Source organism: Teredinibacter franksiae (assembly GCF_014218805.1).
In the GTDB taxonomy this organism is placed as follows: Bacteria; Pseudomonadota; Gammaproteobacteria; order Pseudomonadales; family Cellvibrionaceae; genus Teredinibacter; species Teredinibacter franksiae.
On record NZ_JACJUV010000008.1, the window covers coordinates 1 to 57,671 of the forward strand.

Genomic DNA, 57,671 nt, shown 5'->3' on the forward strand with positions numbered 1-57,671 from the left:
ATAGCCGTGATCTTATTTATTATTTCAATGTAACCGATATGCATTTGTCGTGTAATAGTACCAATACTGCGTCCCAAGTTCACCCCTTTTCCCGCAGACGCGTTAGTTCCCGCCAATAGTTAATGTGTGCTATACCCATATAAATGACAGTAAAATTGGGGAGCAATCCAGTTTATGGCCGCGATCCAGGGTCAACAATACTTCGTCTCAGCTGCAATAGTCGCCGCTGAACTGCACAAGGCGATGTTGGTGGCCAGAGAAATTTCGCTTACGGCCAGCAATGCCCGCGCGCTCGCGCTACGTGCAGGACACGGCGCAGCGGGCTTTAGAGCTATTACCGAGTTTATTGAAGAGTTAGCGAGAAAAACCGTAACCGCCTCAAAAGACATCAACGGCGAAGCCGTAAAAATGAGCCGTACCGCCTCGGAAATCGCTCGAACCCGCGATGCCCTAGATCGATTTCACCAAGCCTTTGAAAAAGCAAAAGACTCCCCAATCTAGCGTCCCTTAAACCGGCACTTGAGCATACTAAAGCACAATTTGAAACCCTAGAAGCCACATTTCACAAACAGATCAACCAGCTCATTGCACGACTTGAAGAGCTTGGCCGTGAGCTGCGTACGGCAACGGTATTGGCGGCAATGTCTCGCGTGGAGGCTTCGGCGTCTGGCAGAGAATTTGAATCGTCTCTCAATGTAATCGCTGAAAATGTAGCTCGAGCAGCCAGTAAAATACAAAAACACGTTAAAAACTCACAGCAATTATTCAGTGAAATCACACTCATTTAAGGGAATGGTCTGCGCATGCTGACACAGCAAATTTTCAGTAACGATAGCCATCAATGGTTTGTGTTTGGTCGAGACCCAGACAAACCTAGCTCTATTATCGATACCAACCAATACATGGTACGTACACGCCATAACGCGCTACTAATGGATCCTGGTGGTATTGAGCTTTTTTCCGCTATGCTCGCCAACGTCGTAAAACAGGTGCCTATACAACAAATTACTCACTTATTTGCATCCCATCAGGACCCCGACATTATATCGTCTCTTGGTCTTTGGGACAGAGCGCTGGATAATGCCACGCTGCATTCTCCCTGGCTCTGGGAAGGGTTTATTCGCCATTTTGGTATGGAAAAAATCACCTACAAAGCGATTCCCGACGAAGGTTCAACGCTACAGCTAGATGGGCTACAGCTGGAATTTGTACCTGCACACTACCTGCACTCTTCAGGCAATTTTCACGTTTATGACCCGCAGGCAAAAATATTAATGAGTGGCGATGTGGGGGCCGCACTTGAATCGCCGGAAGCACCACTTTTTATTGATGATTTTGAATCACACACAAAAAAAATGCAGCTTTTTCATCAGCGCTGGATGCCATCCAATAGAGCGAAAAATGAATGGATAGAGCGTGTAAGAAAACTTGAAATTAACACCATGTGTCCACAACACGGACGCATCTTTCAAGGTGACGATGTTCAGCGTTTTTTGGATTGGTTTGAAGCATTGGAGGTGGGTACAGCCGTAGTGTAAGTGACTAGCCGATAACCAAGACAGGAGTCTAACCAGACCTGTAGCGGCTGGACGCTAGTCTTGGTCGCGTGAAATTTTTCCACGAGCACCTTTAACCGCCGACCGGCGCGTCTTGCCTTCTAAGCGCCTGCGTACAGAAGACTTCGTTGGCCGCGTCGGTACCCGATTCTTAACCTTTACTGCAGCCTGCAACAGGATCTCCTGCAACCGCGAAATAGCATCCTGTTTGTTTGCTTCAAGCGTGCGGAAACGCTGGGCTTTAATCACAATTTCTCCACGACTTAAAACGCGCTTATCTCCGCTCGCCCGAAGCTTTTGTTTGATGTACTCGGGCAAAGGCACTTTCTCAAAGTCAAAACGTAACTGTACCGCAGACGAAACTTTGTTGACGTTTTGCCCGCCGGGCCCCTGAGCGCGTATCGCTGTTATCACCAACATACCTTCACTCAATGTGAAAGTGCTTGTAATACTTAACGGGAGATCAGTCATAACGACACAAATAATGAATATACCGAGCCATTTGCCAAAAAGGCTCTCGCCTAGAGTAGTCTAGCTCTTTTTTGAGTAGCGCTTCCGGCTCGCGGTTTCGATCAACAGGGTTAAGAATGTAATCATGAAAAGAGCGAATGCCGCTTTTGCACAATACCGTAAAGCCTTCGTTTACCAGTTGCTGCAGAACCACACTAGGCGTTTGGGGGTGTGCGGGCGTTAGGCTGCCCCGAAAAGCACTAAAATCTTCAATATCGAATTTATGGAAATTTGTTCGCAGAAGGTTTTTGAACGCCAAGCCGTTAATGTTATAGAACGTTAGTGACAGGTGCCCACCTTTAGTTACGCGTTGTTTGAGATACGGAATAAGCGTTTGAGGTTTTGCCATCCACTCCATAAGCGCATGGCAAAGCACCAAATCATATTTGCCGGGTAAATTCAGATTTGGGAGTGTGTTCGCTAAGTCTTGCATTGCACACTGCACTATAGCCACGCTTTTCCGTGCATTAGCGTTTTGCCCCTGCTCAAAATTTTCACGCGCAAATTTCAGCATTTCGGTCGATACGTCATTAACAACAAGGCTGCAGCCGTAACTGTGTAGTCGGCTTGAAAAAGCGCTTCCCCAGCAGCCACATCGAGTACTGATCGGCCGTCGGAATTTTCAAAATACTGGGGGATGAATTCCTTAAAGTCCCGCTCAAGGACGCTCAATCGAATCTTGCCCTTCAACGAACCGTATACATTCCTCCGGAATCTAGCGGCTAATCCATCGAAATTACGATCACATTCAGAGGACATAAGAAAACGGAGGCGTGCCTTTCGTAAGCAGCACTTTAAAAAGTGCCTAATTCAATAATAACAGGTGGGCTCAGTACGTTAGCGGGATACATGGGCAAAACTTCAGCACATTAACTGCACAGCCATTAACGTAGGTCGTTAGGCCGAACCCGCTTTCTTTTTCAATTTCACCGCCGCCCTGCGCACTTCTTCGCGGCTATTGGCAATTTTTTGAGCAACATTATCCCAATCTAGAGCGCCATTACTAACCTGTAATTGCACTGTGGGTGTTGTAACAGCCGGCTCCTGCGCAAACTTTTTCTCGATATGCTTTTCTCTGTTTACAAGCAGCTTGTCTTTAATGACTGTCCAGGGGTCTAAACCGAGCTTGTGACAAAGCACTGTTAGATAAATATAGACATCAGCAACATCTTCTGCGATTTCGCCCATATCGTCTAACTCGCCGATCATTTGGGAATCGAGTTCAGACATCCACTGAAAATGATTGAGCAGCTTGGCTGACTCTAATGTAACCGTGGTTGCCAAGCTTTTAGGAGAAAAGCTGTAGTCTTTACCGGTAGCTTCTGCCACGCGGCCAAACTCATTCAGGATGAGCTCCTTTTTCATTCAAATCTCCACTCCGCAAGGAGCTAATGATCAAAGTATATCCAGTTGTATTTCCGCAGATAACGAACTTGTTGCTATTTTGCACACCTCTGGGGATGAACACATCAGCTAAAGCGTGTGCTCGAGCTTGAATTCTACCAGCCTTATGATTACATTCGTTAGAATCATTTTCATTCCGCAAGCGCATTCTACCGCGTTTGTCGCCACCAGAGGTATTCATGTCGCCCAAATCACCCAAACACCACTCGGCTTTCACACTTATACGGCAACAAACCGTAGATTCATTAAACCTGGAAGTCTCAGAGTACGAACATATCGGTACTGGCGCTCAGCACATACACCTAAGCTCAGATTCGGAAGAAAATGTATTCCTCGTTGCTTTACGTACAGTGCCTAAAGATTCGTCTGGTGTAGCGCATATTTTGGAACACACCGCCCTGTGCGGCAGTCAAAAGTACCCCGTACGTGACCCGTTTTTCATGATGACTCGTCGTTCGCTGAATACCTTTATGAACGCGTTTACCAGCTCCGACTGGACAGCCTACCCCTTCGCAAGCCTCAATCGAAAAGACTTCAATAACCTCATGGACGTATACCTGGACGCCGTCTTCTTCTCCAGGCTCGACCAGCTTGACTTCGCGCAAGAGGGCCATCGATTAGAGTTTGAGGAACCGGAAAACCCAGACTCTCCACTTGTTTACAAAGGTGTTGTATACAACGAAATGAAAGGCGCCATGAGCTCCGTTACTTCGCAGCTTTGGCAAACTCTCACCAAGCACTTGTTCCCCACCAGCACCTACCACTTCAACAGTGGCGGCGAACCCGAATCAATTCCAGATTTAACTTATGAACAGTTACTAGGCTTTTACAAAACACATTATCATCCCAGCAATGCTATCTTCATGACTTGCGGTAATATCTCTGCACAGGAACATCAAGAAACATTTGAACAAAATGTATTGAAACACTTTGACAAGCTCGACTACGCGGTGGCGGTAGATGACGAGAAGCGCTATTACTCACCCATAAAGGTTGAGGAGGCCTATCCGTACAACGAAGACGATCCAGAGCATCGTCACCATTTGGTTTTGGCGTGGCTGCTAGGCAAAAGCACCAACCTTACAGATACCCTTAAAGCTCAGCTACTTTCCAGTGTTTTACTCGACAACAGTGCGACGCCATTAATGCACGCGCTCGAATCTACCGAGCTTGGTAATGGACCCTCCCCCCTTTGCGGGCTGGATGATTCCCAGCGGGAATTATCGTTTCTTTGTGGCCTTGAGGGTTGCGAATCAAACTCCGCGCATGAAGTTGAGTCGCTTATTCTAGAAACCTTGCAGGATGTTGCTGAAAAAGGTATTCCTATTGAGGATATTGAATCCGCCCTTCACCAACTTGAATTACATCAGCGAGAAATTGGCGGCGACAGCTATCCATACGGGCTTCAACTTATTTTAACGGCATTAAACACCGCCACCCATCGCGGTAATCCCGTGCAACTCTTAAATATCGATGCGTCCCTCAAACAGCTTCATGAAGATATTAAAAAGCCAGACTTTATCCAAACACTCATTAAGGATTTATTATTAGACAACCCCCACCGCGTACGTTTAACTCTGCGTCCCGACGCAAATATCAATGAACTCAAGGAAAAAGCTGAGAAAACTCGTTTAGCGGCAATTAAAGCTACGTTATCTGCAGAGCAAAAAAACCACATTATCGAACAATCTAAAGCGCTTAAAGATCGTCAGGACAAACAAGACGACCCTGAAATTCTACCCAAAGTAACGTTGGATGATGTTCCAAAGTCGGAGTTTGAACAAAAACCGGACACCCTTTTTAAAGAAACGAAAAAAATTACGCGCTACGACGCTGGCACTAATGGCATTGTCTACCAGCAGTTTATTTTTGACATGCCTAGTATTTCTTCAAGCGAACTGCCTGTACTTCCGCTGCTAACCAGCTGTTTAACCGAGTTAGGTGCAGGCGAAAAGTCCTACCTCGACATGCAGCGATGGCAAGCAAGCGTGAGCGGCGGAATAAACTCATTTAGTTCTTTGCGGGGCGGCATCACCGACTACAACAAAGTGAACGGCTTCGTCACATTTTCGGGTAAAGCATTGAACCGAAACCAGTCCGCGCTTTGTGACCTGATGCAGAGCACAATTCAAGAAGCACGCTTTGATGAAACCACGCGAATAAAAGAGCTTATTGCTCAAATTCGCGCACATCGTGAGCAAGGAATTACCGGTAATGGCCACGCACTTGCGATGCTAGCAGCCACCGCAGGCATTTCACCTAACGCGCGCTTAAGTCACGAACTAAGTGGTTTAGTCGGCATTCAGAATATTAAAAAACTGGATACCGCTGTTCGTGATTCCGACGATGCCCTAAAAAATCTGTCGGAAGTTCTGCGCTCTCTACATCAGAAGATAATCACCAACCCGGCTCAGGGGTTATTGGTGGCAGAGCAGGCTTACCTTGAAACCTTTACCAACAATGTCAGCCATATGTTTCCAAATGGCGAACAGAGTCAGGCATCACGATTTGAATTAGAGGCTAAGCCCTACGACGTGCAAGAGCTTTGGCTTACAAATTCACAGGTAAACTTTTGTGCGCAAGCCTATACCACTGTGCCCCCAGCCCATGAGGATGCAGCGGCATTAATTGTTCTTGGAGGGTTTTTACGAAACGGTATTTTACACAAAACCGTTCGTGAGCAAGGTGGTGCATACGGCGGTGGTGCGTCGCAAGACGGCAACAACGGCGCGTTCCGCTTTTACTCGTACCGTGACCCACGCATTGAAGATACCCTAAAGGACTTTAATTTGGCGATAGACTGGCTACTAAACACCGAGCACCCCTACCAACACTTGGAAGAAGCTATACTCGGCGCAATCAGCTCTATTGATAAATCTGAATCGCCCGCAGGTAGAGCCAAACGAATTTTTCATGCCGAACTACACGGCAGAACGCTTGAGTATCGCCAGCAAATGCGCGAAAAAATTCTCGGCACATCCTTAGCGGACCTTAAGCGTGTCGGTGAAAAATACCTAGCAAACCAAAAACCTAACACCGTAATCATTACCGATTTCTCTAATCGTGAAAAAGCGCAGGCTCTAGGCTTGGACGTGCGTGAGATATAACTCAGCTAAATAAGCATGTTCCTACGTAAATCAGAATAACCATTGGAAAAACCGGATTTTAGCGCGATGAACCGTTAAAATCCGGGTCACCTTTATCACCAAAATTCGGAAAGTGCGGCCTATCTAAGGCAAATACATTTTAAAAATTCCGCCCCCTAAATCACCACCATTAGCTAATTCGATATAGCCGTTCCGGTTGTTCTGCTTATGGAAACTCGCTATTTTATCGGAAAAATACAGACCCAAGTGCGTACCACCTTTACTTACCTCTACATCTTCGATTTGCGTAATTGGCCGGTTAATCATCGCGTCTGGGTAGCCCTTGCCATCATCAGCGATAGTAATACATAACAATTCATTTTCAACTTTTGCTGACATATATATAGTGGAATTCGTGTACCGAATGCAATTCACCAAAATATTGTGCACCACACTACCGATCAAATCCTGATCAACATACCAGTTAAGATCACCATCGCACTCGAGTGTCATCCCCACACCTTTTGTTTCCATTAACACATTGTTGCGTGCTATCTGATCTTCAAAAATGTCGAGGATATAGTATTCATCAATAAGTACGGGCAAAAAATCATTCTGCATCCGATAAATCGTTAGCAGCTGTACTAATTCACTATTTATCCTAGAAGCCTCATAGTGTAACGTGGAGAATCGACGTGCTTGGATTTCGTTGGTTGGCGGGCTATCCTCAATAACTGATTCCAGAGACGCCAGCAGCATGCCGATTGAATTTTTCATATCGTGCACGCTTGAAGCAAGCACAAGGGAAAAATCTATGCCGTTCTCGTTGTCTTTCATTTTTTACTCCAGAATCATATAGAATTCGCCATATTGCGCAAACGGCGATATCGATCATACTGTGGGTGCTCGTCATCTATCAGTGATTCAACTAAGTTTAAGCAATCACGACAGTCACGCTTAACGCTGTCGTCACCTATATCCGCCTTCATTTTTCCAATAAGCGATTGCACCATATTCAACTGAATACCCACGTGTTTTGGAAAGAGTTTTCTAGCCTTTTCGAAACAACTTAGAGCCTCATCAAAACGCGCATCGTTATAAAGTTCGATGCCCTCTCGGTTAATAGTCGCCACAAACTCACGACTGGAATCACTAGCCGGCTCATCAAGAAACACGTCGAGTTTCTCTAAAGCTTCCTGATCATCTGCGTAGACCGTTTGTAATTCCTCCAGTAGCTCAGTCACTTTTTTCTTGTCACCCAAAGACTGTAATGCCAGGACGCGATCCACGTCGAGATCGATGTTTGACTCAACATTTTCTAGTATCTGTTCTGCAGCGGCAAAAAAGCTTTGCGCCAAATCCTCGCGCCGTTCCAATGCATGAATACGACCTGCAAGCAAACTACATTGGGCCAATTGAACATCGTTTAGGTCGTATTGTTCTTTGGCTTTATCGAGTATGGCTAACGCCTCATTACCAATATTTGTATCGACATCCATTTCCCGTTCCACCGCAAGCGACGAAATACGCGCAAAACCAAAATGATCTTCAGCCCTACCATGGCAGGAATACTGCCCCAGTTTTACTGACCGACGCTGAGCGCTTAAGGCGGTAATGAGATCGTTGTTTTCAGTTGCCACCTCAGCCAGGTATTTTTGACGGAGAATTGACATGGGGGAAATGTCGACTGCGCGCTGCACCGTAAATTGCACGTTGAACTTCTCACCCTTTTTGTCCCAGTTCGTCGCCATAGCATCGTAAGCCGGCAGATATAGCGGATTGTCGGCAACTATCTTTTCCAACCAGTCACCGGCCAACTCTAGGTCACCCCTTGCCTGCTTCACTACGGCAAGGCCAAGTCGCGCCCAATCCACTTGCCGCACCTCCAAGGCGCGAGTATACAAACGCTCCGCTTTATCGAGATCGCCCATGCGTATAAACACAGTACCCAAAAGTTTTTGCGCGAAGTTGGAGTAGCGGTCTTCTGCCATAGATAAATCAATAAGAATATCTGAAGCCGTAAGGTAGTCTTGCTTTTCTATAGCCGCGTAAGCGGTGGAAAAAATACCTCTTTGCTTCAGCAGACGATTGATGCGCTGTTCTAGCATTTTCGCCGTGATGGGCTTCATCAAATAGTCATCTGGCTCACAGTCATAGGAGCACATGACAATAGTACGGCTCGATTCAGCTGAAACGATGATAAATATGGTGTCACGTGAAATCGCATGCTTATGACGGAGCTCTTCAAGCACATGCTGGCCCGTACGACCTGCGCCTAAATTGTAATCGCAGAGAATTACATCAAACTTCTTGTTTTGGCATTGCAAAAACACCTCTTGAGCGGTAGCCGCCATTACAACATTGGTCGCACCCAAACTGGATAACATCGAATTAACCGTGTTGCGGAAGCTACCAAAATCATCGGCAATCAAAAACATTAGTTTGGAGTAGTTTATCTTTCCACTCATTTCTCGCTACTGAATCTCCCAAAAGCCTTATAAGCGTGCTGTCTATAGAGTGTAGTTGATGGAAGCAAAATTGAGGGGAAGCCCACTAACCGCTAGAATGGCGACCCGCTTCCCCTTGGGCTCGTACTATGACAAAACAATCGCGAGATTCGCGCGACACCCTCTTTGCCGCAACAGACGCCGAATTCGGTGCATTTACGTTCGACCAAAAGGTGGTAGATGTATTCCCCGATATGATCAAGCGCTCGGTCCCCGGCTACACCACTATCATTCATATGGCCGGCCAGCTGGCCGAGCGCTACGCGCAGGCCGGCAGCCTTTGTTACGACCTAGGCTGTTCATTGGGAGCGTCAACCCTTGCGATGCGTCATCGTATACAGGCTGCTGGCGTCAAAATTATTGCTATAGACAATTCTCAGGAGATGATCCAACGCTGCCAGCAAGTTATAGATGCCGATAGCCATGAGATTCCGGTAGAGCTACGTCAGGAAAGCCTGCTCGACAGCCAGATTGAAAACGCGTCCGTGGTAGTCATGAATTTTACGTTGCAATTTATTGCGCCAGCCGAACGAGACAGGCTTATTGCACGTATCTATCAGGGGATGCGCCCGGGTGGCGTTTTTATTCTCTCCGAAAAACTCACCTTCAATAGCGCTCACCACGACGAGCTAATGAACGAGCTTCACTATTACTTCAAAAAAACCAATGGTTACAGTGAACTCGAGATTGCCCAAAAACGCTCCGCTCTAGATAATGTACTCATTCCAGAATCATTGGAGTGTCACCAACAGCGCCTTGCCAAAGCCGGTTTTGAAGGCACCGAGCTGTGGTTCCAATGCTTTAACTTTTCGTCATTACTGGCGTTTAAACCCATTCAGGAGAAATAGTAGTTGAGCGAACACACCTTTGAGGGGCCTATCGATTACACCCCGCTACTGTCTTACCTCAGCAAAAATGAATTGGCGCACTGGGCCGACATTTTGCCGGCGCAGATTAACGCGGGCTTGTCGCTAAAACGCTTCGGTGACTTAGCGGGTTGGTATCAAGCCATGGCCGAGTTACCTACGGTTACCTCAAACCAGTGCGATTTCAACCGTCAGGTTCGGGTGGGTCATGCTGATGAACTCACCCATCAACAGCTACAAACGCTGGAGCAAGCCTTTCGTAAACTGATTCCTTGGCGAAAAGGACCCTTTGATCTCTTTGGCCTTAAAATCGATACAGAATGGCGATCCGACTGGAAATGGGACAGGCTGGAACCACATATCGCTAATCTAGATCAACGCAGAGTATTAGACGTCGGTTGCGGCAGTGGGTACCACTGCTGGCGTATGCATGGCGCAGGGGCTGAGCAAGTTATCGGCATTGAACCCTCTCCACGTTTTGTGGTGCAGTTTTACATGGTTAAAGCCCTAGTAGGAAACTGCGCTGTCGATGTCTTACCCATTGGCATTGAATCGCTGCCACCAAAACTCGAACATTTTGATACCACCTTCTCTATGGGGGTGCTCTACCATCGCCGCTCACCAATGGATCACCTTTTAGAGTTACGTGATACTTTGCGTCCTGGTGGTGAGTTAGTACTTGAAACACTGGTTATTGAGGGGAAAGAAGGCGAAGTACTGGTTCCCCATGGCCGCTACGGTAAAATGAATAACGTTTGGTTTATTCCCAGCGTTCCAACCCTCACCGCATGGCTAGAAAAGTGCGGCTACGAAAACGCGCGTTGTGTGGACTGCAGCCAAACCACAACAGACGAACAAAGAGCAACCGATTGGATGAAGTTTCAATCGCTTGAAGATTTTCTTGACCCAACGGACCCTTCCGTAACAGTTGAGGGGCACCCAGCGCCTAAAAGAGCGATTATTCTTGCCAATAAAAAACTCTAGCCACCCTAGACCTCCGGAGCACAGAAAGCACCCTGCAGAATTAGCCGGCTATTGACTGTGTGTGGTGAAGCCACACCGGGCTTAATCGATGGGATTGATGTCCAAGCTTAAGCCAAACGCCGCAACAACCTGCTTACACCAGCTTTCAATACGCTGATTAGAGAGTTCTGGCTGCTGGTCCTCGTCCAGCGCTAAGCCCACGAACAGATCCTTACCCTCCACGATTGCTTTTGAAGCATCAAACTCATAGCCCTCTGTGGGCCAATGGCCAACAACTTTGGCGCCCTTACGCACAATGACATCGTGAAGTAATCCCATCGCATCGAGAAAGAAATCACCATAGCCGAACTGATCACCCAAGCCAAATAATGCGACCGTCTTGCCGGTGAAGCTTACCTCTTCTAAGTCACTCCAGAAATCATCCCAATCGGACTGGATCTGTCCGAAGTCCCAGGTTGGAATTCCCATCATCATCAATTCGTACTTGGCAAAATCCAGCTGTGTGGCGTCACCAATATCCACCACTTCCACGACATCGGCGCCAAGACACTGTTGAATACGATAGGCAATAGCCTCGGTATTCCCTTCGTCGCTGCCGAAAAACAGGCCTATCTTTGCCACTTAAAACCTCATTAATACATACACTATGGGCGAAACTGCGGACTACAAAGCCCTACATCAGAGGGCGCACATTCTCGCAACTTCTCCGATTTGTCGCAATCACGGTAAGCCAATAAACCGGCAATTGGTCGCCCTCAAGCAGAAAATCCTTGCCGTTTCTAACGACAGCTTTTTGGCGAAACTTAAAACATCAATAAAGAAGGCCCTCTAAGTCATTGTATTTAAAGTACTAAATTAAATTTAGGACTTTTGGCACAAATTTAGCTAAATATGACTTAACCCGTTTTGTATGCCGTATCGATTTAACAGGAACAACTATGGTGACCTTGGCTTCCAGCAAAGACAATAGCGCTTCCAGCACCGCCTCCACAACGCTTGGAACAAACAAGCCCATACCGTGGCCAAGCCAGAGAGTAAATGGATTCCCAGCTGAAAACACTTTTCGCGATCTTCAGTTTAAGCTTGCCAATAATCTACAAAGCTCTTTGGACTTACATACCACGCTAGAGTTGTTTTTTAACAACATTCAGGATGCCGTTGCGCTTCATGGTTTAAGCTACAGCCCACCGGCTAGCCAAAAACGTTTTGCCCTCGGAGAGGCTAAGGTACACAAAGCCAACTACGCCATTTCCGGCGATAACGTTCAACTTGGTCAAATTGAATTTAGCCGTTCTAAGCGATTTCTCGAAGCTGAATTGGCGATGCTCGAAATGATGGTAGGCGTACTCTTTTACCCCCTGCGTAACGCTTTACTGTATCAGCAGGCCCTAGAAAATTCGTTTCGCGATAGCCTCACAGGAGTCGGTAACCGCAGTGCCTTTGACGCAAGTTTCGACCGCGAACTCAAGCTGGCACAAAGGCACCAGCTGCCTTTGTCAGTGATGGTGCTCGATATTGATCACTTCAAACAAGTGAACGACCAGCACGGTCATCAACACGGTGACCGTGTGTTAAAACAGGTTGCCGAGGTACTACTTAAAGCCTTGCGCGAAACCGACCAAATATTCCGCTACGGTGGGGAAGAATTTGTAATATTACTCAATAATACCGACTTGCACAGCGCTACCCTCATAGCAGAGCGTATACGCGTGCATATTGCGATGACACCCTGCCCATTAGCGGGAAAGCAAACGTTTGTAAGTATAAGTGCTGGGGTCAGTCAGATTCAGGCCACGGATAATGGTGAAACACTGTTTGGCCGAGCGGACGAAGCCCTTTATCGCGCTAAAGCTGAGGGCAGAAACTGTGTAAGATCCGAAAACAATGTCGCACTTTCAAGTGAGCAGGCCCTTTAAGGGGCGCTGTTATTACTCTTCAGAGCTTCCGCTTCCGCTTCCGCTTTCTCCATAGCATTAATTTCGGCTAACTCTACCGGCGTATGCTGACCGTAAAAGTGAGGGTAATCCCAGCCGTAGCCCCAACGAAAGTCCGTTGGCCAAAAAGGTGAACCTCCCACTCGAACACCCGCTAGCATCAGCTGAGCAATTTCTTCTTCACCAGCGTTAGCTACGCAGTTACGCAGTTGCTCGTCTGCAATCCAACGCTGCTTGTAGGTTCCTCCACGCCAGTAGGCGCGGTCGTGTTCCGTACAGCAATGCAGCCATAATTCTTTCTGTGAACGCGTTCCTTCGGGGAATGCACTGCATCCGTCACTGGTGAAAGGTTTGAGTTCACCTGCAGCGACAAAACTCGCAAACAAACAAAAACCCAATACCACGCTAAGGCGCATCAGCTGTCTGGGCGACTTTTGCTAGAATTGCGTGCCGAAGCGCGACGCGATGTATGCCCTTTACGCAAACGACGTTGATGGCGCTCGCGAGATTTACGTAACTCTACAGAATATTTAGGTTTAGGCGGGCCATCAATACCAGCGGTTGCACAGAGTTCGTTCACTTCTTTTTCGTGCAATTCTAGCCATTGACCGGAACGAACGTGAGAGGGAATGAAGATATTGCCGTATCGCACGCGCTTCAAACGGCTCACGCGCATCTCCTGGCTTTCCCACAAACGCCTCACTTCGCGATTGCGGCCTTCCATTACCACACAGTAGAACCATTGATTACTGCTTTCTTTCGAGCCTTCTTTGATATCGGAAAATCGTGCTATTCCGTCATCCAGTAAAACACCGTCTCTTAAACGCTGGAGCATATCGTTATCGACATCACCTTGAATTCGCACTAAATATTCACGGTCAATATTCGAAGATGGATGCATCAGCTTGTTGGCAAGTTCACCATCATTGGTAAAAAGCAGTAAACCACTGGTATTAAAATCTAAACGTCCGACCGAAATCCACCGGTTGTTCGCTATTTTTGGCAAGCTGTCGTAGACCGTTGGACGCCCTTCGGGGTCGGAGCGGGAACAGATCTGACCTTCAGGTTTGTTGTACAAAATTACCCGAATACGCTCTCGGGCCTGAGGCCCAGTGCGAATCCGTTTGCCACCAAATTCAATGCTATCTGTATCAGATACCCGGTCACCTAGCTTCGCGACAACGCCATTTACAAGCGCCTTACCCAAACTGATGGACCGCTCCATTTCACGGCGAGAACCCAGGCCTGCACGTGCGAGAACCTTTTGCAGTTTTTCACCTTCAGGTGATTCTGGTTGATCAGTCATGGCGGTTTTCTTCATCCCCTGGTACGACGTTGCTATCTGTTGGGGCGTTTTCAGAATCCAGCTCAGCGCTAGATTCATCGCCAGTATCAATCTCACTGTCGAACAGAGAAGGCGCTAGGATTTTTTTCTCTTGCTGCTCTTCCTGCTCTTGCGGATCTTCTTGGCCTTCTTGGCCTTCTTGATCTTCTTGATCTTCTTGATCTTCTTGATCTTCTTGATCTTCTTGATCTTCTTGATCTTCTTGATCTTCTTGATCTTCTTGATCTTCTTGATCTTCTTGATCTTCTTGATCTTCTTGATCTTCTTGATCTTGCTGATCTTGCTGATCTTGCTGATCTTGCTGATCTTGCTGATCTTGCTGATTTTGCTGATTTTGCTGATCTTGCTGATCTTGCTGATCTTGCTGATCTTGCTGATCTTGCTGATCTTGCTGATCTTGCGAAAGTTTAAGCTCTTCCCCCAGCTCTAACACAACGGCTTCTGCGGCGACTTCAGCATCGTCTAATTCTGTAATGTCCACCCCATCGCCTGCTTCAGTTTCGTCGCCAACAGACAGACTCTCTTCAGGTGCATCACCGTCAGTTTCGGCTAGCTGCTCAGCGCTTTCGGTAGCTTTAGCGGCCGCTGCTGCGGCAATACTTTCCTGAACCTCAGGCGGTAACAGGTCGAATTCCAAGCTTTCATTTAAACTATCAATATCACGCAGCTCGCCCAGAGTTGGCAACTCATCCAAGCTTTTCATATTAAAATAATCTAGAAACTGCTTAGTGGTAACGTAGAGAGCCGGGCGCCCTGGCACATCGCGGTGACCGACCACCTTTACCCATTCACGTTCAGTAAGCGTTTTAATAATATGGCTACTGACAGCAACACCACGCACTTCTTCGATATCACCACGAGTAAGCGGTTGGCGATAGGCAATCAGCGCAATTGTTTCGAGCATCGCCCGCGAGTATTTCTGTGGTTTTTCTTCCCACAATCGATTAACCCAACCAGCTAAATCTTCTCGCACCTGAAAACGATAGCCGCTAGCCACCTCTGCCAACCCGAAACCGCGACCTTCACAACTCAGAATAATGTCGTCCAGTACGGACTTCAGCTCTTCTTTACTGGGCGCTTCGTGTTCTTCGAATAAGGTGAGCATCCTATCAATGGTGAGGGGCTCTCCGGCTGCCAGAATGGCGCCTTCAATAATGTCTTGTAACTGCTTTTTCTCGAGACTCATGAACGTTTTTTCGTAATATTGAGATGAAACCCTCGCAGCAATTACTGCGCGCGGGCTTTAACATGTATAGGGCCGAAAGATTCGGTTTGTACAATTTCGACTAGGGCCTCTTTAATAAGCTCCATAACCGCAAGAAAAGTCACCACCACGCCCAAACGGCCTTCATTGACGGTAAACAGACTAACAAACGGTACAAATTGCTGGCCGTTAAGCTTGTCCAGTACTTGCCCCATTCTTTCGCGCGTAGAAAGCTTTTCTTTTTCAACGTGATGGCTTTCAAACATATCGGCACGACGAAGTACTTCCGACAGTGCCAGCAAAACCTCTTTTAGGTCCACATCTGGATCTGGTCGGGAAAGATACCTGTCCGGCCCTTCGGCTTTAGCGATATGAACATCTCGATGCATACGCGGAAGCTCATCGATATCTTCTGCTGCTTGCTTAAAGCGTTCGTACTCCTGCAGCCGGCGAATAAGGGTTGCTCGAGGGTCGTCATCTTCTTCGTCGCTGACTTCTTGTGAGCGAGGCAACAACATGCGTGACTTAATTTCAGCCAGCATGGCAGCCATCACCAAATATTCCGCGGCTAGCTCAAACTGTATGGCCTCCATCACCTCAACGTAGGATACATACTGGCGCGTAATTTCAGATACGTCGATTTCGAGAATATCGAGATTTTGTCGGCGGATCAGGTAAAGCAACAAATCTAAAGGCCCTTCAAAAGCCTCCAGAAAGACTTCTAATGCATCGGGCGGGATATACAGATCTTTGGGTAGCTGAGTGAAAGCTTTACCCTGCACTATGGCAAACGGCATCTCCCCCTGTTCGGGGTGTTTATCACCTGTGGCGGCCACTGCGGCGTCACTCACGTCAGCGGCTACAGCCTCTGGCGCTTGCTGATCAACCGTTTCCGCTGCTTCAGCAACGTTTGTTTCTATTCCCGACAAGGCACACCTTCACTACAAACAGATGAAAAAAGACCGCGCATTATAGCGGCAGACGCAAAGGAACTGCCATGAGAGTTATTCAAAATCGCTTATGTCACCGCAGCCCGCTCTCAAGACCTGGGGGTCTTCTCCGGTAAGATCGATCACGCTAGTGGCCTCCAAACCACAAAACCCGCCGTCGATGACCAGCTCTACCTGATGCTCTAAAGTGTCGCGAATATCATAGGGGTCAGTTAAAGGCACATCGTCCCCAGGCAGAATCAAAGACGAACTCATTAACGGTTCACCGAGCTCCTCCATTAAAGCCAAGGCGATAGCGTTATCGGGCACACGCATACCCAAAGTCTTACGCTTTGGGTGCTGTAAACGCCGTGGCACCTCACTTGTAGCGTTAAGAATAAAGGTGAAGGGCCCCGGTGTGTGGCTGCGTATAAGCCGATAAACCGCATTATCCACACGGGCATAATTGGCGAGTTCAGACAGGTCGCGGCACATTAAAGTGAAATTATGGTCTTTGTCTAACTGCCTCAACGCTCGAATGCGATCCAGCGCAAACTTGTCGCCAATATGGCAACCCAGTGCGTACGCCGAATCAGTTGGGTATACAATCAAACCACCCTTACGGAGAATTTCCACAGCCTGACGAATTAGCCTTGCTTGCGGGTTTTCGGGGTGAATTGCAAAGAATTGCGCCATTACTGCCTCGTTTTTGCTTTCTATTTTATCGACTCCACAAGTCCCACACTGGTTGCACCGTAGACGGCAACCTGTCGGCACAACCCAACTCCTGCCATGGTTGACCCGGTACGTGGAAATCGCTACCGCTTGAGCCAGCCAGTTTGAATTGGTTGGCAATTTTAGCAAGATTTCCGGCTAAACCCACGGGTTGTTTTCCACTGACAACCTCTATGGCCCCACCGCCCACATCTGCAAACTGCTCTGTTAGCAAACACAACTTCGTTCGGGTCATTTTGTACTTTGCCGGATGTGCGAGGACGGCGGTACCTCCAGCCTGGGTTATCCAGCCTACGACCTCGGCAATTTCGGGCCAATTACTTTTGACATCACCCATTTTACCTGCCCCGAGGTAACGCTTAAACGCCTGGCTGATAGTGCTTACAACGCCCTGTTCAACAAGGTATCGGGCAAAATGGGGTCGACCTACTGCGCCGCCATTAGTATAGGATTTTGCCCCCTCTAGCGCCGACGCTATGCCTGCTTTTTCTAGTTTAGTCGCTATAATTTCCGCGCGACTTTCCCGGGCGCGCTCCTGGGATAAAACAGCCTGCTGTAGACTCGAATTCGAAATATCAAAGTTCAAACCTACAATATGGACGTTTTTCCCCATCCACTGACTGGAAAATTCAATACCTGCAACAAGATTTATACCTGTCCGCTCGGACTGCTGTTTGGCCCGGGCTAAGCCATTTATAGTGTCGTGATCTGTGAGTGCAAGGCAGGTAACATTGCGCTCCGCCGCACGGATTACGACCTCTTCTGGACTCAAGGCACCATCAGACTGGTCGCTATGGCAATGAAGGTCGTATACTGGCGCCATTAATTCAGGTACTCAATAACAGGGAACATGATTTAGTTGTTCCACAAGATGATTTAACGTTTAAAATTCAACCAAATGAATTTCAGTACGGAGAAATTCCGTCGATTTGAAACCAAACGAAATATCATACGAATAATATCTGGCTAAGGATAAGCCTTCTCACTTTAAAGTTGTAACTTTTATGTCAAATATGCCGAAATCTAAACCCAAACGTGAAAACCCTTTTATTAACCTTCTGCTAAACATCGCTGTGCCTACCATTATTTTGATGAAATTCAGCGGGCCTGAAGAACTCGGCGCCAGGCTGGGCCTTATTGTCGCCTTACTATTCCCCATTACCTACGGCGTTTTCGATTATTTCCGCATCAAAAAAATCAATTTCTTCTCCGCATTGGGTGTATTCAGCATTCTGATGACCGGCGGCATCGCGCTACTCGAGCTCGACCCGAAGTACATTGCGATTAAGGAAGCCGGAATTCCCGCGCTTATTGCCATTGCATTTTTAGTGACGCTGAAAACACGGTCACCACTAATCAAGCTTTTTCTCTATAACGACAATCTACTGCAAACCGCCCGAATTGAGCAATCACTTGAAGAAAATGGGAACTCCGCCGCTTTTGAGCGGACATTTTTTAACGCAACCGCCATGATCGCCGCATCATTCACGCTGTCGTCAGTGTTAAACTACTTACTTGCCAAGTGGGTAGTCGTAAGCGCGCCCGGCACAGAGGCCTTCAACGAAGAATTAGGCCGCATGATGGCACTCAGCTACCCGGTAATAGCTATACCCTCATTGATCCTAACATTCGGCATTCTTTTCTATTTAGTGCGCCGAATTATGGCCCTTACTGGGTTAAAATTCGAACAAATCCTCGTCGATATGGACAGTGACAGCGAAGACCCACAAGCGCAGGGCGATTTTGAACAACCCAGCCAGAAGCAACAGAATCAAGCCGAGCCAACGGCCAGTAAGCAGGAAATATAAGAAATGTTTTATGCCATTATCAGTGAAGATGTACAACAATCTCTCGAGAAACGTAAAACGGCACGCCCGGATCATCTTGCTAGGTTGAAAAAACTGCGTGACGAAAGCCGCCTACTGCTAGCAGGCCCGCACCCAGCTATAGACGCCGAAGATCCTGGTGCTGCCGGATTTACAGGGAGTCTGGTCATCGCACAATTCAACTCACTGGACGACGCTAAAGAGTGGGCCAATGCCGACCCCTATGTGGCCGCTGGTGTTTATCACCAAGTTATTGTAAAACCATTCAAGAAAGTTCTCCCTTAAAACACATTTTTGCTTGAGCTCTGCCATGTTTAAAAATTATCCCGACACTCTACGCCATGGGTTTCGACTGGCTACCCTCGTCCTAATTACTTCACTCAGCAGCCCCACAACTTATGGCCAAAACAATAGTCCAACGGAGGTTAGATATGTCACTGACATTTTATACGTACCTATTAGAAGTGGCCAAGGCAACCAATACCGAATAGTCAACGCAGGGCTAAAAAGTGGTACTCAGCTGACCTTCCTAGAAGAAGGCGATTCCGGTGAGTGGACACGCGTACGTACCGCTGCGGGCATTGAGGGTTGGATTCCGAATCAATACATTATTGAAGAACAACCTGGTCGCCTGCAACTCACTCGCGTCACCGCAGAGCTAGCGAGGCTGAAAAAAAGCAATACTCAGCTAGCGGCTGAAAACAATGCAATGAAAAAGGCAAACGCTGAGCTAACGAACAAATCATCATCCGACTCTAGCGCCCGTTCGAAGATGTCCAGCGAGCTTGAGCGAATAAAAAACTTGTCAGCCAGCGCTATAAGCCTAGAGAAAAATTACCGAGAATTACTGGAAAAGCACCAACTGCTACAAACAGAAAAAGACGTTCTAACCGCCGAAAATGAAAAGCTTGCCAATGACAATCGGGTAAACTTTATGCTTTATGGTGTAGGGATTTTACTCATTGGCGTACTGCTGGCCTATATACTTCCCGCAATCAAACCAAAAAAACGATATTCTGAGTGGAGCTAACAGGAGTTAATTATGCTACGCGCGTTCCTTTTTACACTATTATTTACCCTCCCATTTTCAGCGGTTTATGCTGCCGACGAAAACAAAGGGGTAAGCGACCCAGATAACCCCAGAGTTTTTTTCGAAACTGATCTCGGAAGAATAACCATCGAACTGTACCCAAAAAAAGCGCCCATCACAGTTGCAAATTTTTTACATTATGTCGACACAGGCTTTTACGTAGGCACTATTTTTCACCGCGTGATAGATGACTTTGTTATTCAAGGTGGCGGCTATACCTTCGATTTCAAACGCAAGGAACCAGCAGCACCCATTAAAAATGAAGCAGACAACAAGCTACTTAATTATAAGGCCACCCTATCTATGGCTCGCACGGCAAACCCCGACAGCGCAACATCTCAGTTTTTCATTAACATCAAGCATAACAAAAACCTTGACCAAGGCGGCGGTAGCGCAGGCTACGCGGTATTTGCAAAAGTTGTAGAAGGTTTTGAAGTAGTGAAAAAAGTAGAGCGGGAACCACGAGGACTTTATCGCGCACACCCCGAAGCACCCAACTACCCGGTTAGGATTTTAAAAGCCGGACGAGTCGAAAAACAAACACAAAGCCAAGAACAAAAATAGATTTGAGCCCGTATATGTCGATTGCTTTAAGTATAAACCTGAATAAAATCGCACTCATCCGAAACTCCCGGGAGGGCAACTTCCCCGACCTCAAAAAGTTTGGTCAACTTTGCTTAGACAACGGCGCCAACGGTCTCACTGTACATCCGCGCCCTGACCAGCGTCATATAAAACCCTGCGACACAAGAGAGCTAGCGCTTGTGGTTAAATATTTTCGCGCACAAACCGGCAAGAATACTGAATTCAACATTGAAGGGAACCCTCAAGCTGCCCCTCGCGGTGACTACCCAGGGTTAATTCCGCTGGCATTGGAGACACAGCCAGACCAATGCACACTGGTACCAGACAGCGACAACCAAAAAACGTCCGACCATGGTTTTGATTTAACAAGCACGGCAAGCCAATTGGAACCCGTGATCAGGCGCTTAAAAGATAACGGCATTCGTGTATCGCTGTTTATGGACCCCGACATCGAGCAAATTCGATTAGCGAAGGAAATAGGCGCCGATAGAATAGAGCTGTACACCGGTCCGTTTGCCCAAGCATTCGAACAAAATAAGGCAGAGGAAATATTCCAACAACACGGCGAAGCCGCACAACTTGCCCAAAGTATTGGCCTCGGCATTAACGCCGGACACGACCTTAATGTGGAAAATATGGCTATGTATCGGAAACTTCCCGGCTTGCAGGAAGTTTCAATTGGCCATGCACTCACAGTCGATGCCCTGCTAATAGGAATGAAAGCAACGGTACAACGCTACCTCAGCGTTTGCCAGCCCGGTTAACCCATGAACAACACAGATTCCGATCGTTACCTCGAACGTAAACAGTTTTATAGCCAACTATTAACCATATACGGGCGAAAACCCTGCATGGAGGCCATGTCAGATACAAATGTTGAAGTATTCAGGCTACATCTGGCGGAGAGTAATAAACAGGCCAAAATTTTAGAGGAACTCGCTACGCTTGCAAAAAATCGCGGCGCCGAAATTTTGTACCACGATAAAAAAGCGCTTTCTCGTATTTCGAAAAACGCCAAACAAGACCAGGGCGTAGCGGTTGATTTGAAATTAAGTGGCTTTACCGATTATCGTGACTACCTCGCCAGCGGGTTGCCCCAAGCCGCCACTTTTTTGGCAGTTGATGGCGTCACAAATCCACAAAATCTTGGCATGATCATTCGCTCCGTCTGTGCATCACCTGCGCAGGCACTGATTTTGCCCAAGCAAGGCTGTGCAAAACTCGACTCACTTGTTATAAAAGCAAGCGCCGGCACCCTCTTCCGGGCAAAAATTATTCGGTGCGATAATCTGGCCGAGTGTCTTCTGGCTTTCAAGCAGGCAGGGGCAGCAATTGTTGGACTGGATTGTAATGCAACTCAAACGCTTAGCGACCTGAAGAACGATAAGAACCGAGTATTTGTATTAGGAAATGAAACCGAAGGTCTTTCTGGTGATTGCGCACAGGTGTGCTGCCAGGCGGTAAAAATTCCCATGCGCAATCGTGTCGAGTCGTTAAATGTTGCCGTTACGGCCGGAATTATTGCATTCCAATCAGCATAACCCAGTACTAGAGCGGAACGACATTTCGCCCGTAGACCTCGTTAATGATTTGCCCCATCGCGGCGTAGATTGCCGAAGCACCGCACAAAACACCTTCATAACCCGCAATGATTTTAATCGTTGCGCTACCGGTAGCGTCAGCCAACGCCAAAAGAAAAAACAGAATCACCAGCGATGCAAATATAAATTGAAGTGCTCGGCTCAACTTAAGCGTACCCACAAATAGAATGGCTGTAAATACACCCCACATCACCAGCCAGGCAACCATTGCTGAATTTTGCGGCGCATCGACAATACCCATTTTCGGCATTACCCATAAGGCAACAAGCGTTATCCAAAAGAATCCGTAAGAAATAAATGCAGTGGTGCCAAAGGTATTGCCTTTTTTGAACTCCATAATACCTGCGACAACCTGGGCGATGCCTCCATAAAATATGCCCATTGCTAAAATCATGGAACCAACGGTAAATAAACCTGCATTGTGCAAATTCAACAACACCGTTGTCATTCCAAACCCCATTAGCCCTAAAGGTGCGGGATTGGCCGTAATATCCTTGGTTTTGATATTAACGATTTCATTGCCAACTAATTCACTCACCATACTCATAATCAAAACTCTCTATATTGATGGAACAGAAAGAAACAGTCGGCCTGGATCACAGGCCAACCGGGTGAACAGCGAACAAACAGCTTTGGCTGTTGTGCAATCAACTATAGAGAAACTATTAGCGATGAATTAGATTTCAATCAAAGAAGTGCAATAGCGCTTACCCAATCTGCTTGACAGACCAGATAGATTTGGTGAATAGAAAGAGAACGAAAATAACAACACTTGCGCCACTTAATATTTGGAAAATAGTGTGCAGCGAATAGAATATGGAAAAATAGCCTGTTGCTAATGCCCCTAGCGGTGCCATACCAAACAAGGTGAATTGATAGAGCGACATTAGCCTACCTTTATACTCCGGCGTTGCCAGTGTTTGCATGATCACCCGGCAATGGGTTGCTGAATAGCCGGCCACCCAACCCCAAAAAATTACCAGTACGTATAAACCGCCGACAGTAGGTTCACGCGAAAGCGCATAACCAACGATTGCCGTATAGAGTAAACTGAATAAAGCCCCCTGAGCGGGGTACTCTACTTTTTTCCGGAATAACAGCAAAAGGTAAGCACCCAGCATACCCAACACAAAGCAAAATTGCAGGAAACCATACTCCAGCGCATTAAAGCCATAGACATCTCGCGCAAATAGCGGCATAGCCACAATATACAAACCAAGATGCATAACACCATTAAAGCTAATCAACGCAATTAATTGGGCAATACGCCTATCGCCAAGCACGACACTAAAGCCATCCATTATTTGGCTCGACATACGTTTTACTTTAGCCGTTACCAAAGGTGCAGGGCTATCGCCATCCCTCATAGTACCACCGAGCAACAACAATTGAAGCGTGGCCAAAGCACTGACCAACGCTTGTATAGATATCACCAATAAAAAACCGGTTTGATCCGACAAAGAGGCCACTAACACACCTAATGCCTGCATAGAAAACTGTACGATACTCGCGCGGGTGATTTTCACCTGTACGCTTTGCTCACTAAGAGAACCGATGACCTTCTCTCTGGCGGGTTGTATAAGCGCATTGGCACAACCAACAGCAGCGGCGTAAAACATTAGACTGAACAAAGAAAGTTTTTCGGTAACCAACAGCACGCAAAGCAATAGATAGCATAGAGTCAACAGAATTTGCGCGACACACATTAATTGAATCGCATTGCGCCGATCCGCGAGGGCGCCCGCAATAAGCATAACAACCAGATTGGGAAGGAGGCCTGCAGCCTGAACCCAGCCAAGTTGATGCGCGGGAAGCTGTAATGCACTGATACACAACCAAGCCAACAATACTTGATGTACGCCCAGCGCGAAGGCTGAACCACCATGTGCTACCAAAAACATTTTAACGGAATGGGGCATTTTAATTAATAGAGGTTATGCAACAACACAAACAAAAGAGCCACCCTGTCGGTGGCTCTTTTCTACGGAACATGAATCCAAATTTAGTACTTATAACCGGTCTCTTCGTGAAGCACTAAATCCAAACCTTGGGTTTCTTCGTCTTGGTCGACACGAATACCGGAGGTTAGTAGGCCCGTTACTTTTATAATAATAAAAGTGACCACAGCCGTGTAGACAATAGTGAACACTACACCAATAACTTGCACACCAAACTGAGAAGAAATGGAATCGTTTTCACCGCCGTAACCATTACCGGAGAATATGCCCAATGCAGGAGAACAGAATATACCCGCAGCCAATGTTCCCAGAATACCGCCTACCCCGTGAACCGGGAAGACATCGAGCGAGTCATCAATTTTCAACTTACGCTTAATAATCTGCGTAGCATAAAAGCACACCACACCAGCGGTAAGACCTATTACTAGCGCACCCATTGGGCCAACAAAGCCTGAAGCGGGTGTAATAGTACCTAAGCCTGCGACCATACCGGTAACGATCCCCAGAACACTTGGCTTTCCAAATTTAGACCATTCCATTGACATCCACGCGATGGAACCAGCAGCAGCGGAAATGTGCGTTACCAACATGGCCATAGCTGCATCGCCGTTTGCCGCTAATGCGCTGCCCGCGTTAAAGCCAAACCAGCCAACCCAAAGCATTCCAGCCCCGGTGACGGTCATAGTCATGTTGTGTGGTGGCATCGCCGTCTCGGGGAATCCCTTACGATTACCAATCATCAAAGCCACAACAAGCGCAGCAACGCCAGCAGTAATGTGCACAACAGTACCACCCGCGAAATCCAACAGGCCGAGTTCTGCCAACCAGCCGCCGCCCCAAACCATATGGCAGATGGGCGCGTAAACCAGCAGTATCCAAAAGAAGCTAAACACCATAACGGAGGAGAATTTCATCCGTTCGGCAAATGCCCCCACTATCAATGCGGGTGTAATAATGACGAATGTCATTTGGAACATAACAAACAGGCTTTCAGGGATATCTCCAGTAAGAGAACCTGAACCAATGCCGCTCAAGAGTGCCTTACTCAAATCTCCAATGACCAAGTTACCTTCACCAAATGCAAGGCTATAGCCGATAAACAGCCATACTATCGACGCCATGCAGGCAATCGCAAAACACTGCATTAAAATAGATAGCACATTCTTAGTACGCACCAATCCACCGTAAAACAGGGAAAGACCCGGCAGCGTCATGAATAGAACCAAGGCGGTAGCCGTCAGCATCCAGGCGGTATTACTGCCGCTTAATTCATCTGCCGACGCGACTGCCGGTAGCAGCAGGCCTATAACGGCAGAAGAGCGAAGAATTGTTTTCATCAATTGCTCCCAATTTTTTTATGGTTATATTCGAGTGACACTGGCCCGCACCACTCCAACTATTGTGTATGAGTATTTGCGTTTATTGTTTGTCGTTGGTGAAAATTTAACCACCAAGATCCCCAGCGCAATACGCCATTTTGACCCTAAATTTTCAGCGGGGCAACAATACCACAAGAGGCGACTTTTGTGACAACCACACACCGAAATGAGAATATCAAAAGCCGGTCGGGTAAAAAAGTATCCTTTTAACGTGCAGAAAACTGTCGGCAGGCCACCCTCAGGTCATCTAGTCGCGTACACTTGGCCCCGTACGCAATCGCATAGTAAAGCGTGACAATTTTCCTAAGCTGGGGCCCAAGTTCGGGCCTGAGCTTCGAAATCCGTAACATGTAGTCGTGGGGCGTTTCTTCTTGCCTACGGGGGAATCCCGCCTTATCTAGCTTGCGAAATACCTTCCTCAGGTGTACCAATTCCTGGGAGTACTCCCGACTCGAGAACCTTAAAACGCCCGTCAGATAGTAAATCATAAGCGGAGCACCAACACCCAAAACAAAGAATAAGGCTATTCTCCACGGGTCGCGCCCACCTAATAGCCGCTCCAGCAGCCCGGACTGGGCGTGATCGTCGTAGCCCATCACTTGGGTCTGCCACAGATAATCCCACTCCTCTAGCATCAGCTTGGTTTGACCAAGCCATGCCAGTGCATTGAGCCTTAAAAATGCACCGCCCACTAGCGAAGATTCGTCGCGGTTAACCGTCTCGAACAACGCGCGTTCGATTCGCAGGGGGGAAACCGCGGCAGTAGGATCAATACGCGTCCATCCCCGCCCCGCTACCCAGACTTCGGCCCAGGCATGTGCATCCGATTGACGAACAACCAGGTATCGTCCCGCCTCCCGATACTCCCCACCTTGATAGCCCAACACCACACGGGCCGGAATACCAGCAGCACGCATTAGATAAACAAAACTAGAAGAAAAGTGTTCGCAAAACCCTCGCTGGGTCGAGAAAAGGAAATCATCAATGGGGTCATCACCCAGTAACGGTGGCTGTAAGGTATAGGTGAAACTATTAGCGTAATAGGCCAAAGCACGCTCAACAATTAAGTCTGACGGTAAATTTTGGTTTCGCCACCGCTCAGCCATTGCCCGAGCACGCGGGTTACCTTGCTGTGGAAGCTTGAGGTTCCGCGTTAGCTCTTTTGATGACAGCGACTGAGAGCCGAATCGATAATTTTCAAAAGAAATAACATCATATTGGGACCGTGACGTTACCGGCACCTGACTCGTCAATAGTACATCAGGGGAAAAACGGGTGCGCAGCGTGGCGGAGTATGCCTCCACAGGCGCTACTAACGTGAACAACCATGCGTAATTGTGGGGCTCCAGTAACACCGAATACCGGAAGCTTGTTTCATCACTTAGTGCTGAATCAACAGAAACAAGATCGCCCTCGCTATTGCGGGCAAAAAGATTCCACCCGGGATTAGGCTGATCACTAGGAAGTGAATTCGCCGTAACAGAATACCAGCCTCCGGGTCGCTTCCAGGCTTTCCCGTCAAATGTCTCCAGCACTAAACCGCGCCAATAGCGCTGCCTCGGCGCTGGTATACGGCTATCGCCGAAGGTCGCACGAAAAGCAATAGCGTCTGATTTGATCAGGTTACTGAAATCACCAGGCGACATTGAATCACTAAAACCGGTTTTCCCGGTTTGCGTAAGTGAAGGCACCGCCCACAGCTGACCGAGGCGAGGCATAACCAAAAACAGCACAAGCATAACCGGCAGAGCCTGCAACAATATTGAAAACCCGCTCCACAACCTTAATTTAGTGGAGACTCTTCGATGCTGAAAGACTTGCTGTAATGCCGACAACAACACACAACAGGACGCCAGACCATAAAGTCCCATCCAGAAGTTGGGAGCCATCAACAATTGCGCAGCGATCGCAACAAAACCAATATACAAAACAATTAGTACATCTTGGCGGCTTCTAACTTCGATCAATTTCAAAACAAACGCGAGAACCAGCAAGCCAATCATGGGATCTACCCCCATACGGCCACCATAACTAAAATATAAACCAACTATTCCGAGTGAACCAAAAATGAACTTAACAATTGTATTCGGAAAAGGCCAAACACCACGAAATATTTGTACACGCAGCAACACCGCAGCAACCCATATAACAGCCAACCAAAAAGGCAGAAAGAAAAACAAAGGAACAATCGATACGCCCTGAGCAAAGAAAACCCATGTGAGCGTTTCACGACTCACATAACGACTAGCAAAACGTCCAGCAGTGTCACCGCTACTAGCCACGTGAGCTTGCGTGTTTGATTGCAACATTTAAAACACCTCAGCCTTTAAACATTGCCAATGACTCCAAAAGCTGTCGGCGATGATTCTCACCTTTATCAGGCCCAACAGTCAGGCCAGGCAATAGCAGCCCAAAGGGCTCATCGCGCTGACTAAACTGTAGAACCCAGTAGCACAATATGGAGAGCTTTTTTTCCACATCGGCAATGGGAATATCCGAAAAATCTAACCAACGCTCCTCAGATACATTCTGGCTAAACTCTTTAACGTACAAACCTTTTTCCTGTGCATAGTGCTTCCAAGATACTAATTTAAGAGAATCACCCGGCGTATACTCACGCAGACCGCTATAGTCCTCTCCACCACGCACAGGGTGTAACCCCTCGCCCGTATCGTCTACTTTTGCCTGCCCAGATAGCGGCCCGGGCATAGGCGAAGGATAAATAAGTGCCGCAACATCCCAATTCAACCAAGACCAGCAGCGCAAAATACCAAGTGGGAAATAACTTTGCACCAACATTCTACCGGGCTTTAACCACCCACGCTTATGGCTCGCCAGTGGAATACGTACACGTACAACATCGTCACTGGGGACATCAATATTCACCACCTTGTCGTCTGCCTCTTGCCACCCCACTTCAAGATTTTCAGCAAAACGTGTTGAGCCTGTTCGCAGGCAAAAAATAAAATCAACCTCCTCCCCCGCAAAAGCTGGAGATGTGCCAATGTAATCAACATGAAGCGAAGAAAGGTTTTTATGGGTATGTAGTATGGCTACAACGAATACACTGGTTAATAGAAAAGCCAACGCTAAAATCATGTTGTTCTGGTAATTAGTGCCAAGCAACCATAGCACCAAGAGAATTAGAATGAGTGCAAAGCCACGCAATGACGGGAAAATATAGAGCTTTTTTCGGTTAAGCACGTGCTCGTTAGCCGGATGCACGCGCTTATCAATAAAGCGGAAAAAACGCTGACTAAAAAAATGGGCAACTGGATTTAGCAAACTTTTTCCGTGAACAAACATAAGCGTACCCTTATTCATTGCTTTTAGCCTCTGGCTTTACGTGTTTCTCATGCGAAAGGCAAATTTTCAGGCATACCGGTGGCCCCGAGAATTTTTTTACTGCTTTGATCTGACTAAAAAGACAACCGAGCTTGCGCTGTACAGACCAAGTTTGCCAGCACCGAGCCTAAAAATATTTATTTGAGAGGTGGTCAACATTCTTTGCCACCGAGCAGATAGCCACAACATTGCTTTAACCACTAACGTACAGGCAAAACATCGACGCTTGTTAACAGGTGATCGACCAATGAGCGAGCGCGCTCTGATTTCCCATCGGTAGAGTGGGTGTGAACACCACGCACACGATGACCAACAACAGAAGGTAGCACTATTTGAATGTCTTCCGGCAGCAAGTGCTCTCGGCCTTCCAACAGTGCCCACGCTTTAGCTGCCCGCAGCCATGCTAAAGCCCCTCGCGGTGACAAACCATAACTAAAGCTTTCATCAAACCGAGTAAAGTCCACTAATCGCTGTAAGTAATCTAGCAACTGGTCGGTTGCTTTCACTTCATCGACGAGAGCCTGTATTTGAGTCATTTTTTTTAGGTCCGTTACCGGTTGTACATGCTGTAATCGTGTGCGCGGGTCTAAGCCTTTAAATAACTTCTGTTCGGTAGCACGATTGGGGTAGCCGAGCGAAATACGCATGAGAAAACGATCGAGTTGAGATTCTGGCAAAGGGTAAGTGCCGGCTTGCGTCAGCGGGTTTTGCGTGGCGATAACAAAAAATGGCTCTGGCAAGGGGCGAGTCTGGCCTTCTATGGTGACCTGACGCTCCTCCATAGCCTCCAGCAAGGCACTTTGCGTTTTAGGCGTTGTGCGATTAATTTCGTCGGCCAACAAAACTTGAGTGAAAATTGGCCCCTGCATAAATTTGAATTCAGAAGTCTGTCGATTGTAAATCGCAGCTCCCAGAATATCCGCAGGCAATAAATCACTGGTAAATTGAACGCGTTTGTATTCGAGCCCAAGAACTTTAGCTAGGCACTGAGCAAGGGTGGTTTTACCCATACCGGGTAGGTCTTCTATCAAGAGGTGGCCGCGAGCAAAAAGACAGGTAACGGCAAGCTTTACTTGTTTTTCCTTACCCAGCAGTATTGTGCCAACTTCATCAACTACCGCATTCATCAGAGAGTTCATTCACTCAGTACCTTAGTCGTATTGCGCCCATGGAGCTTACCGTTTACTGATGTAGCACCACATTATCGATATATAACACACGTTCTTCCTGAATCTTGTAAGAATAGAACATAACGGTGCTAATTCGCCCCATATCCAGCTCACGTTTTTTGGGCGCCATTTTTATTTTTTGCAAAGGTATGCGAATCGTCTGTAAACCGGGTTTTATTTGGTAGGTTTTATTGAAACGATCGTTGTGCTGATTATTATGTTTGGCATCATGGATGCGCACAACCAACCGGACGTCTTCGTCTATTGGGTTAAAAATTTCAACCGAAAAAGCACTATGTTCACGCCAATCTGGATGCACCTCTTCTATTGTGACACCAGGCCAAGGACCTGGTACTAAATCTAAGCGCCCCACTTTAGAGGTATTGCCTATCCAGCCGCTGGGAGCGTTTTCGATTGAGAATTTTGCGCGGTAAGCCGAATGAGCATAGGCGTTTAACCAGTGATTGTCGAAATCGGCCAGAACGGGAAAAGCTTGCGCGCGGTACCGCTCAGCGAAAGCCCACTTAACAGGCTCACTGACCCCCACCATTAGCAGTAAAGCGAATACCAGTAAGCCCACCAGTCGCTTTATACCTTTGGTGTACACCGCGTAGTAAAACCCAAGGCCGGCAAGGGTACCGACAATATCCAATCGGAAGTCAAACCAACTTGCCTCACGCCCAACACGCGCCTGAACCAGTTCAACGGCACCACCAAACAACAGGCACACAAGCAACGTAACCAGTGCAGTCATCGCCATTTGTTGATGCAATACATACCTGTGGAGGGTAAGGCTTGTGGTTAGACCCAAACCTAAGAATATGAGCGCGTGGCCAGCATTATGTAGCGAAGCCCAGAAATAAGAATTATCTACGGGGAGCTTCAAAAAAAACAGAACCCAACTGTTTACGAGTAGAATAACGACAAGAAAGCTCAGCCCCAACCATAATCGGGGGCTTAATTTTGCGACATCCAGTTGCTTAAAAAAGGCCACAATAGCGCTAGAGCAGGCTCAAGCCTCTGTTAAGATCCTTTTTAAGGTCCTCAACAGATTCTAAGCCAACCGCCATCCGAATTAGGTTTTCAGTAATACCTGCCGCCGCCCTATCTTCGCCGCTCAAACGACCGTGTGTTGTGGTAGCTGGATGCACAATCGTTGATTTGGCATCGCCCAAATTTGCGGTATGAGAGATGACCCGAATTGCGTCAAGTACCTTCCACGCTTCCTCGCGTCCTCCTCTTACCGTAAATGAAAGTACGCCACCAAACGCGCGTTGCTGCTTTTTCGCCAACGCATGGGACGGATGATCTTTCAAGCCACCGTAGTACACGTGCTCTACTGCGGGTTGCACCTGCAGCCAAAGTGCCAATTGCAGCGCATTAGCCGAATGAGCGTCCATTCTTAAACGCAGCGTTTCCAGCCCTTTCAGAAACACCCAAGCATTGAATGGGCTCATGGTAGGCCCGCAAGTACGGATAAAACCTAGCACTTCATCCATATGCTCTTTTTTGCCAACAACAGCTCCGCCAAGGCAGCGCCCCTGACCATCTAGGTATTTAGTGGCCGAGTGCACAACAATATCGGCACCCAGTGCGAGCGGCTGCTGTAAAGCCGGTGTACAAAAGCAATTATCAATAACCAGCAGTGCGTCTTGGCTGTGGGCAATAGCCGCAAGCTTGGCAATATCGGCAACATCGCTGAGGGGGTTTGAAGGCGTTTCGGCAAACAATAAACGCGTTTTTTTGGTAAGCGCGTTTTTCCACTGCGGTAAATCGGTAAGAGACACCAGATCAACGTTGACGCCGAATTTTTGCAGGTATTTTGTAAACAATACCGTTGTTGTACCGAACACACTTCGCGAACATATTACGTGATCACCGGCCTGTAGAAACGCCATGCAAGTACTTAGAATAGCGGCCATACCCGAAGCTGCAGCAACACCTGCCTCTGCGCCCTCGAGCGCAGCAATACGCTGTTCAAAAGTGCGCACCGTTGGGTTGGTATAACGTGAGTAAACGTTGCCTGGCTGCTCGCCTGAAAAACGAGCGGCCGCTTCTGCTGCATTTTTGAACACATAGCTCGATGTGGTATAGATCGGCTCACCGTGCTCACCTTCATGGGAGCGAACCTGCCCCGCACGCACCGCTAGGGTGTCCAGCTCAGCGCCTTGGAGGAATTCTAAAGGATTAAGGGGTAGTTCTTCAGTCATATTTCAACTCGAGAAACAATCAGCATGTATATTTTCACCCTGATTCTAGGCAATTTGGAGTAAGGCTAGGTCAAGAAAGCAACGCTATTCGTCGTTGTGAATGCCAACCATGGCATTACCACCGGAATTATTGGCGTCTTCCGTCGACGATTTAACCTTGTCGTTGCGCATTTTGTCGAGCTTATTGAGATAAGCTGTATCGACATCACCCGTTACATACTCACCATTAAACACCGCACAATCAAACTGAGGTATTTCCGGATTACCTTCACCGGATGCTGCAATCAAATCTTCGATGTCTTGATAGATCAACCAGTCGGCACCGATTTCTTCGCAAATTTCTTTTTCTGTTCGCCCGTGGGCAATTAGCTCCTCCGCGCTGGGCATATCGATGCCGTAGACATTGGGGTACATCACAGCGGGGGCAGCAGAGGCGAAATACACTTTTGCCGCGCCCGCATCACGAGCCATTTGGATGATTTGTTGGCAAGTAGTGCCACGCACAATCGAGTCATCCACCAGCATCACGTTTTTATCCCTAAACTCCAAATCGATAACGTTGAGCTTTTGGCGTACTGACTTACGTCGTAACTGCTGGCCCGGCATAATGAAGGTTCGACCGATATAGCGATTTTTTACCAAGCCTTCGCGAAATTTAACGCCCATGGTATGAGCCATGGCCTGCCCGGCTACGCGGCTGCTATCAGGAATGGGAATAACCACATCAATATCGTGATCAGGTCGCTCACGTAAAATTTTCTCTGCGAGTTTTTCGCCTTGACGCAGGCGTGCTTTATAGACAGACACGCCATCCATAATAGAATCTGGACGTGCAAAATATACGTGCTCAAAAATACACGGGCTGTAGCTAGGATTGTCCACGCATTGGTGCGTAAACAGCTCGCCATCGACAGTAATGTAAACACACTCTCCAGGGCCTACGTCCCGCACCAGCGTGTAACCCAAGACATCAAGCGCAACACTCTCGGAAGCAATCATGTATTCCCGACCGTGGTCAGTGTCACGGTATCCGTAAACAAGCGGTCGAATACCATTTGGGTCACGAAAAGCGAATACACCATAATTGGCAATCATCCCCACAACAGCATAACCGCCACGAACTCGCTTATGAACGCCCTCTACTGCACGAAACACATCTTCTGCGGCCGGCTGAAATTTGCCTTGCAGCTGTATCTCGTGGGCAAATACGTTAAGCAGGACTTCGGAGTCTGAGTCGGTATTGACGTGGCGCAGATCGGCCTTGAAAAGGTTTTGACGTAACTCATCAGCATTGGTTAGATTGCCATTGTGAGCAAGAGCAATACCATAGGGAGAGTTGACGTAGAAAGGCTGGGCCAGTGCAGGCCCTGTGCTCCCTGCGGTTGGGTAGCGCACATGGCCAATACCCATATTGCCCGCAAGTCGCTGCATGTGCCGGGTTCGGAAAACATCCTTCACCAAGCCAACGGCTTTCTGTTGAGCAAACTTGCCGTCTTTGCAAGTCATGATTCCTGCCGCATCCTGGCCACGATGTTGTAGCATGGTAAGCGCATCGTACAACCCAAGATTTACGTCTTTCTTACCTACAATTCCGACAATACCGCACATAAACAACTCTCAACCTAAAAAACAGCACGTACAACTGAAGATTAACCGTTAAGCAAATAGCCAACGGCCGATGTAAATTCTTTGGCTAGCGTTCTGCACCAGTCTTCAAATTCCATAAGGTGAGGAATAAGCAGTGACTGTCGCCACCAACCGTCCTGATCTATCGGAATAAGACCGGGAACAAGCAGTAATATGGCCATTACCACAATAAACCCCCGCACCAACCCAAAAATCATGCCGAACAATCGGTCTGTACCGGAAAGACCCGTCATCCGCACCAATTCGCCAATCAGATAGTTCACCATTGCACCGACTATTAGTGTAGCCGCAAACAACAGCCCAAAAGCCACCATGTCTCTAACAGATGGTGTATCAATTTGATTGACGAGAAGGGACGATAGTTGATCGCCGAAAGTCATGGCGACGATAAAGGCCAAAACCCAATTCGCCATGGAAAGCGCTTCTTTTACAAAGCCGCGCTTAAGGCTAATTAGGCTGGATACTACAAGTATCGCAAGAATTACCCAGTCGGCCCAGTTCATAGCTGATCAACTCTCAATGAAAAGAAGGCGCAATTCTATCAGAGGCAGTCATCATTCCGAAACACTCTGTGGTACACATATTCAAAGGAGAGCATAACTCCCCCATTTTTTATACCCAGATCTGTTGTGTTACTGGGTTTGCGCTACACTTTAAGAAACCTGCGGGGCTTGCCTTTTATATGAAGCAAATCGACATTATTAAAACCTATGGCCAAAAGCGCTGCTTGGTGGTGGATGACGTACCCGACATTCGCGCCTCCCTAAAACGTATTCTGATCGATTTCGGTTCTGTTAATGTCGATACCGCGGGCAACGCTGAAGAAGCCATTGATATTTGCCAGCGCAATCAGTACGACATCGTACTATCCGACTACAACCTGGGTAGCAGCAAGAACGGACAACAACTGTTAGAAGAGCTGCGCTTCCACGGCCTGCTCAAAAATACCGCTCTGTACATAATGATCACAGCCGAAAGCGCCAGCCAATACGTATTGCACGCCTTGGAATACCAACCCGATGATTACTTGAACAAACCCATCAGCCGAGACTCGCTGCGACCCAGGCTCGACCAGGCACTGCTCAAAAATGAAGCGCTGCTGCAAGCGAAGAAATCGCTCGATCAGAAAAACCCTAACGCTGCCATTAAAGCGTGCGAAAACCTACTTGCAAAAAAGTCTCGCTACAGTAACGACGCACGCAAAATGCTTGGCGAACTTATGATCAGCCAAAAACAACATGAGCAAGCATTAACCGTTTATGCACAGCTCCCCCAAGACCGCATGCCTATCTGGGCTAACCTGGGCATTGCACGCTGTTATTTCGGCCAAAAGAAATTTGAAAAGGCCGAAGCGCTACTCACCAAGCTTATTGACGAAAACCCACTATGTGTAGAAGCCCACGACCTACTAGCAAAACTATTTGAAGCACAAAACAACTCCGCCAGAGCGCAACAATCACTGCACAACGCACTGGGCATTTCACCACTGTCGAGTGACCGGCAAAGAGAAATGGGGCGCGTGAGCCACGAAGCCGGTGACGAACTGGCATCGATACACGCTTACCGTACAGCGCTCAAGCAAAGCCGTAACTCCTGTCACGAACAGGCGGAAGACTATCTATACCTTGCCCAAGGCTTAACCAACCTTGTTCGGGACGACGCCAACGAAACCCAAAAACTGTCAAATGAAGCCATAGAAACACTACGCTCGGTAGAAAAACGCTTTGGTAAACAGCCTATTGTTAATATGCGCGGAAAGTTAGTAGAAGCCGATCTGTTACGGGTACAAAAAAAAGAGCAGCGCAGTCAAGCTATGACCGAAAAAGCTCTGGCTGTACAAAAGGAAATGCGCCTAAGCGCCATACAGAATACCCCTGCCCAGCTGAGTATCGATTGTGCTCGAGCCTTTATGGAGCTAGGTGAATACGATGCCGGTGATTTGCTATTACAGGAAGTCGCAAAAGCAAATAACGACCCCGATATAGCCATACAGCTTGACAAACTACTGCGCGAACCTTTAACAAAAGCCGGAGTACAGCACGCCGCCAAGTCGAACAAACAAGGCATAGCGTTCTACCAACAAAAAGAATACGAACAGGCCGTAGTAGCATTTCAAAATGTGCTGAAGGAGTTACCCAATCACATTGGCTTAAACCTAAACCTGATACAAGCACTTATAAGTAAAACCAAAGGCAGTGTTATCGACAACAGTGAAGTCGAAATAATCGCCGACAGCCTACAGCGAATAGGTAAGATTGAAAGCGACTCAAGCTACGCACAACGCTACGAATACCTGATTCGCCAGTATAAAAACATAATCGACCGATCGACTACTTAAAGTAAGCCCCGCACCCTCACCATAGCAACCAACATCCCCCCCATAGCAGTAGCTGTTTGAAGCACGGTTTTCGGTTATGATGCCTATTAAACAACTATAACTCACCGTATGCATATCATTTCCCGCCTGGCTAGCTCCCGACTGCTGCTAGCAATGCTATTCCTGTTAGCTGTTGCTCTATTCTTTGTCCTATTTGGTGAAGCCTATTACGCCGCCTTAGCGATGCCCGATATATTAATAGCCCCAATAATGACGCTGGGATCATTCGTTGCAGGGTCCACTTTCTTGGGAGGCGGCGCCGTCGCCTTTCCCGCATTAACCAAGATTCTCCATGCGGACCCGATTACCGCCAAGAACTTTTCCTTAGCCATCCAAAGCGTGGGGATGACCTCGGCCAGCATTTACATTCTACTGCGTGTTCGTACAATCCCAGGAGTCTTTCTTCAGTACTATTTACCCGGCTCAGCTATTGGCCTATTGCTATCACTTACGCTATTAGAACAACACCTCACGGGCAACGATTTACGCGTCGGCTTTACGCTGTTTGTGTTGGTTTTTATGTTGGTGTACCTCTGGGCCTATTTGAGCAAACAAAAACATTTTTCTGATTTAGGTGAACTAACCGCTATCGATAAAAACCTGATCATCAAAGCAGGTTTACTCGGCGGTATATTGTCTGGTTTATTGGGGTCCGGGGCAGACCTCGTAGCATTTTGCCTATTAGCACTGTATTTCAGAGTCGATATAAAGCTAGCTACACAAACATCTGTATTGATTATGGCAGCCACTTCAGTGCTGGGCGTAGGCTTACAAGGTATTGTGTTTAACAAACTCTCAACCGAGGTGCTAACTTTGTGGATGCTGGCAGCACCCGTGGTAATAATAGGGGCACCTTTGGGCGCCATATTTTGTCGTCGAGCCACAACAAAAACGCTACTAGTCTTTATTGGCTTCATCGTTACGGCAGAGATCGTTTCCACCATTTTACTCGTGCCACTGGAAAAAAATAGACTCGGGTATTATCTTTTGTTAGTGCTAGCCTCTATCTCGTTACTAGTAATACTCAACAAAATCAGCAAACGAAAACAGCATAAAGATCAACACGTTTTAGAGGAGCCTAATCTAAAATAATTTGCAGCTTAATCAGGGCTCGAACTTTAACAACATCGACTTAACGCCCAGTAACTTGTCAATTTCTCGCTTGGCCGCCAAAGATTTTTGCTTATTTAAAAATGGACCGACATAAAGACGATTCATTTTCCCCTGCTCAGCATTAATTTGCTCAACATAAGCATCATACCCCTTAACCCTGAGAGCATCCCGTCGCTCTCTTGCGTGACCTTCAAATCGATAACTGGCGACCTGTAACACCCAAGCATTTGGGGTGCCCTTATCGGTCAGTACCGGTTCAGCTTCAACGATTTCAACCTCGGCTTGCTGTTGTGTATTTTCATCGGGAATAAACATTTCCGCAGGCTCAGCAAGGGGCTCACCAGGCAGACTCTCAACTGGCGGGCGAATATCTATAGGAACGATATGCGGCGCTGGTGGGATTTGTGTGGTGTGATCCATTTTTTCGATGCGCTCGCGATCAAAAATTACAGGTATAAACACTACGCCAATTGCAACCAGCACAAACGCTCCGACTATTCGCTGTTTTAAGCCATCATCCACAACCCACCCCTTGCTGCCTAATCATCACTCGTTTTATTCTCGCTAAAGTCAGCCAAAAAACGCAGCGTGTCCGCCACCGTATAAAAAGAACCAAACACCAAAATAGTGCCAAACTCAACTTTCTTCTGCGCAAGACGTATTGCCTGATCAACATCATCGAAAACACTGATACGCCTAGGCTCCACGCCAAGCCCCAATAAAACTTTCTGTACATCCTCTACCGCTGCCGCACGAACGGTATGACAGTTTTTAGGAAGAAACCAGTGGCCAATCGTATGGGTAAGGCTCTGGCAAACCGCGCGTATATCTTTATCGGCCATTATTGCAAACACAGCTAATGCTGGTTGAGAGCCCAAATGGCACATTTTCTCCGCCAACAGCTTGGATGCTGCGGGATTATGAGCAACATCCAGAATCAATTTATGACCAGAAGCCAGCGGCCTTACACTGAACCGACCTTCGAGTTGCATAGTCTGTAGTGCAGATTTATGCTTAGTCGTTATAGCGCCAGCCCCCAACAGGTTAAATACTTGTGCGGCAGCCGCTACGCTATCTAAGGGCAAGCTGAGTGAACCCAACCTTAACACCGTCTCGCCATTATCTAACGTTAGCTCAATACCATCATCGCGGCGACCCCAGGAAAAATCTTGCCCTATCCAATAACTATTAGCATGTAACGCTGTAGATTGTTGTTTTAATGTTTGTGGGGGTTTATTTTCGGCACATATAAACAACGCCCCCTCGCGGAGTATGCCGACCTTCTCAAATGCAATTTCTTCTCGGGTATCACCAAGCCAAGCTTGATGATCTAAATCGATCGAAGTTACTACGGCAATATCCGCCGACAGCATGTTAACGGCATCTAGACGCCCACCAAGCCCCACTTCAAGTAACCAATAATCAACACCAGCCTCCTTAAAAATAAGCATTGCAGCGAGCGCGCCAAACTCGAAATAAGTTAGACTAATGTCATTACGGGCGAGGTCGATACGAGTGAAAGCACGACACAAATCGGTATCTGAAACGCACTCTCCGTTTACACGCACCCTTTCGTTGTAACGAAGTAAATGCGGGGAAGTAAAGGAGCCGGTTGTTTTAGACGAGCACAGCAACAATGTTTCGAGCGCTGCAACACAAGAGCCCTTGCCGTTAGTACCGGCAATTGAAATAACGGTGGGAGCACCAGAAGCCCCCGGAGCAGCTCTAGAATGTATTAATTCGCAAAAACCCAATCTTTCGCCAACGATGGTAATGCGCTCCAAACCCAAATCAATTTCATTCGGGTGCAGCGTTTCCATCCACGAAAGCCAGTCGTTTAGAGCCTGAAAACGTGGCTCAGAGCTGGCCTCGCTAGTGAATACGGTATCGATCACAATGTCCTATAAAATAGTAAATAAATGGACAACGAAACCAACAACCTAGACGGCTGGTTTATTGCAGAGCTTAGCCAGAATGGAGGCTATACGGTCTCGCATTTCACCACGGTGGATAATCATATCGATTGCGCCATGCTCCAACAAAAACTCACTGCGCTGGAAGCCCTTCGGTAATTTCTGGCGAATAGTTTGTTCAATAATAGCTGGACCTGCAAAACCGGCACGCGCACCAGGCTCCGCAGCATTAATATCACCCAACAGCGCCAAGCTTGCTGAAACACCACCGTATACGGGATCTGTCATAATCGAAATAAATGGTACACCTTCCATTTTCATTCTCTCAATAACAGCGCTGGTTTTTGCCATTTGCATCAACGAAATTAGCGCTTCTTGCATGCGAGCACCACCGGTAGCAGAAAAACAGATGTAAGGTATCCTTTCTTCTAGGGCAACCTGCGCCGCACGGGTAAATCTTTCGCCAACAGCGTAACCCATTGAACCGCCGTGAAAGGCAAACTCAAATGCACTTGCCACAACAGGCATCGACTTAAGTGTGCCCTTCATGGCTACCAGCGCATCTTTTTCACCTGTAGATTTTTGAGCGGCCGACAAACGATCTTTGTATTTTTTAACATCTTTAAATTTCAAACGATCAATAGGCAATACATCAGTAGCCAATTCTTCGCGGTCTTCGTCGTCAAGAAAAATATCCAAACGCCGACGCGCGCCTATACGCATATGGTGGTCACACTTCGGACAGATATCCAGATTTTTTTCGAGTTCTGGGCGATATAAAACTGCCGTACATTTACTGCACTTTTTCCATAAGCCCTCAGGCACCTTACTAGCACTACGAGCACCAGGGGAACGAACACTTGCAGGAACGATCTTCTCTAACCAACTCATACTTTAATTCACTCTTAAATTTCGTCCAGGCCTTTACGAATAGGCTGAATAACTGTCGACAATTGCGTACAAATTTTATCGGTCGTTTCACCAGCCAAGGAGGCCATGGCACTAACAAGCACGCTACCCACGACCACTCCATCGGAAACAGCACCCACGGTTTTTGCGGTTACCTCATCTTTAATACCAAAGCCAACAAGTACCGGTAAATCAGTGTGTGCTCTTATAACACCAAGCTTTTGCTCAACTGATGCCGTATCTATAAGGCCTGCACCAGTCACACCCTTTAGCGACACATAGTAGACAAAGCCACCCGCCAACTTGGTAATCGCAGCAATACGCTCATCAGTAGTAGTGGGGGCAATCAAGAAAATATTTTCTATTTCGAATTTTTTAAGCTCAACACTGAGGTCAGCGGCTTCTTCCGGCGGTAAATCTACGGTGAGAATTCCGTCAACACCCGCTGCGGATGCGCGCTTTGCCAACTCGGCATAACCCATTCGTTCGATGGGGTTAGCATAGCCCATGAGCACGACGGGCGTCTCTGTATTGGTTTTACGAAACTCCTGAACCAAGGCCATGGCACTCGTAAGGCTCGCACCATTTCCTAAGGCTCTTTCGTGGCCTTTTTGGATCACTGGGCCCTCCGCCATTGGGTCGGAAAAAGGCACACCGAGTTCAATAATATCGGCCCCCGAATCAACCAAAGTATGCATAGCAGGAAGTGTTGTTTCTAACGCAGGGTCGCCATGAACAATATAAGCCACCAGCGCTTTTTTACCCTGTGATTTACAATCCGTCAGGCGTGTATTTATTCTATTCACTAATGTCTCTCTCTTACTCAAAGCTTAGATTTCGATGCCATCGATTTTGGCCACTGTGAGAATATCTTTATCTCCTCGACCGGACAGGTTAACCACAATCACTTCATCCTTAGCCATTGTCAGCGCAAGCTTTTCGGCATAGGCAACAGCGTGACTAGACTCCAGTGCAGGCAATATACCCTCTATCAGCGTCAGTCGACGAAATGCTTCCATCGCTTCATCATCATTAATGGCAACATAATCCACCCGACCCACATCTTTTAGCCACGAATGTTCAGGGCCTACGCCAGGGTAATCTAAACCCGCGGATACCGAGTGGGTTTCGATAATCTGGCCGTTTTCATCTTCCATTAGGTAGGTTCTATTGCCATGCAAAACACCCGGAATACCATCATTCAAAGGCGCCGCGTGTTTACCTGTTTCCACACCAAAGCCACCCGCTTCTACGCCATACATTTTAACGCCGTCATCCTCTAGGAATGGATGAAAAAGGCCAATGGCATTGGAGCCGCCGCCTACGCAAGCAACGAGAGCGTCCGGTAATTTCCCGGTCATTTCTAAGCACTGCCCACGCGCTTCGCGACCAATAACACACTGAAAATCGCGCACTAATTGCGGGTAAGGGTGAGGGCCCGCCACGGTGCCAATAATATAAAAAGTGTTATCTACATTGGTAACCCAATCACGCATAGCTTCGTTCATAGCGTCTTTGAGGGTTTTTGAGCCCGAAGTAACGGGAACAACGGTAGCGCCTAACAACTTCATACGGTATACATTTAGGGCCTGACGCTGAATATCTTCGGCACCCATATAAACAACACACTCCAACCCAAGTCGAGCCGCTACGGTGGCAGTCGCCACACCGTGTTGACCGGCTCCGGTTTCTGCAATAACACGGGTTTTACCCGTATATTTTGCCAACAACGCCTGCCCAATAGTGTTGTTTACTTTATGCGCACCCGTATGATTAAGATCTTCACGCTTAAGGTAAATTTGTGCGCCACCCACTTCGCGAGTAAGTCTTTCGGCGAAATACAACGGCGACGGACGACCAACATAGTGGGCTAAATCTTTATCAAACTCAGCGATAAAATCAGGATTGTTTTTCGCGCGCGTATAGATTTCTTCGAGTTCATCCAAGGCATGCATAAGCGTTTCAGATACAAAACGCCCACCATAGATACCAAAGTGCCCTTTTTTATCCGGAACTGCAGAATAATCCGGCTTATCTTGATTCTGACTCACTTAATTTCTCCACTCTGGCATTCGCAATAAATGCCTCAATTTTGTTTTTATCTTTTACCCCGGGTAGAGATTCGACTCCACCACTGACATCAACCCCGTAGGGTTGAGCTATTTTCACTGCGTTTTGTACATTTTTAGGTGAAAGACCGCCAGCCAGAATAATGGGACACGATAGATTTTGCGGCACACGCTCCCAGTTAAACGCTTCACCTGTACCACCCGGCACTCCTTTTTTATAGGTATCTAAGAGAATTCCGCTCGCCAACGGGTATCCTTCCATCGACTGAAGTACATTTACCCCTTCTTTCATTCGTAACGCCTTTACATAAGGTCGCTCAAACTGCTGACAATAGGCCGCTGTCTCACTGCCATGAAATTGCAGTACATTCAGCGGCACTGAGCCGAGTACATTTGCCACAGCCGCAACGCTCGCATCAACGAATAAACCAACCACCGAAACAAATGGCCCGACAGACAAGGCTATTTCACGCGCAAGACAAAGGTCCGCAACGTTTCTGGGGCTCGGCCCATAAAACACGATACCTATGGCATCGGCACCAACGTTAGAGGCAAACTCAGCATCTTCCGGTCGAGTAATACCACAAATCTTTATACGCGCTTTACACACCGAAAATCTCCACGCGCCAACGGCTTAGCCAAGGCATTGAAAAACGGCAAATATTAGCAGATATAGCCGGTCTATGCGCGACTATGTTTACATCTCCAGCATACCGAATAGGAATGGCTGAAAGCTCCCTAACCAAAAAAAGGGGGGCCGACGCTGTCTTTTTGAGGCAACCCAAATTGACGAGGGTACTCAACTTCTACCAGATACAAACCGTGCGGAGGCGCTGTAGGCGCCGCCAGCGCCCTATCACGCCCCTCAAGGAGGCTCGCCAACCACTGAGGAGCTTGCCTACCTCTCCCCACCTCAATAATTGAACCCACGATATTGCGTACCATATGATGCAAAAAGGCATTTGCTGAAATTTGTAGCACAAGAAAACCGCCTTTCTGCACAATTGAAATCGCACCAACCTCGCGTACAGGGCTTTTCGATTGGCACTGAGCGGCTCGGAATGCACTGAAATCATGCACACCCAACAGAAACACGACAGCGCTCTGCATCGACTCAAGATCTAGTGCGTGTTGCGTCCAGGTTACTTGTTTCTGTAATACCGCTGAACGTACCTGTGCGCTATGGATAAGGTAATGGTAGGTACGCCGTTCCGCACTAAAGCGCGCATGAAAATAAGGCCCCACCTCCCGCCCCCAATACACCCTAATGCCGTCCGGAAGGTACGTATTAACACCTTGAACCCAAGCTTTCTCATGACGTACCGCTAACGTATCAAAATGTATTACTTGCCCAGTGGCATGCACCCCGGCGTCAGTTCTACCAGCACAAACAAGCGCAATGGGTTCGTTTGCAACTTTACTTAATGCGCTCTCAAGCTTCTGTTGCACAGTTTCTACCGTGGTTGTTTGCTTCTGAAAGCCATTCAGACCAGTACCCGAGTATTCAACGCACAGAGCCCAGCGGTGCATTCCAGGCGGCAACAGTTCACCGGGCTTTACTTCTGTATTACGTTTGTATTCGGTATCTAGCTTATTTTTCATGGGGTATTGAGTAATTATTCGATTCTTAATACAAAAAAGCCCTGCATAAACAGGGCTTTAGTAGCAACATTTTTACCGCTTTAGTTTTTACACTCTAGAGAGTAGATTTTCCGCTTCTTGCTTCTGCTGCGGGTTGCCTTCTTTCATGATTTCCTCAAGGATATCTTTAGCGCCGTCAGCATCCTCCATATCGATATAGGCGCGTGCTAAATCAAGCTTAGTGGCCGTCTCATCACTATCACTTAGGAAGCCTAAATCGTCATCATCACCCTCTGGGTCAACTTCCGGGATGGTAAACTCCAGATCACTTTGAGGTACGCCAGCAAGCGCCTGCGCAAATAGCGTTTCATCCGAGGTATCGGCCAACGCCTCATCAACCGACTCTGCCGGTTCAAGCTCAAGGTCATCAAGCCCTTCCAGCGCTTCGTCGGTACCCGATAGGTCAGCGGTAAGCTCGTCCTCAAAGTCCTCGAAATCGGTAACTGGCTCTTCCATTACCTTAGGAGATTCAGAAGCAGCCAGACCGCCTTCTGGTGGCTCAGCGAGCTCAAGGCTATCGATATCAGCCTCTTCCACACCTAAATCAGACGTTAGTGCATCTAATTCTTGGTCCAATGCAGAAAGATCCAGCTCGCCCGTCAACGAAAGATCTTCCATTGAGGTATCTTGCACATCTAGCTGATCAGTTAGATTAACCGGCGAGTCTAACTCAAGATTTTCTTCAGCTAAGCCTTCAACCAATGATTCGCCATCTGATAAGGAAAATTCGTCTTCAAGTGACAACCCCTCAAAATCATCAGCTGTGTCTGTGAGCTCTAAAGACTCGAGCTCAGTATCGCCTAGGCCAACATCCAAATCCATGGCAAGCAAGTCATCATCCAAACCCGCTAATTCTTCATTGTCAGTCTCGCCATCAACCGCTGCACCTGAGTCAAAATCAAGATCCGTCGAGTTACTGTCACCCAACTCCAATGCGTCATCTTCGGTAAAGGGAACGTCTAAATCGAGCGTTTCCAAATCCCCCTCGTCGAGACTTGGCTCTTCCAGATCGAAATCCAGGTCAAAATCATCGGCACTCAACTCGCCGTCCGTATCCGCAGACTCCACCACATCAAGTTCAAGTGCAGCTAAGTCGTCATCACCTTCAAATTCAGAGTCGAGTTCTAAATCAAACCCGCTACTGGAGCCCTCGGACCCTAGCGTTTGCTCATCGGAGCCATCTAAGTCAAGGTCAAAATCCAACGCGTCGTCGGCTGAATCTGACTCTACATCATTATCAAGATTCAGCTCGAAATCCAAACCGTCATCTAATTCAGAATCAACAGCTTCTGGATCTTCTAAATCGAGCGTGAGTTCGTCGAAATCACCTACAGATTCATTCTCTAGCTGTGAATCCAAATCACTTAAACTGCTATCTACACCTTGGTCACCCAAGTGCACAGCGGCATCGGCTGAGACGTCAAATAAGCTTTCATCAAATAGCTCGGCTCCGGCTATGCCCTCACGTAATTGCTCACCGCGAGCGTTAAACTGGTCGTCCTCAAGAATACGCAGTTTTGCGTAATGTGGATCAAACTTATGGATATCCTGTTGGGCAGCATACACCTCTAGAAGCTTTACTCTCGCCCCGGCATCAGCGGGATCAGTCTCGAGCGCATTGAGCAGCATCTCTTCAGCCTGGTCATACTTACCATAGGCTATATAAATATCAGCCTCGGCTACCGCATCTTCTGTTTGCGCCTCCCCGCCAAGGTCCTCCTCCTCAACAACATCGTCTTCTAAATCAGCTTCAATACTCTCTTCTTCGTCAAGGCCTAGATCTATATCTTCTTCCTCGACGACTTCCTCTTGGTTAAATTCTTCAAACTCAGTGTCTGCCAAGAAATCTTCAGTCTCTTCGCTAAACTCGTCGTCGGAGCTTCGGAAACGAATAAACAAGTACCCAGCTATTAGCAAAGCAAGCAATCCGCCTGCGACAAAAATAATGTTGTCGAGCAGATGATCAACAATACTTTTTTCTATAGGCTTGGGTGCAGCAATTACCGTGGGCTTTGGCTGAGCAGTGGGCTCTGCCGTGGGCTCATCAATGGTATCAACAGCTTCAGCTTCTGTAAGGTCTAGGTCCTCCCCAACAACGGATTCACTTTCTAACTCATCGGACAGAGTAAAAGCTTCATCACCAGACTGCTCTAGGTCACCCAGCACTTCATCTTCGGTGGAAAATCCTTCGTCGCCTTCGTCACCGGAATCACCCGTAAAGGATTCTGCTGACGCCTCTTCTATGGCCGCCAGCTCTTCACGCTGTCGATTTTTTTCAGCAGCAAGCTCTAGGGCTCGCATATCTTCACTGCTGATTTCAATCATGCGCTCCATGGTGGCTATTTGCTCTTCAAGCGATTCAATACGAGACTTCAGCTCAGTATTGTCTCGAGAACTTTTGTCCAGGTGCTCTAAAGTTATTGCCAGTTCATTTTCTAATGCGTCGAGACTACTGCTACCGGCGCCAGCGCCCCGCCCCCCGGAAGTACCGGTTACATCTTCAGGGGAGGACAAGCTCACACGCCCACCCACTTCCTCTGAACTTTCTTCGTAGGACGATATCGACTTACTGCCTTCAAGTTGAGCGCCAGCCACGCCCAAGTTCGACTCAGAGCCTCCGGTCCACTGCGAATTCTGCACAGCGACTTCGCTCACCGCCTGCCGTTTGGAGTATTCAACAATTTGTTCGCGGTCTGGCACCCGAAGAATTTGGCCTTTTCGCAACAAATTGATGTTGTTGTTAATAAATGCTTCTGGATTTAAGCGTTGGATAGCCAGCATGGTCTGCTGAATTGATACGGCTCGATCAGGTCTAACGCGAGAGGCAATTTCCCACAACGTATCATTGGCCTTAACCGGCCCATATGAATCGTCTGCGTAGGACTCCGCTGACGCACTGCCCTGATAGCTCGAAGCGGTGCTTTGTTGAGTAACGCTAGGACGACTAGGAGCCTCATCAAAGTTTGAACGAGGATTGTAATTTGATGGCTTTCTTGTATCGGCGGCAGGTGAAGCCCCTAGTGCAATAGTATTCTGCTGTTGCACTTGCTGGGATTGCGCACCGGTTACCGGAGCGGCCTGTTGATCGGAAAAAACAGGCAGGTCCATTAACAACGTATATTCTCGAAGAAGACGACCGCTGGGCCATTGCGCCTGAAGAACAAAGTTAACGAAGGGTTCACGAACCTGCTTTTGAGAAGTAACGAGAATAACCGGGCCGTTGGGGCCATTCAATTCCACTTTAAACTTCAAATTGGTTAGAAAGTATGGGCGGTCTACGCCAACACGCTCAAAATCTTCAGGAGAAGCCAAGCCTACAAGAATTTCACTGACTGTGAGATCCCTAGCTTGCAGCAACTGAATTTCGGCGTTCAGTGGCTGATTCAATGAGGATTTAAGGGTTATTTCACCAAGCCCCAACGCAAAAACCGACGGCGATACAACAATCGCAATCGTGGTCAGGAGCAAAGCCAGTATTCGACGACCCATAAGAGAATCCTTGTAATATTAAACCAGAATGGCGCGCATTACTTCTTGCGAAATAGCACCCAATTCTGGACTGCAGTACCCTCGGTCTTACCCTCGGCCCGAAAACCTCGAATAATCTTTCAGTATTGGTCGTAAGTATTCATTATAAATAGGTTTTTTTCAACTTCTAGGCTATTGAAAAGCCCCTAATAGGGCACAATTTGATGACGAAAATAGGGTTCGGCGCCAAATTAACGCCTACTTTTTAACCGATTTTTGTTCTGCTGTACTATTTTTAACCATCAGCTTGTTGCTCCCCACCAACAAAAAGGCCCGAGCAATTCGCTCGAGCCCATTTCTCGCGGCTTCGATTCTACGCGAATTATTGCTCGCGTAGTATTTTTAGCATCCTGCGAAGCGGTTCTGCCGCCCCCCAAAGCAACTGGTCGCCCACTGTAAATGCTGAAAGGTACTCTGGCCCCATCGACATTTTTCGCAGCCTGCCTACGGGTATAGCGAGCGTGCCCGTAACTTTAGTAGGGGTTAGCTCCTGCAGTGTGATATCGCGGTCATTAGGAATAACCTTAACCCAGTCATTAGCGTTAGCCATTATGCTCTCAACATCACCGAGCGGTACATCTTTTGTCAGCTTAATAGTGAGCGCCTGACTGTGGCAGCGCATCGCACCAACACGCACGCAAATACCATCAATTGGGATGGGATTAGCCGATCGGCCAAGAATCTTGTTCGTCTCTACTTCCGCTTTCCACTCTTCCTTGCTCTGCCGACTATCCAACTGCTTATCAATGTACGGTAGTAAGCTACCGGCTAATGGCGCACCGAAACGGTCAATACTGAGTTCCTCGCGCATCGCAGAAACCACCTTCCGGTCAATATCTAGAATAGCTGAAGCCGGGTCTGCAAGATCGCTGGCAACACAATCGCGTATTTCTCCCATCTGCGTAATCAGCTCACGCATGTTCTGTGCGCCGGCCCCACTAGCCGCCTGATAGGTCATCGCTGAAGTCCACTCCACTAGACCTTCGCGAAATAATCCACCCAGCCCCATAAGCATCAAACTAACGGTACAGTTACCACCGATATAGTTTTTAACGCCTTTGGCCAAGCCGTCTCGAATAACGTCGTCATTCACGGGATCCAATACAATCAATGCACTATCGTCCATCCGTAACGACGAAGCGGCATCAATCCAGTAACCCTGCCACCCGCTTTCACGCAGCTTATTGAATACGGCGCCGGTGTAATCGCCACCCTGACATGAAATGATAGCTTCCATTTTTGTAAGCTCATCAATATCAAAAGCGTCTTTTAGCACAGGCGCCTCTACACCAACATTTGGCGCGGTTCCGCCAACATTGGAGGTAGTAAAGAAAACCGGCTCTAGGCCTACAAAATCATTTTCTTCCAGCATCCGCCCCATCAAGACGGAGCCCACCATGCCTCTCCATCCTACAAATCCAACTCTCATGATTATTACTCTTGCTAAGGTTTAAATTAATTTAGTGCGCTAATGCCGCAACAACCGCATCACCCATTTCATCGGTAGACACCTTTGTCATGCCGTCCGAATAAATATCCGCCGAACGCAAGCCGTCATCGAGTACTTTACCCACAGCTGCTTCTATCGCATCGGCTGCATCCGAGCGATCTAACGAGTAGCGTAAAAGCATTGCCGCTGACAATATTGTGGCCAACGGGTTTGCAATTCCCTGCCCGGCAATATCCGGCGCAGAACCATGAACGGGTTCGTAGAGCCCGCTTCGATCTTTATTCAACGATGCCGATGGAAGCATGCCGATTGAACCTGTAAGCATTGCCGCCGTATCCGACAGAATATCGCCAACATATTACCCGTTACAATCACATCGAATTGTTTAGGCGCTCGCACCAACTGCATGGCAGCGTTATCAACATACATATGCGACAGTTCAACTTCTGGGTATTCGCGAGAAAGCGATTGGATCACCTCCCTCCATAGCACCGTTGCCTCTAGTACATTGGCTTTATCAACGGAGCAAACACGTTTATCGCGCTTCATGGCCATCTCAAACGCGGTGCGACCAATGCGTTCAACTTCATGCTCTGAATAAACGTAGGTGTTATAACCCTGGCGCTCACCGTTATCCAAAATTCGAATACCACGGGGTTCGCCAAAATATATCCCGCCGGTGAGTTCGCGCACTATTAATATATCCAAACCGGCTACCAGCTCAGGCTTTAAGGACGAGGCATCGGCCAACTGCGGGTATAAAATTGCAGGTCGCAAATTGGCAAACAAGCCCATTTCATAGCGAATTTTTAGCAGGCCTTTTTCTGGTCGGATATTCGAATCCAGCGCATCCCATTTAGGGCCGCCAACGGCACCCATCAACACAGCATCGGCGGCTTGGCATTTTTCCAGAGTTGAGTTCGCCAGAGGAACGCCGTGCTCATCTATAGCGCACCCACCAATCAAATCCCTCTCATATTTAAGCCCAACTTGAATTTGGTATCAACCGCTTCAAGCACCTTCACCGCTTCGGCAACAATTTCGGGGCCAATACCATCACCTGGTAACAGTACAATTTTTTTACTCAAGGTGTTTCCCTCTCAATAAAAAACATGTTAATTAATTGCACCGAACAACCAGGGTTTTTCGGTGCGACGCTTACCTTCGTAGGCCGTTATATTGTCCGCTTCCTGGAGGGTAAGGCTAATATCATCAAAACCATTTAACAGGCAGTGCTTACGAAACTCATCAACTTCAAAGGCGTATTCTGCCGTATTCGAAACAACTTTTTGTTGTTCAAGATCGATTGTGAGTTCGAATCCTTCCTGGTCGTACATCTGCTTAAACAGCGTGTCCACGTCGTTCTCTGCTAGCACAATCGGCAACAGCGCATTTTTGAAGCAGTTATTATAAAAAATATCAGCAAAACTCGGCGCTATAACAGCGCGAAACCCATACTCATCAAGCGCCCAGGGTGCATGTTCGCGACTGGAGCCACAGCCAAAGTTTTCGCGCGCAAGAAGAACACTGGCGCCACTGTACCGTGGAGAATTCAGCGGGAACGATGGGTTGAGCGGTCGCAAGCTATTGTCTTTCCCAGGCTCACCTTCATCAAGATAGCGTAATTCATCAAAAAGGTTAGGGCCGAACCCTGATCTCTTGATGGATTTTAGAAATTGCTTCGGAATAATTAAATCGGTATCAACATTGGCCCGATCCATAGGCGCAACAATCCCCGTCAGCTTAGTGAAACTTTTCATTCTGCGCCCTCCTGAAAACTACGTACGTCAACAAAATGACCCGCTATTGCGGCTGCAGCGGCCATCGCAGGGCTTACCAAATGCGTACGCCCACCATAACCCTGCCGACCTTCAAAGTTGCGATTTGACGTTGAAGCGCAATGCTCCCCCATCACCTAGTCGGTCGGCATTCATCGCCAAGCACATAGAACACCCAGGCTCTCGCCATTCAATGTTCGCCGCCTGAAAAACCTCGTGAAGTCCCTCGGATTCGGCTTGAGCTTTCACACTACCCGAACCCGGAACAACGATGGCCTCTTTAACAGACGCCGCCTTAGTACGTCCTTTACCACTTCAGCAGCAGCACGAATATCTTCTATACGTGAATTGGTGCAAGACCCGATGAACACACGGTCAAGCTTAATCGATTCAATAGCCTGACCTGCCAACAAGCCCATATAGTCAAGAGCACGCGTTATGCCCGCGGCTTTTACGGCATCAGGTTCCTGCTCTGGGTCTGGTATAAAACCGTCGATTGGCAACACCATTTCAGGTGATGTACCCCAGCTCACCTGCGGTTTAATCGCTCCACCATCCAACACCACCGTGCGATCAAACTCGGCTCCCTCATCAGAATGCAAGTCTTTCCAATGGGTGACCGCCTGCTCCCATTGAGCTGCCGTAGGCGCAAACAAACGCCCCTTAACATAATCAATGGTAGTGTCGTCTACCGCGACCATACCGGCACGGGCACCGGCCTCAATGGCCATATTGCATACCGTTAGGCGCCCTTCCATGGTCATAGCACGAAACACATCCCCACCGAATTCAATAGCGTAGCCATTACCGTCCAGCAGTGCCAATCTCGGCAATAATCGCGAGGACAACATCTTTTGACGTTACCCCCTTACCCAATACACCATCGACACGCACCAGCATGTTTTTCATTTTTTGGCAACCAAGCACTGAGTAGCCATCACATGCTCAACCTCACTGGTACCGATACCAAACGCTAACGCACCCAACGCGCCGTTGGTTGAAGTATGAGAATCACCGCAGACAATGGTCATACCAGGAAGGCATGCACCCGTTTCTGGCCCCACAACGTGGACGATACCCTGGCGGTGGTCATTAATCTTGAATTCCACAATCCCCAGTTCGTCACAATTATCATCAAGTGTCTTCACCTGGATTTTAGACACGGGATCGGCAATACCCTCTACACCAGAAGCTCGCTCAGCCGCGGTGGTGGGTACATTGTGGTCGGGAGTAGCCAGCACGCTGTCGACCCGCCACGGCTTTCGGCCCGCTAATCGCAGCCCCTCGAACGCCTGCGGCGATGTCACTTCGTGCACAATATGGCGATCTATATAGGATGAGCGACGAACCATCATCTCGCTGGGTGACAACGTGGTCATTCCAGAGTTTGTCGTAAAGCGTTCTAGCCTTCATGGCGAACCTCAATTAGGAAATATCTTAGAAAGGCGGAATCTTAAGCGCTTCAGACCAATAACTCCAATTCATTATTTTTATCTTTTGGATTCCCTGAAGGAATAGAGTAAGGTTTTGATGTCGCTACACTCACCCAAAAGCACACGACAATGGATACAGAGTCTCTTAAAGCCTTTCTTGCAGTAACTAAGCACCGATCTTTTTCCGAAGCCGGAGAGGAATTACACATAACTCAACCTGCCGTAAGTAAAAGAATAGCAGCGTTAGAAGAAAGTTTACGGCACGCGCTTTTCAACCGCTTAGGGCGAGACGTCACGCTGACAGAAGCCGGTGAAAACCTGCTCCCACTCGCAGAACAGATTTTGCGTGACATGCGTGAAACCGAGCGCCGTATTCGAGAGCTTAGCGGTGAAATATCCGGCACACTTAAAGTCGCCACCAGTCATCATATTGGCCTGCATCATTTACCACCGGTACTGCACGCGTTTACATCCGCCCACCCTCACGTCAACCTGCAGTTTGAGTTTTTAGATTCAGAGCAGGCACACGAACGAATAGCCCGCGGGGAATGCGAGCTGGCGTTGTGACCCTGGCGCCCAAATTGGTGCCGCCGTTACGCGGAGAGGTTATCTGGGCAGACCCTTTGGTCTTTGTTGGCGCCCCAAGCATGTATTAGCCCAACAGGCACACATAACACTTCATGAACTAGGTAATTACCCGGCAATATTACCCGACCTAAACACCTTTACTGGCAGACTAGTAAAAGAAAGGTTCGACAGGGAAGGTATCAAGTTGCAGTTAAATATGACTACCAACTACCTTGAGACCATAAAAATGATGGTGTCTGTTGGGCTGGGCTGGAGCGTACTACCAAAATCAATGGTTGATAATCACATAAGCGAGATACCCGTCGCCGATATCGGCCTGCAGCGTAACCTCGGTGTTGTTACCCATGGCAAACGCACGCTAGGCAATGCAGCAGCGGCCTTCTTTGATGTAATCCGTAATAGTGTTCTATGAACACGGCGGACAAACCGCTCAACCTTTCATCTTTTCACACTTTCCATTAGCATTATTTGCTATACATTAGGAAGGTTGTGCTACTTATAGTCCTATTTATAGTCCTATTTATAGTCCTATTTATAGTCCTATTTATAGTCCTATTTATAGTCATATTGATAACGAAACAAGGTAAAAAACTATGAAGATCTCCCTTCATCCATTAGGTAAAACACTCTGCATCGCTGGTGTTGCGGCTGGCGCAGTCCTCTCCGCTAATATCGCAAGTGCCGACACAATTTTAGGTATTTACGGTGGCGTCGGCACCTGGACAACCAACATTGATGGCTCGCTGGGAATAGACGACGAACCAATCACAACCAACGAACTAGGCATGAGCGCCGATGACAGCGTATTTTTCTATATAGCACTCGAGCATCCCATCCCGCTTATTCCCAACATAAAGCTGCATCACTCCTCCTTAAAGAGCAACGGACAGGCGGTAGTTGAGCGAGAATTCACCTGGGACGAAATCACCTTTCCTGCCGATACAGACACCACGACGGTCATCGACTTCACTCAAACTGACATTACGCTTTACTACGAAATTCTCGATAACTGGGTGAGCTTGGACGTCGGCTTAACGGCAAAGGTACTAGACGGCACAGCCTATGCGTTCGCAGAGCAAGAAGGGCTAGACCCCATAGAAGAAACTGTTGAGTTAACCGGCGCCCTACCCTTACTTTACGGTATGGCACGGATAGATCTACCATTAACCGGCGCCTATGTTGCAGGTCACATAAATTACATCAGCTATGACAATAGCACCATTAGCGATATCGATGTAAAAGTTGGCTGGCTCTTTGAAAGTGTTCTGGACGTAGGTGCAGAGCTGGGCTACAAGCAATTGAAACTGGAACTTTCGGACTTTGAAGACAGTAACGCCGACCTAACTTTCGATGGGCCGTACTTGAACCTAGCCCTGCACTTCTAGTACAAAGTAACGTTCATCTACTTTCAAAGTACCTTGTACACACCAAAAAGGGCCATTCGGCCCTTTTTTACCCTTGTGCACTTCATACTAAAACAGACACTATTTACTGCAATAACTGGAACAAGTCGCCCTCAGTTTTGGCTGTTTCGCTGGCGATCAGCGCTTCAAGCTCTGCTTCTGGAGCAATTTCCTGTGCAGCCGTTAGCGCCTCAAGCGCATCTTTTTCTTTATTGGCGAGCGCCCAGTGGTAACCCGCACGATGCAAGCGCGAAGCTGCTTGATACTGATAAAAATCTACATGGCTAGCATTTGCATCCGACTCTTTCTTTGCCTCCAAAATTGACTTCGCCACCTCAGCACCACTTATCCACGCCTCGGCAGCACTCTTGTTTTTCTCACCGCCACTATAGCTTAACCCCGCCATCTCATAGGACTCACCAGCCATTCGCAGCACTTTGAAACCAACTACCCGATAGGCTTTCTTTAAATTCGAATCGGCTTTTTGATACTGTTCCCACAGTGCCTTTCCAAATGCATACTCCGCTTCTGCAAGCTTTTCAGTATTTTCAGCGTACCGCCTCCAAGCACCAACGGCTTTGCCGTCACTATCGTTTGCAGCCCAACTCGCGGTAACTTGCCTCTGTGAACTAAAGAGACCCTCAATTTTACCTTCAAGGGCCTTAATTAAAGCGATGGACTCCTTGAAATAAAGGTTATCTACTCTGCTTTTTATATGCTTTAGATCAGCATCAATTTGACTGTAGCTTTCCATTATTAGCTGGTCAGAGGCCTTGATCGACTCCTGCGGCAACATTTGAATATCGGTGTATTTCAACGTAAAGGGCAAAGGCTTCGCAGACGGGCCATGGACTGAACAAAAATCAATAGGCGTGTTACTGTTGGCAGCACACTTCTTTTTGATTTTGGTTTCGTGGGTAATACACAATTCTTGCCAAGCCTGATTCTGTAGGCTTCCACAATCACAATTAACTGCAGGGCAAACAGAGGAGCTCTGCGCATGCGACAGTACAGCAATACTCAACAAAACAAACCCAGCAACGTATTTTTTAATTTTCATAGCAAATCTAGCCTGCACCCTATTATTACCTATTGGATTGTTTGTAGTACGGCTCCTCATTTTAGAGCTTTGACACATAGGCACAAGTGCGCAGCCTCATATTCTGGAAAATAAGCACTTGATTTCCCCCGGCCATTCCAATTTAACCTATTTTGGTATGACATAGGAAGTAAGCATATATAACCAATCGAGGTACCCTCAAGGCACAAATGAACCGTTTCTCAAGATGGTGCATCGCGCAAACTTGAGGGCGCAATAAAAATAGCCAGCAGCAACGAGGCTAATAATACTGAGGCAATCGAAAACCCAAACGCCCAAAGGGGGTTCCCCTGCCATAAAAAGCCACACACATAAGCGCCAATGGCATTGCCACCGCCAAAACAAATAGCGCTGTAAAACGCTTGCCCTTGGCTCTGCCCCTTGCCCGCAAATTTAATTCTGACAAACTCAATTGCAATGGCGTGAGCCACACCAAAGGAAAAAGCATGAAGTAATTGAATCCCTGTCATTAAAATAGCCGACTCAGGAAACCAACCAATTACCCACCACCTAGCGGCCGTTAACAATAGCGTAAACTGCAACAGGCGATGCAGGGTAAACCGCGCAAATAAAGCAGGCATTTTTATAAAAATAAGTATTTCTGCAACCACTCCTAATGCCCAAAGCGCACCGATAAGGCTGCGTGTATAGCCAAAGCCTTCAAGGTAAATACTGTAAAAAGTGTAATAAACGCCGTGACTAACCTGCAGTAATGCCATAACGATAAAAAACAGCAATACGCCCGGAGAGCACAAAACTTTAACAAATGCCCCTGCCCCACGCACTTTTACTCGAGTTTTATCGGAAGGTAGGCTGATTGCAGACAACAAAATACCGAACAAAAAAATAAAAATAAAAACAGGAAGGTGACGTATAGAGATGATCTCAAGCAAATAACCCAAAACAAGAACTGTGACGATAAAGCCGACGGACCCCCAAACGCGAACACGACTATACCGGTGCGGGTCATCCTCCAAGTAAGACAGCGTAACCACCTCAAACTGGGCAAGGATGGCATTCCAGAAAAAGCTATAAACGATGGTTACCGTAATCAGCCAATAGAAATCCTGTCTTAAAAACAGACCGGCAAAAAACACGCAAGCCCCCAGCGCGCCTAATTGAATAATCAATAAACGCCGGCCACTGGAGTCCGCTAATACACCCCATATATTGGGGGCTGCCAGCTTCGTTAGCATGGGTATTGCCGAAATCAAACCAATATCAATTGGCCTGTAACCGAGATCAGCTAAGTACAGACCCCAGTATGGGGACAAAGCGCCCACAACGGCGAAATAGCAAAAGTATACCGCCGACAGGCGCCAGTAGGGCATAACGTCCAGACAGCGGCCTTAATCAGCGCAAGAAGGGATTGTGAAGCAGGCATTCCCACCTTCACCGTTTTGTCCACGCTGCCGCAGCGCATGGTCGAGAACCACTATAGCCATCATGGCTTCGGCGATGGGTGTTGCTCGAATGCCAACGCAGGGGTCGTGACGTCCAGTCGTTACAACCTCAACCGGCTCGCCATTTTTATCGACACTACGACCGGGAATACGTAGGCTAGAAGTAGGTTTAAGCGCTATATGAGCGATTAGGTCCTGACCGGTGGATATACCACCCAATACGCCGCCGGCTTCGTTTGAGAGGAAACCTTCTGGTGTGATTTCGTCCCGATGTTCCGTGCCCTTCTGGCTTACACTGGTAAAACCTGCCCCAATTTCAACACCTTTCACGGCATTTATACCCATGAGCGCATGGGCAAGATCGGCATCCAATCGGTCAAAAACAGGTTCCCCCAAACCGGGAATCATATTTCTAGCTACCACGGTAATTTTGGCTCCAACGGAGTTACCCTCCTTACCTAGAGCCTTCATATACTCTTCCATCTCTGGTACTTTTGCAGCATCGGGGCAGAAGAATGGGTTTTTGTCGATCTGATCCCAATCAATGCTTTCAACGGCAATCGGGCCTAGCTGAGACAAATAGCCTCGAATTTCCACACCCCAAGTTTGCAGTAAAACTTTTTTGGCCAAGGCACCCGCAGCCACCCGCACCGCGGTTTCCCGCGCAGAGGATCGACCGCCACCGCGATAATCGCGAATGCCGTATTTTTTTAAATACGTGTAGTCGGCGTGTGCAGGGCGAAACTGATCCTTAATTTTTGAGTAATCTTTAGAGCGCTGGTCGGTATTTTCGATCAGCATGCCTATAGGGGTACCGGTAGTGGTACCTTCAAACACACCGGACAAAATCTTTACCTGATCGGCCTCTCGGCGCTGAGTAGTGAATTTGGATTGACCCGGCTTACGACGGTCCAAATCGAGCTGTAAATCCTCCTCTGTAAGGGAGATTCCCGGTGGGCAGCCGTCTACAATGCAACCTAACGCAAGGCCGTGACTTTCACCAAAGGTCGTCACGGTGAAGAGTTTCCCAAAGCTATTACCAGACATACATTTTCCGTTTTTTGCTAGTCGTTAGCGCCTAAAACAGCACTATATTT

The 57,671-nt window shown here is 47.7% G+C and carries 54 protein-coding genes and 2 pseudogenes (1 of these 56 running past the window's edge); 17 read left to right on the plus strand and 39 right to left on the minus strand.

The annotated features are described in order from the left end of the window. Positions 1-174: 174 nt before the first annotated feature. A complete protein-coding gene (locus H5336_RS23180; RefSeq protein WP_246439448.1) occupies positions 175-501 on the plus strand; it encodes a hypothetical protein in 327 nt (108 codons plus the stop codon). 61 nt (positions 502-562) lie between these two features. Here the strand turns inward: H5336_RS23180 and H5336_RS23185 are convergent, their stop codons facing one another. Continuing rightward, a complete protein-coding gene (locus H5336_RS23185; protein ID WP_246439449.1) occupies positions 563-784 on the minus strand; it encodes a hypothetical protein in 222 nt (73 codons plus the stop codon). Positions 785-803: 19 nt separating this feature from the next. Between H5336_RS23185 and H5336_RS19850 the strand changes: the two genes are divergently transcribed. After that, the gene (locus H5336_RS19850) at positions 804-1,538 is read left to right on the plus strand and encodes an oxygen-binding di-iron domain-containing protein (RefSeq protein ID WP_185236208.1); all 735 of its coding nucleotides are present in this window, start codon (positions 804-806) and stop codon (positions 1,536-1,538) included. 54 nt (positions 1,539-1,592) lie between these two features. Here H5336_RS19850 and arfB read toward each other — a convergent pair whose 3' ends face one another. From arfB to H5336_RS19865, 3 genes are all read right to left on the minus strand, one after another. Further along, the gene (gene arfB / locus H5336_RS19855; RefSeq protein ID WP_185236207.1) at positions 1,593-2,027 is read right to left on the minus strand and encodes an alternative ribosome rescue aminoacyl-tRNA hydrolase ArfB; all 435 of its coding nucleotides are present in this window, start codon (positions 2,025-2,027) and stop codon (positions 1,593-1,595) included. After that, complete coding sequence (locus H5336_RS19860; protein WP_313558342.1) at positions 2,020-2,673, minus strand: methyltransferase domain-containing protein; 654 nt, start codon at positions 2,671-2,673, stop codon at positions 2,020-2,022. The genes arfB and H5336_RS19860 overlap by 8 nt, the downstream gene beginning before the upstream one ends. A 290-nt stretch (positions 2,674-2,963) precedes the next feature. Beyond that, a complete protein-coding gene (locus H5336_RS19865) occupies positions 2,964-3,431 on the minus strand; it encodes a MazG-like family protein (protein WP_185236209.1) in 468 nt (155 codons plus the stop codon). A 218-nt stretch (positions 3,432-3,649) separates the two neighbouring features. Between H5336_RS19865 and H5336_RS19870 the strand changes: the two genes are divergently transcribed. Beyond that, positions 3,650-6,577 (plus strand): insulinase family protein, encoded by a 2,928-nt coding sequence (locus tag H5336_RS19870; RefSeq protein WP_185236210.1) that lies wholly within the window; start codon positions 3,650-3,652, stop codon positions 6,575-6,577. 123 nt (positions 6,578-6,700) lie between these two features. Here H5336_RS19870 and H5336_RS19875 read toward each other — a convergent pair whose 3' ends face one another. Together H5336_RS19875 and H5336_RS19880 are read right to left on the minus strand one after the other, a co-directional pair. Continuing rightward, positions 6,701-7,393: a sensor histidine kinase gene (locus H5336_RS19875; protein WP_185236211.1), complete on the minus strand. Its 693-nt coding sequence runs from the start codon at positions 7,391-7,393 to the stop codon at positions 6,701-6,703. 14 nt (positions 7,394-7,407) lie between these two features. Beyond that, positions 7,408-9,024 (minus strand): response regulator, encoded by a 1,617-nt coding sequence (locus H5336_RS19880; protein WP_221628253.1) that lies wholly within the window; start codon positions 9,022-9,024, stop codon positions 7,408-7,410. Positions 9,025-9,152: 128 nt separating this feature from the next. Between H5336_RS19880 and cmoA the strand changes: the two genes are divergently transcribed. After that, complete coding sequence (gene cmoA / locus H5336_RS19885) at positions 9,153-9,911, plus strand: carboxy-S-adenosyl-L-methionine synthase CmoA (RefSeq protein WP_185236212.1); 759 nt, start codon at positions 9,153-9,155, stop codon at positions 9,909-9,911. Between the two features lie 3 nt (positions 9,912-9,914). Continuing rightward, a complete protein-coding gene (gene cmoB, locus H5336_RS19890) occupies positions 9,915-10,913 on the plus strand; it encodes a tRNA 5-methoxyuridine(34)/uridine 5-oxyacetic acid(34) synthase CmoB (RefSeq protein WP_221628254.1) in 999 nt (332 codons plus the stop codon). Positions 10,914-10,994: 81 nt separating this feature from the next. Here cmoB and H5336_RS19895 read toward each other — a convergent pair whose 3' ends face one another. Continuing rightward, a complete protein-coding gene (locus H5336_RS19895) occupies positions 10,995-11,534 on the minus strand; it encodes a flavodoxin (RefSeq protein ID WP_185236213.1) in 540 nt (179 codons plus the stop codon). Between the two features lie 317 nt (positions 11,535-11,851). Here H5336_RS19895 and H5336_RS19900 point away from each other — a divergent pair, with 317 nt between their 5' ends. Then, on the plus strand, positions 11,852-12,829 hold the full coding sequence (locus H5336_RS19900) for a GGDEF domain-containing protein (RefSeq protein ID WP_185236214.1): 978 nt from the start codon (positions 11,852-11,854) through the stop codon (positions 12,827-12,829). On the opposite strand, the gene H5336_RS19905 is transcribed toward H5336_RS19900, so the two are convergent. From H5336_RS19905 to H5336_RS19930, 6 genes are all read right to left on the minus strand, one after another. Continuing rightward, positions 12,826-13,263, minus strand: coding sequence for a hypothetical protein (locus H5336_RS19905; protein WP_185236215.1), 438 nt, complete (start codon positions 13,261-13,263; stop codon positions 12,826-12,828). The two genes, H5336_RS19900 and H5336_RS19905, sit on opposite strands and share 4 nt — an antisense overlap. Continuing rightward, entirely contained in the window at positions 13,263-14,153 is an 891-nt protein-coding gene (gene rluB / locus H5336_RS19910; RefSeq protein WP_185236216.1) for a 23S rRNA pseudouridine(2605) synthase RluB, read from the minus strand. Before rluB ends, H5336_RS19905 begins: the two co-directional genes overlap by 1 nt. Beyond that, positions 14,146-15,378 (minus strand): SMC-Scp complex subunit ScpB, encoded by a 1,233-nt coding sequence (gene scpB, locus H5336_RS23190; protein WP_246439450.1) that lies wholly within the window; start codon positions 15,376-15,378, stop codon positions 14,146-14,148. The genes rluB and scpB overlap by 8 nt, the downstream gene beginning before the upstream one ends. A 41-nt stretch (positions 15,379-15,419) precedes the next feature. After that, on the minus strand, positions 15,420-16,325 hold the full coding sequence (locus H5336_RS19920) for a segregation and condensation protein A (protein ID WP_246439451.1): 906 nt from the start codon (positions 16,323-16,325) through the stop codon (positions 15,420-15,422). A 75-nt stretch (positions 16,326-16,400) separates the two neighbouring features. Further along, a complete protein-coding gene (locus tag H5336_RS19925) occupies positions 16,401-17,021 on the minus strand; it encodes an L-threonylcarbamoyladenylate synthase (RefSeq protein ID WP_185236217.1) in 621 nt (206 codons plus the stop codon). A 25-nt stretch (positions 17,022-17,046) separates the two neighbouring features. Then, positions 17,047-17,883 carry a PHP domain-containing protein gene (locus H5336_RS19930; RefSeq protein WP_185236218.1) on the minus strand — a complete coding sequence of 279 codons (837 nt, stop codon included), beginning with the start codon at positions 17,881-17,883 and terminating at the stop codon, positions 17,047-17,049. A 181-nt stretch (positions 17,884-18,064) separates the two neighbouring features. Between H5336_RS19930 and H5336_RS19935 the strand changes: the two genes are divergently transcribed. The 6 genes from H5336_RS19935 to H5336_RS19960 are packed head-to-tail and all read left to right on the plus strand — an operon-like array spanning position 18,065 to position 22,102. Continuing rightward, on the plus strand, positions 18,065-18,868 hold the full coding sequence (locus H5336_RS19935) for a VC0807 family protein (RefSeq protein ID WP_313558084.1): 804 nt from the start codon (positions 18,065-18,067) through the stop codon (positions 18,866-18,868). A gap of 3 nt (positions 18,869-18,871) precedes the next feature. Continuing rightward, on the plus strand, positions 18,872-19,171 hold the full coding sequence (locus tag H5336_RS19940) for a YciI family protein (RefSeq protein WP_185236219.1): 300 nt from the start codon (positions 18,872-18,874) through the stop codon (positions 19,169-19,171). Positions 19,172-19,196: 25 nt separating this feature from the next. Then, positions 19,197-19,916, plus strand: coding sequence for a TIGR04211 family SH3 domain-containing protein (locus H5336_RS19945; RefSeq protein WP_185236220.1), 720 nt, complete (start codon positions 19,197-19,199; stop codon positions 19,914-19,916). A gap of 12 nt (positions 19,917-19,928) precedes the next feature. Then, positions 19,929-20,540: a peptidylprolyl isomerase gene (locus H5336_RS19950; RefSeq protein ID WP_185236221.1), complete on the plus strand. Its 612-nt coding sequence runs from the start codon at positions 19,929-19,931 to the stop codon at positions 20,538-20,540. 14 nt (positions 20,541-20,554) lie between these two features. Continuing rightward, on the plus strand, positions 20,555-21,325 hold the full coding sequence (locus H5336_RS19955) for a pyridoxine 5'-phosphate synthase (protein WP_185236222.1): 771 nt from the start codon (positions 20,555-20,557) through the stop codon (positions 21,323-21,325). A gap of 3 nt (positions 21,326-21,328) precedes the next feature. After that, positions 21,329-22,102, plus strand: a complete 774-nt coding sequence (locus H5336_RS19960) for a TrmH family RNA methyltransferase (protein WP_185236223.1) — start codon at positions 21,329-21,331, stop codon at positions 22,100-22,102. Positions 22,103-22,109: 7 nt separating this feature from the next. On the opposite strand, the gene H5336_RS19965 is transcribed toward H5336_RS19960, so the two are convergent. From H5336_RS19965 to H5336_RS20010, 10 genes are all read right to left on the minus strand, one after another. Next, entirely contained in the window at positions 22,110-22,709 is a 600-nt protein-coding gene (locus H5336_RS19965) for an acetate uptake transporter (protein ID WP_185236224.1), read from the minus strand. A gap of 160 nt (positions 22,710-22,869) precedes the next feature. Next, entirely contained in the window at positions 22,870-24,081 is a 1,212-nt protein-coding gene (locus tag H5336_RS19970) for an MFS transporter (RefSeq protein WP_185236225.1), read from the minus strand. An 83-nt stretch (positions 24,082-24,164) separates the two neighbouring features. After that, on the minus strand, positions 24,165-25,457 hold the full coding sequence (locus H5336_RS19975) for an ammonium transporter (RefSeq protein WP_185236226.1): 1,293 nt from the start codon (positions 25,455-25,457) through the stop codon (positions 24,165-24,167). A 248-nt stretch (positions 25,458-25,705) separates the two neighbouring features. Then, the gene (locus H5336_RS19980) at positions 25,706-27,808 is read right to left on the minus strand and encodes a transglutaminase TgpA family protein (RefSeq protein ID WP_185236227.1); all 2,103 of its coding nucleotides are present in this window, start codon (positions 27,806-27,808) and stop codon (positions 25,706-25,708) included. A gap of 10 nt (positions 27,809-27,818) precedes the next feature. After that, positions 27,819-28,823 (minus strand): DUF58 domain-containing protein, encoded by a 1,005-nt coding sequence (locus tag H5336_RS19985; RefSeq protein WP_246439452.1) that lies wholly within the window; start codon positions 28,821-28,823, stop codon positions 27,819-27,821. Between the two features lie 221 nt (positions 28,824-29,044). Then, positions 29,045-29,983, minus strand: coding sequence for an AAA family ATPase (locus H5336_RS19990; protein ID WP_185236228.1), 939 nt, complete (start codon positions 29,981-29,983; stop codon positions 29,045-29,047). Positions 29,984-30,026: 43 nt separating this feature from the next. Beyond that, positions 30,027-31,007: a VanZ family protein gene (locus tag H5336_RS19995; RefSeq protein WP_313558090.1), complete on the minus strand. Its 981-nt coding sequence runs from the start codon at positions 31,005-31,007 to the stop codon at positions 30,027-30,029. Between the two features lie 7 nt (positions 31,008-31,014). After that, positions 31,015-32,223 carry an O-succinylhomoserine sulfhydrylase gene (locus H5336_RS20000; RefSeq protein ID WP_185236230.1) on the minus strand — a complete coding sequence of 403 codons (1,209 nt, stop codon included), beginning with the start codon at positions 32,221-32,223 and terminating at the stop codon, positions 31,015-31,017. A gap of 84 nt (positions 32,224-32,307) precedes the next feature. Beyond that, positions 32,308-33,831: an amidophosphoribosyltransferase gene (gene purF / locus H5336_RS20005; protein WP_185236231.1), complete on the minus strand. Its 1,524-nt coding sequence runs from the start codon at positions 33,829-33,831 to the stop codon at positions 32,308-32,310. Positions 33,832-33,872: 41 nt separating this feature from the next. Next, on the minus strand, positions 33,873-34,373 hold the full coding sequence (locus H5336_RS20010) for a CvpA family protein (RefSeq protein ID WP_185236232.1): 501 nt from the start codon (positions 34,371-34,373) through the stop codon (positions 33,873-33,875). Positions 34,374-34,552: 179 nt separating this feature from the next. Between H5336_RS20010 and H5336_RS20015 the strand changes: the two genes are divergently transcribed. Both H5336_RS20015 and H5336_RS20020 read left to right on the plus strand, forming a co-directional pair. Beyond that, on the plus strand, positions 34,553-36,208 hold the full coding sequence (locus H5336_RS20015; RefSeq protein ID WP_185236233.1) for a tetratricopeptide repeat-containing response regulator: 1,656 nt from the start codon (positions 34,553-34,555) through the stop codon (positions 36,206-36,208). Positions 36,209-36,361: 153 nt separating this feature from the next. After that, a complete protein-coding gene (locus H5336_RS20020) occupies positions 36,362-37,339 on the plus strand; it encodes a TSUP family transporter (RefSeq protein WP_246439453.1) in 978 nt (325 codons plus the stop codon). 12 nt (positions 37,340-37,351) lie between these two features. On the opposite strand, the gene H5336_RS20025 is transcribed toward H5336_RS20020, so the two are convergent. The 12 genes and pseudogenes from H5336_RS20025 to leuC form a co-directional block, all read right to left on the minus strand. Then, positions 37,352-37,882, minus strand: coding sequence for an SPOR domain-containing protein (locus H5336_RS20025; protein ID WP_185236235.1), 531 nt, complete (start codon positions 37,880-37,882; stop codon positions 37,352-37,354). A gap of 17 nt (positions 37,883-37,899) precedes the next feature. Further along, positions 37,900-39,255 carry a bifunctional folylpolyglutamate synthase/dihydrofolate synthase gene (locus tag H5336_RS20030; protein WP_185236236.1) on the minus strand — a complete coding sequence of 452 codons (1,356 nt, stop codon included), beginning with the start codon at positions 39,253-39,255 and terminating at the stop codon, positions 37,900-37,902. 45 nt (positions 39,256-39,300) lie between these two features. Next, entirely contained in the window at positions 39,301-40,164 is an 864-nt protein-coding gene (gene accD / locus H5336_RS20035; protein ID WP_185236237.1) for an acetyl-CoA carboxylase, carboxyltransferase subunit beta, read from the minus strand. 14 nt (positions 40,165-40,178) lie between these two features. Beyond that, complete coding sequence (gene trpA, locus H5336_RS20040) at positions 40,179-40,988, minus strand: tryptophan synthase subunit alpha (protein WP_185236238.1); 810 nt, start codon at positions 40,986-40,988, stop codon at positions 40,179-40,181. A 24-nt stretch (positions 40,989-41,012) separates the two neighbouring features. Next, positions 41,013-42,233 carry a tryptophan synthase subunit beta gene (gene trpB / locus H5336_RS20045; protein WP_185236239.1) on the minus strand — a complete coding sequence of 407 codons (1,221 nt, stop codon included), beginning with the start codon at positions 42,231-42,233 and terminating at the stop codon, positions 41,013-41,015. After that, positions 42,214-42,861, minus strand: a complete 648-nt coding sequence (locus tag H5336_RS20050) for a phosphoribosylanthranilate isomerase (RefSeq protein WP_185236240.1) — start codon at positions 42,859-42,861, stop codon at positions 42,214-42,216. The genes trpB and H5336_RS20050 overlap by 20 nt, the downstream gene beginning before the upstream one ends. 128 nt (positions 42,862-42,989) lie before the next feature. Next, on the minus strand, positions 42,990-43,853 hold the full coding sequence (truA, locus tag H5336_RS20055) for a tRNA pseudouridine(38-40) synthase TruA (RefSeq protein ID WP_185236241.1): 864 nt from the start codon (positions 43,851-43,853) through the stop codon (positions 42,990-42,992). A gap of 87 nt (positions 43,854-43,940) precedes the next feature. Then, positions 43,941-47,381, minus strand: a complete 3,441-nt coding sequence (locus H5336_RS20060; RefSeq protein WP_185236242.1) for a FimV/HubP family polar landmark protein — start codon at positions 47,379-47,381, stop codon at positions 43,941-43,943. Positions 47,382-47,742: 361 nt separating this feature from the next. Then, positions 47,743-48,849, minus strand: a complete 1,107-nt coding sequence (asd, locus tag H5336_RS20065; RefSeq protein WP_185236243.1) for an aspartate-semialdehyde dehydrogenase — start codon at positions 48,847-48,849, stop codon at positions 47,743-47,745. A 31-nt stretch (positions 48,850-48,880) separates the two neighbouring features. After that, a pseudogene (gene leuB / locus H5336_RS20070) lies at positions 48,881-49,958 on the minus strand (3-isopropylmalate dehydrogenase). A 27-nt stretch (positions 49,959-49,985) separates the two neighbouring features. Continuing rightward, positions 49,986-50,630: a 3-isopropylmalate dehydratase small subunit gene (gene leuD, locus H5336_RS20075; RefSeq protein ID WP_185236199.1), complete on the minus strand. Its 645-nt coding sequence runs from the start codon at positions 50,628-50,630 to the stop codon at positions 49,986-49,988. Beyond that, positions 50,627-52,061 (minus strand): annotated as a pseudogene (leuC, locus tag H5336_RS20080) (3-isopropylmalate dehydratase large subunit). Before leuC ends, leuD begins: the two are co-directional and overlap by 4 nt. 149 nt (positions 52,062-52,210) lie before the next feature. Here leuC and H5336_RS23675 point away from each other — a divergent pair. The 3 genes from H5336_RS23675 to H5336_RS20090 all read left to right on the plus strand — a co-directional run bounded on the left by H5336_RS23675 (position 52,211) and on the right by H5336_RS20090 (position 54,054). Continuing rightward, positions 52,211-52,648: a LysR family transcriptional regulator gene (locus H5336_RS23675; protein ID WP_313558102.1), complete on the plus strand. Its 438-nt coding sequence runs from the start codon at positions 52,211-52,213 to the stop codon at positions 52,646-52,648. Positions 52,649-52,751: 103 nt separating this feature from the next. After that, positions 52,752-53,081, plus strand: a complete 330-nt coding sequence (locus H5336_RS23680; RefSeq protein ID WP_313558349.1) for a LysR family transcriptional regulator substrate-binding protein — start codon at positions 52,752-52,754, stop codon at positions 53,079-53,081. A gap of 181 nt (positions 53,082-53,262) precedes the next feature. Further along, positions 53,263-54,054 (plus strand): TIGR04219 family outer membrane beta-barrel protein, encoded by a 792-nt coding sequence (locus H5336_RS20090; RefSeq protein ID WP_185236202.1) that lies wholly within the window; start codon positions 53,263-53,265, stop codon positions 54,052-54,054. A 103-nt stretch (positions 54,055-54,157) separates the two neighbouring features. Here H5336_RS20090 and H5336_RS20095 read toward each other — a convergent pair whose 3' ends face one another. The 4 genes from H5336_RS20095 to prmB all read right to left on the minus strand — a co-directional run. Further along, entirely contained in the window at positions 54,158-55,132 is a 975-nt protein-coding gene (locus H5336_RS20095; RefSeq protein WP_185236244.1) for a hypothetical protein, read from the minus strand. 221 nt (positions 55,133-55,353) lie between these two features. Further along, positions 55,354-56,502: an MFS transporter gene (locus tag H5336_RS20100; RefSeq protein ID WP_185236245.1), complete on the minus strand. Its 1,149-nt coding sequence runs from the start codon at positions 56,500-56,502 to the stop codon at positions 55,354-55,356. Positions 56,503-56,520: 18 nt separating this feature from the next. Further along, positions 56,521-57,621 (minus strand): chorismate synthase, encoded by a 1,101-nt coding sequence (aroC, locus tag H5336_RS20105; RefSeq protein WP_185236246.1) that lies wholly within the window; start codon positions 57,619-57,621, stop codon positions 56,521-56,523. Positions 57,622-57,638: 17 nt separating this feature from the next. After that, positions 57,639-57,671, minus strand: the 3' portion of a protein-coding gene (gene prmB / locus H5336_RS20110; protein WP_185236247.1) for a 50S ribosomal protein L3 N(5)-glutamine methyltransferase. It continues 891 nt past the right edge of the window; 33 of the gene's 924 nt are visible here — the last part of the coding sequence; its start codon lies beyond the right edge, outside the window; the stop codon is at positions 57,639-57,641.

Bases quoted from the DNA above. Each gene is read 5' to 3' on its own strand.
- aroC (WP_185236246.1), bottom strand. From the start codon at position 57,621: ATGTCTGGTAATAGCTTTGGGAAACTCTTCACCGTGACGACCTTTGGT.
- asd (WP_185236243.1), bottom strand. From the start codon at position 48,849: ATGAGAGTTGGATTTGTAGGATGGAGAGGCATGGTGGGCTCCGTCTTG.
- H5336_RS19955 (WP_185236222.1), top strand. From the start codon at position 20,555: ATGTCGATTGCTTTAAGTATAAACCTGAATAAAATCGCACTCATCCGA.
- H5336_RS19960 (WP_185236223.1), top strand. From the start codon at position 21,329: ATGAACAACACAGATTCCGATCGTTACCTCGAACGTAAACAGTTTTAT.
- H5336_RS23185 (WP_246439449.1), bottom strand. From the start codon at position 784: ATGAGTGTGATTTCACTGAATAATTGCTGTGAGTTTTTAACGTGTTTT.
- H5336_RS19985 (WP_246439452.1), bottom strand. From the start codon at position 28,823: ATGAATAAGGGTACGCTTATGTTTGTTCACGGAAAAAGTTTGCTAAAT.
- H5336_RS23180 (WP_246439448.1), top strand. From the start codon at position 175: ATGGCCGCGATCCAGGGTCAACAATACTTCGTCTCAGCTGCAATAGTC.
- H5336_RS19865 (WP_185236209.1), bottom strand. From the start codon at position 3,431: ATGAAAAAGGAGCTCATCCTGAATGAGTTTGGCCGCGTGGCAGAAGCT.
- H5336_RS23675 (WP_313558102.1), top strand. From the start codon at position 52,211: ATGGATACAGAGTCTCTTAAAGCCTTTCTTGCAGTAACTAAGCACCGA.
- leuD (WP_185236199.1), bottom strand. From the start codon at position 50,630: ATGAAAAGTTTCACTAAGCTGACGGGGATTGTTGCGCCTATGGATCGG.
- cmoA (WP_185236212.1), top strand. From the start codon at position 9,153: ATGACAAAACAATCGCGAGATTCGCGCGACACCCTCTTTGCCGCAACA.
- H5336_RS19940 (WP_185236219.1), top strand. From the start codon at position 18,872: ATGTTTTATGCCATTATCAGTGAAGATGTACAACAATCTCTCGAGAAA.
- H5336_RS19965 (WP_185236224.1), bottom strand. From the start codon at position 22,709: ATGAGTATGGTGAGTGAATTAGTTGGCAATGAAATCGTTAATATCAAA.
- accD (WP_185236237.1), bottom strand. From the start codon at position 40,164: ATGAGTTGGTTAGAGAAGATCGTTCCTGCAAGTGTTCGTTCCCCTGGT.
- arfB (WP_185236207.1), bottom strand. From the start codon at position 2,027: ATGACTGATCTCCCGTTAAGTATTACAAGCACTTTCACATTGAGTGAA.
- H5336_RS20095 (WP_185236244.1), bottom strand. From the start codon at position 55,132: ATGAAAATTAAAAAATACGTTGCTGGGTTTGTTTTGTTGAGTATTGCT.
- H5336_RS19950 (WP_185236221.1), top strand. From the start codon at position 19,929: ATGCTACGCGCGTTCCTTTTTACACTATTATTTACCCTCCCATTTTCA.
- H5336_RS19875 (WP_185236211.1), bottom strand. From the start codon at position 7,393: ATGAAAGACAACGAGAACGGCATAGATTTTTCCCTTGTGCTTGCTTCA.
- H5336_RS20010 (WP_185236232.1), bottom strand. From the start codon at position 34,373: ATGAACTGGGCCGACTGGGTAATTCTTGCGATACTTGTAGTATCCAGC.
- scpB (WP_246439450.1), bottom strand. From the start codon at position 15,378: ATGAGTCTCGAGAAAAAGCAGTTACAAGACATTATTGAAGGCGCCATT.
- H5336_RS19850 (WP_185236208.1), top strand. From the start codon at position 804: ATGCTGACACAGCAAATTTTCAGTAACGATAGCCATCAATGGTTTGTG.
- H5336_RS20060 (WP_185236242.1), bottom strand. From the start codon at position 47,381: ATGGGTCGTCGAATACTGGCTTTGCTCCTGACCACGATTGCGATTGTT.
- H5336_RS20020 (WP_246439453.1), top strand. From the start codon at position 36,362: ATGCTATTCCTGTTAGCTGTTGCTCTATTCTTTGTCCTATTTGGTGAA.
- H5336_RS19945 (WP_185236220.1), top strand. From the start codon at position 19,197: ATGTTTAAAAATTATCCCGACACTCTACGCCATGGGTTTCGACTGGCT.
- truA (WP_185236241.1), bottom strand. From the start codon at position 43,853: ATGAAAAATAAGCTAGATACCGAATACAAACGTAATACAGAAGTAAAG.
- H5336_RS20000 (WP_185236230.1), bottom strand. From the start codon at position 32,223: ATGACTGAAGAACTACCCCTTAATCCTTTAGAATTCCTCCAAGGCGCT.
- H5336_RS19975 (WP_185236226.1), bottom strand. From the start codon at position 25,457: ATGAAAACAATTCTTCGCTCTTCTGCCGTTATAGGCCTGCTGCTACCG.
- H5336_RS19970 (WP_185236225.1), bottom strand. From the start codon at position 24,081: ATGCCCCATTCCGTTAAAATGTTTTTGGTAGCACATGGTGGTTCAGCC.
- H5336_RS19930 (WP_185236218.1), bottom strand. From the start codon at position 17,883: ATGGCGCCAGTATACGACCTTCATTGCCATAGCGACCAGTCTGATGGT.
- H5336_RS20090 (WP_185236202.1), top strand. From the start codon at position 53,263: ATGAAGATCTCCCTTCATCCATTAGGTAAAACACTCTGCATCGCTGGT.
- H5336_RS19900 (WP_185236214.1), top strand. From the start codon at position 11,852: ATGGTGACCTTGGCTTCCAGCAAAGACAATAGCGCTTCCAGCACCGCC.
- rluB (WP_185236216.1), bottom strand. From the start codon at position 14,153: ATGACTGATCAACCAGAATCACCTGAAGGTGAAAAACTGCAAAAGGTT.
- H5336_RS20015 (WP_185236233.1), top strand. From the start codon at position 34,553: ATGAAGCAAATCGACATTATTAAAACCTATGGCCAAAAGCGCTGCTTG.
- H5336_RS19925 (WP_185236217.1), bottom strand. From the start codon at position 17,021: ATGGCGCAATTCTTTGCAATTCACCCCGAAAACCCGCAAGCAAGGCTA.
- H5336_RS19905 (WP_185236215.1), bottom strand. From the start codon at position 13,263: ATGCGCCTTAGCGTGGTATTGGGTTTTTGTTTGTTTGCGAGTTTTGTC.
- H5336_RS19880 (WP_221628253.1), bottom strand. From the start codon at position 9,024: ATGAGTGGAAAGATAAACTACTCCAAACTAATGTTTTTGATTGCCGAT.
- purF (WP_185236231.1), bottom strand. From the start codon at position 33,831: ATGTGCGGTATTGTCGGAATTGTAGGTAAGAAAGACGTAAATCTTGGG.
- H5336_RS19935 (WP_313558084.1), top strand. From the start codon at position 18,065: ATGTCAAATATGCCGAAATCTAAACCCAAACGTGAAAACCCTTTTATT.
- H5336_RS20100 (WP_185236245.1), bottom strand. From the start codon at position 56,502: ATGCCCTACTGGCGCCTGTCGGCGGTATACTTTTGCTATTTCGCCGTT.
- H5336_RS19980 (WP_185236227.1), bottom strand. From the start codon at position 27,808: ATGTTGCAATCAAACACGCAAGCTCACGTGGCTAGTAGCGGTGACACT.
- H5336_RS19990 (WP_185236228.1), bottom strand. From the start codon at position 29,983: ATGAACTCTCTGATGAATGCGGTAGTTGATGAAGTTGGCACAATACTG.
- H5336_RS19870 (WP_185236210.1), top strand. From the start codon at position 3,650: ATGTCGCCCAAATCACCCAAACACCACTCGGCTTTCACACTTATACGG.